Annotated in this window: 47 protein-coding genes and 1 pseudogene (1 of these 48 running past the window's edge); 24 read left to right on the top strand and 24 right to left on the bottom strand. The window is 65.8% G+C overall.

The window, feature by feature from the left end; all coding sequences use genetic code 11:
* The 9 genes from LXT13_RS19465 to LXT13_RS19425 form a co-directional block, all read left to right on the top strand.
* Positions 1 to 442, top strand: the 3' portion of a protein-coding gene (locus LXT13_RS19465) for a substrate-binding domain-containing protein (RefSeq protein WP_233373631.1). It extends 236 nt beyond the left edge of the window; the window shows 442 of its 678 coding nt (coding positions 237-678); the start codon falls outside the window, past its left edge; its stop codon occupies positions 440 to 442.
* A complete protein-coding gene (locus tag LXT13_RS19460) occupies positions 439 to 1,464 on the top strand; it encodes an amidohydrolase family protein (protein WP_233373630.1) in 1,026 nt (341 codons plus the stop codon). Before LXT13_RS19465 ends, LXT13_RS19460 begins: the two co-directional genes overlap by 4 nt.
* Position 1,465: 1 nt before the next feature.
* A complete protein-coding gene (ligK, locus tag LXT13_RS19455) occupies positions 1,466 to 2,149 on the top strand; it encodes a 4-carboxy-4-hydroxy-2-oxoadipate aldolase/oxaloacetate decarboxylase (RefSeq protein WP_233373629.1) in 684 nt (227 codons plus the stop codon).
* 68 nt (positions 2,150 to 2,217) lie between these two features.
* Positions 2,218 to 3,393, top strand: coding sequence for a 4-hydroxybenzoate 3-monooxygenase (gene pobA / locus LXT13_RS19450; protein ID WP_233373628.1), 1,176 nt, complete (start codon positions 2,218 to 2,220; stop codon positions 3,391 to 3,393).
* A 3-nt stretch (positions 3,394 to 3,396) separates the two neighbouring features.
* Positions 3,397 to 4,314 (top strand): amidohydrolase family protein, encoded by a 918-nt coding sequence (locus LXT13_RS19445; protein ID WP_233373627.1) that lies wholly within the window; start codon positions 3,397 to 3,399, stop codon positions 4,312 to 4,314.
* Positions 4,314 to 4,754: a protocatechuate 4,5-dioxygenase subunit alpha gene (gene ligA / locus LXT13_RS19440; protein WP_233373626.1), complete on the top strand. Its 441-nt coding sequence runs from the start codon at positions 4,314 to 4,316 to the stop codon at positions 4,752 to 4,754. Before LXT13_RS19445 ends, ligA begins: the two co-directional genes overlap by 1 nt.
* Before the next feature lie 3 nt (positions 4,755 to 4,757).
* Positions 4,758 to 5,624 carry a class III extradiol dioxygenase subunit beta gene (locus LXT13_RS19435; protein ID WP_233373625.1) on the top strand — a complete coding sequence of 289 codons (867 nt, stop codon included), beginning with the start codon at positions 4,758 to 4,760 and terminating at the stop codon, positions 5,622 to 5,624.
* Entirely contained in the window at positions 5,621 to 6,577 is a 957-nt protein-coding gene (locus LXT13_RS19430) for a Gfo/Idh/MocA family oxidoreductase (RefSeq protein WP_233373624.1), read from the top strand. The genes LXT13_RS19435 and LXT13_RS19430 overlap by 4 nt, the downstream gene beginning before the upstream one ends.
* Positions 6,574 to 7,572, top strand: coding sequence for an aldo/keto reductase (locus LXT13_RS19425; RefSeq protein ID WP_233373623.1), 999 nt, complete (start codon positions 6,574 to 6,576; stop codon positions 7,570 to 7,572). The genes LXT13_RS19430 and LXT13_RS19425 overlap by 4 nt, the downstream gene beginning before the upstream one ends.
* A gap of 18 nt (positions 7,573 to 7,590) precedes the next feature.
* Here LXT13_RS19425 and LXT13_RS19420 read toward each other — a convergent pair whose 3' ends face one another.
* The 4 genes from LXT13_RS19420 to LXT13_RS19405 all read right to left on the bottom strand — a co-directional run bounded on the left by LXT13_RS19420 (position 7,591) and on the right by LXT13_RS19405 (position 13,995).
* Positions 7,591 to 9,105 carry a methyl-accepting chemotaxis protein gene (locus LXT13_RS19420; protein WP_233373622.1) on the bottom strand — a complete coding sequence of 505 codons (1,515 nt, stop codon included), beginning with the start codon at positions 9,103 to 9,105 and terminating at the stop codon, positions 7,591 to 7,593.
* Positions 9,106 to 9,163: 58 nt separating this feature from the next.
* Positions 9,164 to 9,556, bottom strand: coding sequence for a type 2 periplasmic-binding domain-containing protein (locus LXT13_RS19415; RefSeq protein ID WP_233373621.1), 393 nt, complete (start codon positions 9,554 to 9,556; stop codon positions 9,164 to 9,166).
* Positions 9,557 to 9,577: 21 nt separating this feature from the next.
* Complete coding sequence (locus tag LXT13_RS19410; RefSeq protein WP_233373620.1) at positions 9,578 to 10,675, bottom strand: porin; 1,098 nt, start codon at positions 10,673 to 10,675, stop codon at positions 9,578 to 9,580.
* Between the two features lie 491 nt (positions 10,676 to 11,166).
* Positions 11,167 to 13,995 carry an ATP-binding protein gene (locus LXT13_RS19405; RefSeq protein ID WP_233373619.1) on the bottom strand — a complete coding sequence of 943 codons (2,829 nt, stop codon included), beginning with the start codon at positions 13,993 to 13,995 and terminating at the stop codon, positions 11,167 to 11,169.
* Between the two features lie 110 nt (positions 13,996 to 14,105).
* Here LXT13_RS19405 and LXT13_RS19400 point away from each other — a divergent pair, with 110 nt between their 5' ends.
* Positions 14,106 to 15,449, top strand: a complete 1,344-nt coding sequence (locus tag LXT13_RS19400) for an MFS transporter (RefSeq protein WP_233373618.1) — start codon at positions 14,106 to 14,108, stop codon at positions 15,447 to 15,449.
* Here LXT13_RS19400 and LXT13_RS19395 read toward each other — a convergent pair.
* From LXT13_RS19395 to LXT13_RS19365, 7 genes are all read right to left on the bottom strand, one after another.
* Positions 15,442 to 18,258: an ATP-binding protein gene (locus LXT13_RS19395; RefSeq protein ID WP_233373617.1), complete on the bottom strand. Its 2,817-nt coding sequence runs from the start codon at positions 18,256 to 18,258 to the stop codon at positions 15,442 to 15,444. The two genes, LXT13_RS19400 and LXT13_RS19395, sit on opposite strands and share 8 nt — an antisense overlap.
* Positions 18,259 to 18,260: 2 nt before the next feature.
* A complete protein-coding gene (locus tag LXT13_RS19390; protein WP_255719619.1) occupies positions 18,261 to 20,471 on the bottom strand; it encodes a TonB-dependent receptor in 2,211 nt (736 codons plus the stop codon).
* A 125-nt stretch (positions 20,472 to 20,596) separates the two neighbouring features.
* Positions 20,597 to 23,437, bottom strand: a complete 2,841-nt coding sequence (locus LXT13_RS19385) for an ATP-binding protein (protein WP_233373615.1) — start codon at positions 23,435 to 23,437, stop codon at positions 20,597 to 20,599.
* 264 nt (positions 23,438 to 23,701) lie between these two features.
* Entirely contained in the window at positions 23,702 to 23,848 is a 147-nt protein-coding gene (locus LXT13_RS19380; RefSeq protein ID WP_233373614.1) for a hypothetical protein, read from the bottom strand.
* Positions 23,849 to 23,855: 7 nt separating this feature from the next.
* Positions 23,856 to 24,461: a flavodoxin family protein gene (locus tag LXT13_RS19375; protein ID WP_233373613.1), complete on the bottom strand. Its 606-nt coding sequence runs from the start codon at positions 24,459 to 24,461 to the stop codon at positions 23,856 to 23,858.
* Between the two features lie 43 nt (positions 24,462 to 24,504).
* Entirely contained in the window at positions 24,505 to 25,434 is a 930-nt protein-coding gene (locus tag LXT13_RS19370; RefSeq protein ID WP_233373612.1) for an alpha/beta fold hydrolase, read from the bottom strand.
* Between the two features lie 35 nt (positions 25,435 to 25,469).
* Positions 25,470 to 26,237: an SDR family oxidoreductase gene (locus tag LXT13_RS19365; protein ID WP_233373611.1), complete on the bottom strand. Its 768-nt coding sequence runs from the start codon at positions 26,235 to 26,237 to the stop codon at positions 25,470 to 25,472.
* Positions 26,238 to 26,445: 208 nt separating this feature from the next.
* Between LXT13_RS19365 and LXT13_RS19360 the strand changes: the two genes are divergently transcribed.
* Positions 26,446 to 27,135 carry a response regulator transcription factor gene (locus LXT13_RS19360; RefSeq protein WP_233373610.1) on the top strand — a complete coding sequence of 230 codons (690 nt, stop codon included), beginning with the start codon at positions 26,446 to 26,448 and terminating at the stop codon, positions 27,133 to 27,135.
* 95 nt (positions 27,136 to 27,230) lie between these two features.
* Positions 27,231 to 28,736: an ATP-binding protein gene (locus LXT13_RS19355; protein WP_233373609.1), complete on the top strand. Its 1,506-nt coding sequence runs from the start codon at positions 27,231 to 27,233 to the stop codon at positions 28,734 to 28,736.
* 88 nt (positions 28,737 to 28,824) lie between these two features.
* On the opposite strand, the gene LXT13_RS19350 is transcribed toward LXT13_RS19355, so the two are convergent.
* Together LXT13_RS19350 and LXT13_RS19345 are read right to left on the bottom strand one after the other, a co-directional pair.
* The gene (locus tag LXT13_RS19350) at positions 28,825 to 29,169 is read right to left on the bottom strand and encodes a LysR family transcriptional regulator (protein WP_233373608.1); all 345 of its coding nucleotides are present in this window, start codon (positions 29,167 to 29,169) and stop codon (positions 28,825 to 28,827) included.
* 42 nt (positions 29,170 to 29,211) lie between these two features.
* Positions 29,212 to 29,466, bottom strand: coding sequence for a hypothetical protein (locus LXT13_RS19345; RefSeq protein WP_233373607.1), 255 nt, complete (start codon positions 29,464 to 29,466; stop codon positions 29,212 to 29,214).
* Positions 29,467 to 29,731: 265 nt separating this feature from the next.
* Between LXT13_RS19345 and LXT13_RS19340 the strand changes: the two genes are divergently transcribed.
* From LXT13_RS19340 to LXT13_RS19325, 4 genes are read left to right on the top strand one after another with little or no spacing between them, the layout of a single operon-like run.
* Positions 29,732 to 30,241, top strand: coding sequence for a hypothetical protein (locus LXT13_RS19340; protein WP_233373606.1), 510 nt, complete (start codon positions 29,732 to 29,734; stop codon positions 30,239 to 30,241).
* 38 nt (positions 30,242 to 30,279) lie between these two features.
* The gene (locus LXT13_RS19335; protein WP_233373605.1) at positions 30,280 to 31,068 is read left to right on the top strand and encodes an alpha/beta fold hydrolase; all 789 of its coding nucleotides are present in this window, start codon (positions 30,280 to 30,282) and stop codon (positions 31,066 to 31,068) included.
* A 21-nt stretch (positions 31,069 to 31,089) separates the two neighbouring features.
* On the top strand, positions 31,090 to 32,325 hold the full coding sequence (locus LXT13_RS19330) for an MFS transporter (protein ID WP_233373604.1): 1,236 nt from the start codon (positions 31,090 to 31,092) through the stop codon (positions 32,323 to 32,325).
* The gene (locus LXT13_RS19325; RefSeq protein ID WP_349254848.1) at positions 32,322 to 33,371 is read left to right on the top strand and encodes a porin; all 1,050 of its coding nucleotides are present in this window, start codon (positions 32,322 to 32,324) and stop codon (positions 33,369 to 33,371) included. Before LXT13_RS19330 ends, LXT13_RS19325 begins: the two co-directional genes overlap by 4 nt.
* A 9-nt stretch (positions 33,372 to 33,380) precedes the next feature.
* Here LXT13_RS19325 and LXT13_RS19320 read toward each other — a convergent pair whose 3' ends face one another.
* The gene (locus LXT13_RS19320) at positions 33,381 to 34,358 is read right to left on the bottom strand and encodes an alpha/beta fold hydrolase (protein ID WP_233373602.1); all 978 of its coding nucleotides are present in this window, start codon (positions 34,356 to 34,358) and stop codon (positions 33,381 to 33,383) included.
* A 150-nt stretch (positions 34,359 to 34,508) separates the two neighbouring features.
* Here LXT13_RS19320 and LXT13_RS19315 point away from each other — a divergent pair, with 150 nt between their 5' ends.
* Genes LXT13_RS19315 through LXT13_RS19305 form a run of 3 tightly spaced genes read left to right on the top strand, consistent with a single transcriptional unit; the run spans position 34,509 to position 37,380 of the window.
* Positions 34,509 to 35,780, top strand: a complete 1,272-nt coding sequence (locus LXT13_RS19315; RefSeq protein ID WP_233373601.1) for a hypothetical protein — start codon at positions 34,509 to 34,511, stop codon at positions 35,778 to 35,780.
* Positions 35,777 to 36,577, top strand: coding sequence for a hypothetical protein (locus LXT13_RS19310; RefSeq protein WP_233373600.1), 801 nt, complete (start codon positions 35,777 to 35,779; stop codon positions 36,575 to 36,577). Before LXT13_RS19315 ends, LXT13_RS19310 begins: the two co-directional genes overlap by 4 nt.
* 11 nt (positions 36,578 to 36,588) lie before the next feature.
* Positions 36,589 to 37,380 carry an SDR family NAD(P)-dependent oxidoreductase gene (locus tag LXT13_RS19305; RefSeq protein ID WP_233373599.1) on the top strand — a complete coding sequence of 264 codons (792 nt, stop codon included), beginning with the start codon at positions 36,589 to 36,591 and terminating at the stop codon, positions 37,378 to 37,380.
* A 3-nt stretch (positions 37,381 to 37,383) separates the two neighbouring features.
* Here LXT13_RS19305 and LXT13_RS19300 read toward each other — a convergent pair whose 3' ends face one another.
* Positions 37,384 to 38,115, bottom strand: coding sequence for an SDR family oxidoreductase (locus LXT13_RS19300; protein WP_233373598.1), 732 nt, complete (start codon positions 38,113 to 38,115; stop codon positions 37,384 to 37,386).
* A 113-nt stretch (positions 38,116 to 38,228) separates the two neighbouring features.
* Between LXT13_RS19300 and LXT13_RS19295 the strand changes: the two genes are divergently transcribed.
* Positions 38,229 to 39,149: a LysR family transcriptional regulator gene (locus tag LXT13_RS19295; protein ID WP_233373597.1), complete on the top strand. Its 921-nt coding sequence runs from the start codon at positions 38,229 to 38,231 to the stop codon at positions 39,147 to 39,149.
* On the opposite strand, the gene LXT13_RS28990 is transcribed toward LXT13_RS19295, so the two are convergent.
* Positions 39,108 to 39,590, bottom strand: a complete 483-nt coding sequence (locus LXT13_RS28990; protein WP_419964690.1) for a 2OG-Fe(II) oxygenase — start codon at positions 39,588 to 39,590, stop codon at positions 39,108 to 39,110. The genes LXT13_RS19295 and LXT13_RS28990 overlap by 42 nt on opposite strands.
* Complete coding sequence (locus LXT13_RS19290; RefSeq protein WP_233373596.1) at positions 39,584 to 40,018, bottom strand: hypothetical protein; 435 nt, start codon at positions 40,016 to 40,018, stop codon at positions 39,584 to 39,586. Before LXT13_RS19290 ends, LXT13_RS28990 begins: the two co-directional genes overlap by 7 nt.
* Positions 40,019 to 40,173: 155 nt before the next feature.
* On the opposite strand from LXT13_RS19290, the gene LXT13_RS19285 reads away from it, so the two are divergent.
* Positions 40,174 to 40,383: a hypothetical protein gene (locus LXT13_RS19285; RefSeq protein ID WP_233373595.1), complete on the top strand. Its 210-nt coding sequence runs from the start codon at positions 40,174 to 40,176 to the stop codon at positions 40,381 to 40,383.
* Between the two features lie 32 nt (positions 40,384 to 40,415).
* On the opposite strand, the gene LXT13_RS19280 is transcribed toward LXT13_RS19285, so the two are convergent.
* From LXT13_RS19280 to LXT13_RS19255, 6 genes are all read right to left on the bottom strand, one after another.
* Positions 40,416 to 49,073 (bottom strand): calcium-binding protein, encoded by an 8,658-nt coding sequence (locus LXT13_RS19280; protein WP_233373594.1) that lies wholly within the window; start codon positions 49,071 to 49,073, stop codon positions 40,416 to 40,418.
* 46 nt (positions 49,074 to 49,119) lie between these two features.
* Positions 49,120 to 49,752: a hypothetical protein gene (locus LXT13_RS19275; protein WP_233373593.1), complete on the bottom strand. Its 633-nt coding sequence runs from the start codon at positions 49,750 to 49,752 to the stop codon at positions 49,120 to 49,122.
* Positions 49,753 to 49,925: 173 nt separating this feature from the next.
* Complete coding sequence (locus tag LXT13_RS19270) at positions 49,926 to 50,915, bottom strand: glycosyltransferase family protein (protein ID WP_233373592.1); 990 nt, start codon at positions 50,913 to 50,915, stop codon at positions 49,926 to 49,928.
* A gap of 16 nt (positions 50,916 to 50,931) precedes the next feature.
* Complete coding sequence (locus tag LXT13_RS19265) at positions 50,932 to 52,380, bottom strand: HlyD family type I secretion periplasmic adaptor subunit (RefSeq protein ID WP_233373591.1); 1,449 nt, start codon at positions 52,378 to 52,380, stop codon at positions 50,932 to 50,934.
* Positions 52,377 to 54,629, bottom strand: coding sequence for a type I secretion system permease/ATPase (locus LXT13_RS19260; protein ID WP_233373590.1), 2,253 nt, complete (start codon positions 54,627 to 54,629; stop codon positions 52,377 to 52,379). The genes LXT13_RS19265 and LXT13_RS19260 overlap by 4 nt, the downstream gene beginning before the upstream one ends.
* A gap of 130 nt (positions 54,630 to 54,759) precedes the next feature.
* Positions 54,760 to 55,563, bottom strand: a complete 804-nt coding sequence (locus LXT13_RS19255) for a site-specific integrase (protein ID WP_233373589.1) — start codon at positions 55,561 to 55,563, stop codon at positions 54,760 to 54,762.
* A gap of 196 nt (positions 55,564 to 55,759) precedes the next feature.
* Between LXT13_RS19255 and tnpC the strand changes: the two are divergent.
* From tnpC to LXT13_RS19240, 3 genes and pseudogenes are all read left to right on the top strand, one after another.
* A pseudogene (gene tnpC / locus LXT13_RS19250) lies at positions 55,760 to 56,623 on the top strand (IS66 family transposase); the annotation flags it as partial.
* Positions 56,606 to 56,785: a transposase domain-containing protein gene (locus LXT13_RS19245; RefSeq protein ID WP_233373988.1), complete on the top strand. Its 180-nt coding sequence runs from the start codon at positions 56,606 to 56,608 to the stop codon at positions 56,783 to 56,785. The pseudogene tnpC and the gene LXT13_RS19245, both read left to right, overlap by 18 nt.
* A 34-nt stretch (positions 56,786 to 56,819) precedes the next feature.
* Entirely contained in the window at positions 56,820 to 57,344 is a 525-nt protein-coding gene (locus tag LXT13_RS19240; RefSeq protein ID WP_233373588.1) for a hypothetical protein, read from the top strand.
* 155 nt (positions 57,345 to 57,499) lie between these two features.
* On the opposite strand, the gene LXT13_RS19235 is transcribed toward LXT13_RS19240, so the two are convergent.
* Positions 57,500 to 57,671 (bottom strand): transposase domain-containing protein (locus tag LXT13_RS19235; protein ID WP_233373987.1); only part of this gene is annotated, 172 nt, incomplete at its 5' end.

The following is a 57,671-nucleotide window of genomic DNA, read 5'->3' as shown; positions in this document are numbered from 1 at the left end:
GGCGGTGGCCGCCGCTGTACCGGCCGGCGCACGGGCGCCCGTGCTGGCCAGCGCCGACGACTTCCGTGCGGCCGTGCTCGACGCCACGGCCATCGGCTACTCGACGGGGCCGAGCGGCACGGCGCTGCTGGCCTTGTTCCAGCGCTGGGGCCTGCTGGACGCGCTGCGCCCGCGGCTGGTACAGGCAGCGCCCGGCGTGCCGGTCGCGGCGCTGCTGGCACGCGGTGAGGTCAGCCTGGGCCTGCAGCAGCGCAGCGAGCTGCTGGGCCAGCCGGGCATCACGCTGCTCGGCGACCTGCCCGCCGAACCGGCCTTCACGAGCCGCTTCGGCGCTGCCCTGGGCCAGGCCGCCGGCCCCGGCGCACAGGCACTGCTGGACCACCTCTGCAGCCCGGACGCTGCCTTCACCAAACGCCGCCACGGCATGACGGAGCCTTCATGATCATTGACGTCCACGGTCACTACACCACGGCGCCCGCGGCGCTGGGTCTCTGGCGAGACCGGCAGATCGCCGCACTCAAGGACGGCACGCCGATGCCTCGCGCCTCCGAGCTGCGCATCAGCGACGACGAGCTGCGCGAATCCATCGAGACCAACCAGCTTCGGAGGATGCGGGAGCGCGGCAGCGATCTGACGATCTTCAGCCCCCGGGCCAGCTTCATGGCCCACCACATCGGCGACTTCGAGGTCAGCTCAACCTGGGCGGCTCTGTGCAACGAGCTGTGCTTCCGCGTCAGCCAGCTCTTCCCCGAGCACTTCATCGGCGCCGCCATGCTGCCGCAGTCGCCAGGTGTGGACCCGATCAGCTGCCTCACCGAGCTGGAGCGCTGCGTGCGCGACTACGGCTTCGTGGGCATCAACCTCAACCCGGACCCGTCCGGCGGGCACTGGACCAGCCCGCCGCTAACCGACCGGCACTGGTACCCGCTCTACGAAACGATGGTGGAGCACGCCATCCCGGCCATGATCCACGTCAGCACCAGTTGCAATGCGTGCTTCCACACGACGGGTGCCCACTACCTGAATGCCGACACCACGGCCTTCATGCAATGCCTGACCGGCGACCTGTTCAAGGACTTTCCGACGCTGAGGTTCCTGATACCGCACGGCGGTGGCGCGGTGCCCTACCACTGGGGTCGCTTCCGGGGCCTCGCGCAGGAGCTGAAGAAGCCGCTACTGGATGAGCATCTGCTGAACAACATCTTCTTTGACACCTGCGTCTATCACCAACCCGGCATCGACCTGCTGACCGAGGTGATTCCGGTGAAAAACGTGCTGTTCGCCTCCGAGATGATCGGCGCGGTGCGGGGCGTCGACCCCACCACAGGCCACTACTACGACGACACCAGGCGCTACATCGAGGCCGCCGACCTCACGGACGAGGAGCGTCACCAGATCTTCGAGGGCAATGCCCGGCGCGTGTTCGGCCGGCTCGACGCCCACCTCCGGCGCAAGGGGCTGTGACATGTACGAACTCGGAGTGGTCTACCGCAACATCACACGCACGGACACCGCCGTGGCCGAGGGCCTGGCGCGCCACGGCAGCGCCACCGTCCACGAGGCCATGGGCCGCGTCGGTCTGCTCAAGCCCTATATGCGCCCCATCTATGCCGGCGCCCAGGTCAGCGGCACCGCCGTCACCGTGCTGCTGCACCCGGGTGACAACTGGATGATGCATGTCGCGGCCGAGCAGATCCGACCGGGCGACATCGTCGTGGCCGCCATCACGGCGGAATGCACTGACGGCTACTTCGGCGACCTGCTGGCCACGTCCTTCCAGGCGCGCGGCGCACGCGCCCTCGTCATCGACGCCGGCGTGCGCGACGTGAAGACGCTCACCGAGATGGGCTTTCCAGTCTGGAGCCGCGCCATCAGCAGCAAGGGCACGATCAAGGCGACGCTGGGCTCCGTCAACATCCCCGTGGTGTGCGCGGGCGCCCTCGTCCACCCAGGCGACGTGATCGTCGCCGACGACGACGGCATCGTCTGCGTGCCCCGCGCCGCGGCGCCTCGGACGCTGAATGCCGCAGCCCGCCGCGAGGCCCTGGAAGCCGACAAGCGCGAGCGCCTCGCCGCCGGCGTGCTCGGTCTGGACATGTACCAGATGCGCGAACCCCTGGCGCAGGCCGGCCTGCGCTACATCGACTAAGGAACAGCGCCCTCTTGAAGCGGCGAGGAGACAAACATGACCCCCATCAGACGCGTGCCCACCCCATCATGAAAACCCAGGTAGCCATCATCGGCGCAGGCCCCGCGGGCCTGCTGCTGTCGCAACTGCTGCATCTGCAGGGCATCCGGAGCGTCGTGCTGGAGCGCCAGACGCGTGCCTACGTGCTGTCTCGCATCCGCGCCGGCGTGCTGGAGAGCACCAGCGTGGACGTGCTCCGCGCTGCCGGCCTGGCCGGACGCATGGACCGCGACGGTCATCCGCACGATGGCATGCGTATCGCCTGGGCCGGGCGCGACAGCTTCTACGTCGACGCCGGCCGGCTGCTGGGCCGGCCGTTCATGACCTACGGGCAGACGCAGATCCAGGAAGACCTCTTCGCCGCGGCCGATGCACGCGGCCAGGCCGTGCTGCACGGCGCAGCCGACCTAACGCTGCACGACATCGACGGCGCAAGCCCCCGCGTCGATTTCACGCTCGACGGCCAGCGCCGACGGCTCGATTGCGACTACATCGCCGGCTGCGACGGCTTCCATGGCCCATCGCGCAAGGCCATGCCGGCCGGCGTGCTGCGCGAGTACGAGAAGGTCTACCCCTTCGGCTGGCTGGGCATCATGGCCCGCGTGCGGCCGCTGGAGGACGTGACTTATGCCTACCACCCGCGCGGCTTCGCGCTGGCCTCGCGCCGCAGCGATCAGCTCGGCCGCTTCTACATCCAGGTGCCGTTGAGCGACCGCGTGGAGGACTGGCCGGACGAGCGCTTCTGGCCCGAGTTCAAGGCGCGCTTCCCGGCCGAGCTGGCTGCGCAGATCGAAGAGGGGCCGTCCATCGAGAAGTCCATCGCGCCGTTGCGCAGCTTCGTCGCCGAGCCCATGTCGCACGGCCGGCTCTTCCTCGCGGGTGACGCCGCCCACATCGTGCCGCCCACCGGGGCCAAGGGGCTGAACCTCGCGGTGTCGGACGTGCACTACTTGTCGCGCGCGCTGGCGGCGCACTACCGCGATGGCCGCGACGAGCTGCTGCGCGGCTATAGCGACACCGCGCTTCGGCGAGTCTGGAGCAGCGTGCGGACGTCGTGGTATCTGACCAACCTGCTGCACAGCTACCCGGCCTCGACGGAGTTCGACCGCCGCGCGCAGGAGCATGAGCTGACCTATTTGCAGTCCTCGCCCCGGGCGCAGGCCGCGCTGGCCGAGCAGTACGCCGGCCTGCCGCTGGAAGGCTGAACCATGCACGTCCAGAAAACCCCCGGCTGGCTGGACTGGCACCCCGCCCCGTCGCGCCCGCGCTTCGTGCTGCCGGCCGGCAGCGTGGATGCGCACTGCCATGTGTTCGGTCCGGGCGCCGAGTTCCCCTTCGCGCGGGAGCGCAAGTACACGCCCTGCGACGCCGGCAAGCATCAGCTCTTCGCGCTGCGCGATCACCTCGGCTTCGCGCGCAACGTCATCGTGCAGGCCACCTGCCACGGAGCCGACAATCGCGCGATGGTGGACGCCTGCCGCGCCAGCCAGGGCCGGGCCCGGGGCGTGGCCACCGTCAGGCGAGGCATCACCGATGCCGAGCTGCATGACCTGCACGCGGCCGGCGTGCGGGGGGTGCGCTTCAACTTCGTCAAGCGCCTGGTCGACTTCACGCCCAAGGACGAGCTGCTGGAGATCGCGCACCGCATCCGGCCGCTAGGCTGGCATGTGGTCATCTACTTCGAGGCGGTCGACCTGCCCGAATTGTGGAACTTCTTCACCGCGCTGCCGACGCCGATCGTCGTGGACCATATGGGCCGCCCGGACGTGAGCCAGCCGCCGGACGGCCCGGAATTCAGCCTGTTCCTGAAGTTCATGGAAGAGCATCCCCATGTGTGGAGCAAGGTCAGCTGCCCGGAGCGCCTGTCCGTCACCGGCCCGGCGGCCCTGAACGGCGAGACGGCCGCCTACCGCGACGTGGTGCCGTTCGCCCGCCGGGTGGTCGAACGCTTCCCCGATCGCGTGCTGTGGGGCACGGACTGGCCCCATCCCAACCTCAAGGGGCACATGCCCGATGATGGCGCGCTGGTGGACTTTATTGCGCACATCGCCGTGACGTCCGACCTGCAGAGCCGCCTGCTCGTTGACAACCCCATGCGGCTGTACTGGCCCGAGGAGCAGTCCTGATGGCCCTTCACAAGCCCTATCTCGACATCCCCGGCACCACCATCTTCGACGCCGACATGTCACGCAAAGGCTATTGGCTCAACCAGTTCTGCATGTCGCTGATGAAGGCCGACAACCGCGCGCGCTTCAAGGCCGACGAACGCGCGTACCTCGACGAATGGCCCATGACGGAGCCACAGAAGGCCGCCGTGCTGTCGCGCGACCTGAATGAATGCATACGCCTCGGCGGCAACATCTACTTTCTCGCCAAGATCGGCTCCTCCGACGGCAAGAGCTTCCAGCAGATGGCCGGCAGCATGACCGGCATGACCGAGCAGGAGTACCGCGACATGATGATCGCCGGCGGACGTTCGCCCGAGGGCAACCGCCGCCTCGGCGAAGACGGCGACGCCCAACCCCACCGCCAGCCGCAGGGCGCCGGCGGCCGCAACAAGTCCTGAGCCATGGCACGGATCACCGCCTCCGTCTACACCTCCCACGTGCCCGCCATCGGCGCCGCGCTGGACCTGGGCAAGGCCCAAGAGCCCTACTGGCTGCCCGTCTTCCAGGGCTACGAGTTCGGCAAGCAATGGATCGCCGAGCGCAGGCCCGACGTGGTCTTCCTGGTCTACAACGACCACGCGAGCGCTTTCAGCCTGGAGCTGATTCCCACGTTCGCCATCGGCACGGCGGCGGACTACGAGATCGCCGATGAGGGCTTCGGTCCACGCCCGGTGCCGCGCGTGCAGGGGCATCCGGAACTGGCGTGGCATGTCGCGCAGTCGGTCATCCAGGACGACTTCGACCTCACCATCGTCAACAGGATGCCGGTCGACCACGGCCTGACAGTGCCGCTGTCGCTGATGTTCGGGGAGCGCCACCCGATGCGCGATGCCTGGCCGGTGAAGGTCATCCCGTTCGCGGTGAACGTGGTGCAGTACCCGGCCCCCTCGGGGCGGCGCTGCTTCCAGCTCGGCCAGGCAATCCGGCGCGCTGTGGAGTCCTTCGACGCCGACCTGGACGTGCAGATCTGGGGCACCGGCGGCATGAGCCACCAGCTGCAGGGGCCGCGCGCCGGCCTGATCAACCGCGAGTGGGACAACCGCTTCCTCGACCAGCTGATCCACGAACCCGCCGCGCTGGCCCAGCTGCCGCACATCGACTACGTGCGCGAGGCCGGGAGCGAGGGCATCGAGCTCGTCATGTGGCTGATCGCGCGTGGCGCCATGGCCGACGTGGCCGGGGGCCCTGTACCTCATGTGGCCCAACGTTTCTATCACGTGCCGGCGTCCAACACCGCCGTCGGCCATCTGATCCTCGAAAACCCATGAACACACCCATCCGCATCGCCCTGGCCGGGGCCGGGGCCTTCGGCATCAAGCACCTGGACGCGCTGAAGCAGATCGACGGCGTGCAGCTGACATCGCTGATCAGCCGCGACCTCGACAAGACGCGCGAAGTCGCCGCCCGCTACGGCATCGGCCACGTCGGCACCGAGCTGGATGACGCCCTCGCCCGCGACGACGTGGACGCCGTCATCCTGTGCACCCCCACGCAGATGCACGCGTCACAGGCCCTGGCCTGCCTGCAGGCGGGTAAGCATGTGCAGGTCGAGATCCCGCTGTGCGACGTGCTGCGCGACGGCGAGGCCGTGGTGAGGGCGCAGCGCGAGAGCGGACGGGTCGCAATGTGCGGCCATACGCGGCGCTTCAATCCCAGCCATCAGTGGGTGAAACGGCGCATCGTCGCGGGCGAGTTCCACATCCAGCAGATGGACGTGCAGACCTACTTTTTCCGCCGCACGAACATGAATGCGCTGGGCCAGCCGCGCAGCTGGACCGACCACCTGCTGTGGCATCACGCCGCGCACACCGTCGACCTGTTCGCCTATCAGTGCGGCAGTCCCATCGTGAAGGCCAACGCGCTGCAGGGGCCTATCCATCCGACGCTGGGCATCGCGATGGACATGAGCATCCAGCTGCAGGCCGCCAACGGGGCCATCTGCACGCTGAGCCTGTCCTTCAACAACGACGGGCCGCTGGGTACCTTCTTCCGCTACATCGGCGACGCGGGCACCTACATCGCGCGCTACGACGATCTCTTCACCGGCAAGGACGAGAAGATCGATGTGTCGGGCGTGGACGTGTCGATGAACGGCATCGAGCTGCAGGACCTCGAGTTCGTCGCCGCCATCCGTGAAGGTCGCGAGCCCAACGCCAGCGTTGCGCAGGTGCTGCCCTGCTACCAGGTGCTGCACCAGCTGGAACAGCAGCTGCTGGCATGAACAGCCGCCGCCTCGGCGACCTGCTGGTCGAGGCCGTCGGCCTCGGGTGCATGAACCTCAGCCATGCCTATGGGCGACCGCCCGAGGAGGCACGGGCCGAGGCTTTGCTGCACGAGGCGGTCGAGCTGGGCATGACCTGGTTCGACACGGCGGCACTGTACGGATTCGGCGCCAATGAGCGCCTGGTGGGCCGCGTGCTGCGGCCCCACCGCGACCGTGTCGTTCTGTGCAGCAAGGGTGGCATGACCGGACAGCCGATCGGGCCGGGCGGCACCTTGCAGCGCGTCATCGACGGCAGGCCCGAATCGCTGCAGCGCGATTGCGAGGAGAGCCTGCGCCGCCTGGGCACCGACGTGATCGACCTGTACTACCTGCACCGCTGGGACAAGCGCTTGCCCATCGAGGATTCTGTCGGCGCGCTCGCCCGGCTCGTCGAGCAGGGCAAGGTACGCATGATCGGCCTGTCGGAGGTTTCCGGCGTGACGCTGCGACGCGCGCATGCCGTGCATCCAATCGCTGCGTTGCAGTCGGAGTATTCGTTGTGGAGCCGCGATTCGGAGCGTGGAGCGCTCGCCGCCTGTGCCGATCTGGGCGTGGCCTTCGTGGCCTTTAGCCCGCTGGGACGCGGATTCCTGGCGGGGCGCGTCCAGGACCCTGAGTCGCTTGACGCCGGCGACCTGCGCCGCAGCATGCCCCGCTTCCAACCCGAAGCTTGGGCATCCAACCGGCTCATCCTGCAGCGCCTGAAAGAAGTGGCGAGCGAGCTGGGCTGCAGCCTCGCCCAGCTGGCCCTGGCATGGCTGCTGAACCGCGGACATCATGTGCTGGCCATTCCGGGGACCACGCAGCCGCCGCATCTGCGAGACAACTGGTCTGCCCGTTGCGTCACGCTCGACCCCGACGTGCAGGTCCGGCTGGAAGGCCTGATGGCTGGCATCGCGGGTGAGCGCTATGCCGCCGCCACCTTTGCCGAGATCGATTCAGACCGGGGGTGACCTCGGCTGCCCCGCAGATCAGGCGCTTCGCCCCAGGTTGAAGGCTTCGACGGTTTGGGCCTGCTCCAGTGCGGCCTGCCTGAGGCCCACGGCAGCTGCCGCCGATTCCTCAACCAGCGCTGCGTTCTGCTGCGTGACGCTGTCGAGTTCGGATATCGCACCGCTGACCTTGTCGATGCCGCGGGCCTGCTCTGCTGCGGACGTCGAGATCTCTCCGATGATGCCCGCGACATGCCGCACCCCTGAAAGGATGTCCTGCATGGCCTGGCCGGCCTCGCGCACGCGTCGATCGCCTTCAGTGACCTTCTCACTGGACATCGAGATCAACTGCTTGATCTCGCGAGCGGCCTGTGCGCTGCGTTGCGCCAGCGAACGAACTTCGCCGGCGACGACAGCGAAGCCGCGGCCCTGCTCGCCGGCACGGGCAGCCTCGACGGCCGCATTCAAGGCCAGGATGTTGGTCTGGAAGGCAATGCCATCGATTACGCCGATGATTTCCCCGATGCGCCCCGAGGCCTGGGTGATTTCGGTCATGTTGCCGACCACACCACTGACGATGGATTCACCTCGCAGTGCGGAGTCGCTGGCTTGACGGGCGAGGTCGGTCGCCTGCTCTGCGCTGGCGGCGGTCAACCGCACGGTCGAGGACATTTCCTTCATCGAATGCGCGGTTTGCTCGAGATTCGCCGACATGCGCTCCGTGCGATCGCTCAGGTCCTGGCTGCCCGCCGCAATCTCAGCCGACGCCTGCGCAACCGCCTCTGCCGCCGAGCGGATGCCACGGACCGTACCGCGCAGTTGTACGGCCATCCTCAACAGCGCAGCATGCAGGGACGTCTCATTACCCGTCAGCCGCCCGTCCACGCTGAGGTCGCCAGCGGCGATGGCGTCGGCAATGCGGCGCAGCGCATCAGGCTCTTCACCCAAATCGCGCCAAACGGAGCTCACGATCAACTTCGCTCCAATACCGAGGCTGACCAGAATGACAGCGCCAATCCCGATGACGACGATCTGACTGCGCCCCACACCGGTACTGACGTTGCTCTGGGCCTGCTCCACCGCTTCTTCAGCGACTTTCCTCAACTCCTCGATCTGCTGGTCCCACTGCGTCTTGCCCAGCGTCATGCGCTGCATGCTGTCGCCGGCCTCGCCTTTGCCGGCCATGGCGTTGGCGGCCTGCATCGCTGCAGGAAGATAGCTTCCCAGCACGTCCCGCAGCTTGACGGCGCGTTCCTTCTGGAACGACAAGCCGAGCAGAACCTCAAGTTCCTTTTGAGCCCGGACCGACTGGGCCTGCGCCTCGCGCACCTTGTCCGCATCTCCCTCCGTTGCGGCGGCCTGAACGGCCGCACGGAAGTCTTCGACGGCCTGCGTCAGGCGGCTGACTGACTCCTTGGCTGGGTAGGCAACCGTTCTCAGGCCTTCCAGTGCGGCGGAAGTGCGCGCGCCTAACGCGTAGGTGATGGCAATGCCGATCATGAAGACCATCGCCGCCAATATCGGCAGCATCCAGATACGTTGCCGGAGTTTCATGATTGCGCTTCCCTGTCTCTACACGTGATTCACGTCATTCATTCCGCCGCATGGGGTCTCAAGGAAGAACCAGCAGCACCTTGACGCTGGCATCGACGGCACTCTTGTCGATGTAGCCGATCGCCTTCGGATTGGCTGCAACCTCTTTCTTCACGGCCGCGGCGTCAGGCGCCTCCTTCGGCGGCTGGCCCTTGCCGGTGAATGCCAACCGGGCCCAGGTGGCCTTGACCTGTGACGGATCCTTGCCGGTTGCCTTCTCGTAGAAGGTCGCCCGCACCGGCGAGGCTTCCGGCAGATCGATCGGCTGGGCCGCCTGGCTCTTGCCCAGGTAGATGTCGGTGATCTGCTCCTTGGTCAGCGCCGCGGCACCCGGATGCGCCACCACGGCGATGTCCGCGCATGCCGCCTGGCAGGCCATAAGCAACGAAGCAAGAGGCAGGTAGAAGCTCAAGTTCATGACGTATCACCCCAATCAGTAAACGAAGTCCATGGCCACGCTAAAGGTGGCCACGGGCTTGGAGATAAAGCCGTTGGCGGGAGGCGTGAAGCTGGCGCCGATCGTCTTCTGGGTGTCGACCCGTTCCAGCTGGAACTTCAGGTCGGCGAACGACAGCACGTCCCACCGCGCTCCCAGCGCGACGGTCTTTTGCGGATTGACGATGCTGCGGGACACACCGTCAGCCTTAGCCTTGACCTGGGCGAAGGACGCATACGGGAGCCACTTCCCCATCCGGTAGCCGGCCTGGAGGTACCACGCATCAGCGCCGATCAACGCGGGGAAATCGCTCGAACGCCGCTGAACGTATTCACCTTGCAGAACCACCTGCGACCGATCGACCGTGAAGCCAAATCCGTTGAAGGTGTAGGTGTCGCGGACGCCGGGGCCAAAGAGGGGGGCCAGGTCCAGGCCGGCGGTGGTCTGGCCCAGGCGCAACGTGTACCAGTCGCCATCCCAGACGAGATTGAAGCTTCGGGTGTTGCTGGACTTGAGGCTGAGCGCTGGGCCGTCTACTGAAGATTTGCCATAGAGGACGCTGGTCGTCAGCGTCCCGCCACCCAGCTTGACGGCGTAGCTGGCATCCGCACCCTTCAGGCCGCCATTCAGCAGGTCAAGGCTGTAGACCTCGTTGGATGGGCGCAGCGCCGTGTTCGCATAGCCGATGCGGCGCGAATCGGACACCAGGAAGTTGGGAAGCGCGACCTTGCCGAGGCGGACGTTCAGGTTCTCGACCGGCGTGACCTTCACGTAGGCCCATTCGAAGCGGGTCGTGAAGTTGTCGGTAAAGCGCTGAGCGGTCAGCGTCTGAACGGTGGCCGAGAGCCAGTCGTTGGCCTTGGCTGTCAACTGGAGACCCAGGTTGGAATCGACCAGCAGACTCGCGCTCTTCGAAGCGCCCTTGACCTGCTGCTCGCGGATGTACTGAGCCTCATCCGAGTTCGTTTGGACAGCGCCCAAAGTGCCAAAGGCACTGAAGGTGAAGTGCTCACCGATCGCGGTTTCAGCCGTCACGGGCTGGGCAAGTGCTGCAACGGCAGCGACGGACAGGAGTTTTAGATGGGAGCGTGTCATGGAGCATCCTCAGAAATGTTGTTAAACAACCATTTCTGAACTCTAAATCTGCAAATTCGATAATGAAACATGACTAAATGGAAACAACAGCGAACATGCAAATCATTTCACGCAATTCACGGATGGGCCGGTATCCTTGGACGTCGTGCGACAGAAGGCCTTCGAAGGTGATTTAGTGCCGTACAACGGCCCCCGACTTGAGCTAGCGAACATGCGCAAGTGACACCTCCCGGTGTCAAGGCTCAAGCGCCCACGAGGCCTCGGCTGCCGGTTTGCGCTGCCCCAGTGCAGGAGTGCGGGGAGCCCACTCTGATTGTCATCGTGGCGCCAGTCTCCTAGAGCTCCAATTGCACGCCATATGGTGACGCAGATGCCTTAGCACCGGTTCCACGTGAGTCGCCAGCCCTCAGAGATTGAACCGCCCCCAGAAGTTGGACTCAGTATCTGTGCGCTGCGCGATGGCCCGAGTCGCGACGCGATGTAGGCAGCGGCTAGATACTGGAATCTTCAATCAATGCCTGCGCCGCCCGCCAGTCAGCGGTTTCAAACCCTTCTGCGAAGCGAGCGAACACCGGTTCCAGGATTGCCCTGGCCTCTGATCTTCTATCGTGCCTATGCAAGTGGCGCGCGAGACTCGTTGCGGTGCGGAGTTCCCACGATGCCGCCTCGTGCTCGCGCGCGAGGACGAGTGAACGTCGTAGCAACACTTCACCTCTGGCACGTCCATCAGCGGAACGCTGTCGCAACGCACGCTCACCCTGTAAGCGCAGGGCTTCGGCTGCGCACCAGCCAACTAGGCCCGATTCAACTCGCTGGATACAGCGAGGCGTAAGCCAGCGGTCATCCAGTGTGGCGAGATGGTCCGCTAGCACCGGCTCAGGCTCCTCGAACCAATTGGCATCGGCAGACGGCGGAACCTCACCCCCGTCACGCAACGACACCATGCTCCGCAGACCTCGACTCCAACGAAGCCAGTGGGAAAAGCCGAGCAACTTTTCAAGGTCGACCAGTTGACTGGCCAACAACCTCGCCGGCTCGATCAGGCCACTCCACAACGCGATGACAAGCGAGCCCATCACGATGACTTGGCACTGCGCCAGCGGCGAATCGGTGCGCGCGTGTTCGATCGCCTCCTCAGCCATCGCCGCGGCGCTGTCGGGGCGGCCCTGCATCCACAGCGTCCGGGCGAGCACGACGCGCATCGACACCCGCAGTTCGACGGGCGACGGGTTATAGCTCAAGGGGATCGTTCGCCAGGCCTCGTCCAGCACACCACGCGCCATGCAGGCAGCCTGGGTGTGCCGACCCGTGAAGTGAAGCGTCTGGGCTTGAATGCGCGAAGCGACGAGACGGGCAATAGGATCATCGACACCTTCGGCGAGCTGTTCCAGCTTGTCGGCCCAGACGGCACTGTCTTTGAAGTCCCCTCGAATGACTGCCATGGCCCACATGCCGTTGACGCCGGAGAACCGTTGAAGCGCTTGATCGGCGCCGGTTAGCGATGTGGCCGCCGTCTCCAGCGCCGGCACGATGGAAACGCGCCGGCCCATGCCAAGGCACGCGATAAGGAACGTGAGCCGTCTGCGCAGACCCTCGGCAATCGTTGCATCGAGCGAGCCGCCCGTATGGGCGACGTCCACAGCGATGGCATCGATGGCTCGCTGCACCCGTTCGGTGAACTCGTCGACCAACAACATCTGGCGTCCGATCGCAAAGCCGGCGATCGTCAGCTCCACGCCCAGCGCGACATCGCCGTCCGGCGAGAAGGCCCAGTCGAGCGCCGCGCGAATGTCATCGATTAGCGATGCGTAGCGGGACGTCCAATGCTGCCGCGTCATGCGGTTCCAGGCACTGTCAGCCTCGGCCAACACACCGGCCAGCCAGTGAGCGTGGCGCAGGCTCACGGCCTTGCGCTCACTGGACTCGTCCAGTTTCTGACCAGCGTAGGCGCGCGTGGTGTCGAGTAGGCGCCTCAAGTCGGGATCGTTGCCGCGCCCCGGGGCGATCAGCGACTTGGCGACAAGGTCCAGCACCGCATCGTGCACCTCGTCTGCGCTGAGCCAATCGTCGCCAACCACTCGCGCCGCCATCGCCGTGCTGAAACCGCTGCGGAACACCGAGAGCCGCCGCAGTACCGTCTGTTCCACCGGTGAGAGCAGTTGATAGCTCCAATCGAGCAGCGCCGCCAAGGTACTGTGGCGCGCAGGGACATGGCGATGCCGCACCGGGAGGTCGAGCAGCAGGCTCTCGAGCTGCTGCGACAAACCGGCGAGACCCATCGATCCGACCCGTGCTGCGACGATCTCTATGGCCAGTGCGATGCCGTCCAGCCGGCTGCACAGGGAGACGAGTTGCGGCACGTCGGTGTCTGCCAGCATGAAGTGCGGTGCTACAGCCCGCGCGCGCTCGACGAACAGGCAGAGGGCCGAGAATGCCATCGCCTCCGGAATGGAGCGCGCCTCACCCGGCTGCGGCAGCGCCAGCGGCGCCAGCCGGTAGAGCCATTCGCCGCGAGCACGCAGGGGCTCGCGGCTGGTGGCCAGCACGGCCACGCGGGAGCCTGCCCCACCAAGCGCCTCGGCCAACTCGGCGGCCGCGTCGATCACATGTTCGCAACTGTCCAGCACAACCAACGCCTGGCGCTCGTTCGCCCATTGCTGCAGCACGGTGGACGCGGAGGTGTAGTCGGTGAGACAGCCAACGGTCGAGGCAACGCGCTGCGCCAGAAGCGTCGGATCGACGACCGGCGCGAGGTCCACGACGTAAACCCCATCAGGATAGTCAGCCGCCGCGACGTGCGCTGTCGCCAGCGCCACGGTCGTTTTCCCCATCCCGCCCGCAGCAAGAATGGTGACGAAGCGCCGAGCCTTCAATTGCTCTACGACACGGGCGATCGCCTCCTCCCGACCTAGGATGTCGAAGCGCTTTGCCGGCAGCGCGGTGCGCGGCGCGCTTGCACGGCTCGCGTCCACCAGCGCGAAGCGAGGTTCGGCGTCATCGGGGTACCAGGCGACGTACCAGGCATCCGAATACATGCTCAACGCGTTATTGATGTCGCCCACCTGCACGCACAGATGCTCGACATCGCCTCCCGGCTCGCTCACGCCGGACGCCTCCAGCTGTGCCACCGAAGCGCCGGCCGGCGTGACGGCGATGGCTGCCAGCAGCGCAACGGCCGGCGCATCCAGCGCGACAGCGCGGGCACCTACATGCAAGCCAAGCGGCTCAGCGGTCAGGAGAAAGGGCCCGAAGGCGAGGGTCTCGGTCTCGCGCATCACCTGTGCAATGGATTTGTCGTCGCCGACGATGGTCGCATCCACGATGAAACCGAGGCGTGAATTTGCGTGAATCCTGGGGCGAGTCGGGTGGTCGCGGCATTCGCAGTGGGTATCGTGACAACGCATTCCGCCCGATCTCCCTCCGTCACGACATGGCCTCCTTGCCGAACATCGACCTTGCCGAACGCCTGGACCGCCTGCCGGTGACGCAGCTGCATGTGATGGCGATGCTGATGTGCGGCATGGGCATGATGATCGACACGCTCGAGATGGCGTTCGGCGGCGTGCTGGGCACCGTGTTTTCGACCCAATCGCCGCCGGTGCCTCCCGTCGAGCTGGGCCTTTTGCTGTCTGCTGTGTTCGTTGGTGCGGTCATCGGCGCCCCCCTGCTGGGGTGGTGGGCCGACCGGCAAGGACGGCGCGTGGCACTGGTGGGTGTCATGCTGTGGATCTGCGTTGCCTCGCTGGGCGCCGCCATAGCAGACGGCGTCGGGCAGCTCACGCTGTGCCGACTACTCGGCGGCCTGGCACTCGGCGGCTATCCACCCATCGTCATCGCCTACCTCACGGACCTTCTGCCGCCGCAGCGGCGGGCCTCTCTGATCTTCTTAAGCCTGACGCCGGCGCTACTAGGCCCGCCCGCTGCCATCTTCATGGTGCGCTGGCTTGCGCCGCTACAGCCGCTGGGACTCGAAGGCTGGCGCTGGGGATTTTTCGTAGGCAGCGCGTGTGCTCTATTGTCCGCAGTGTCCTTCTTCGCGCTGCCGGAGTCACCGCGCTGGTTGCTCGCACGCGGTCGGGCAGCCAAGGCCGAGGCGGTTCTGCAACACTTCGAACGTTCAGCTGCGGTGCTCGCCATGCCGCCGGTCTCGCCAGGTGCCGCCGCATCAGGTGAAGCGCCCTCCGCTGCCAACACCGCGCCGGCCATCCCCATGCTATGGCGCTGGCTCGCGGTCGTGGGTCTGTTCTTGCTGAGCCCGTGGGCGACCATCGCCTTCCCGCTGCTGACAGGCGCCGTGCTGGCACAGCGCGGCTTCAAGCTGGATGCGGCGCTGCTGATCTTCGGGCTCTCGTCGATGGGCCCGCTGATGGGCACCTTGGTCGCGTCCACGGTGATGGACCGCCTCGACCGCCGGCTCGCGATGGCAACATGCGTTGTCGCCATGCTGGCCTGCGGCACGGCTTTCAACTTCAGCACCGGCACCGCAGCATTGATCGTGGCCATGGGCCTGTTCAATCTCTCCGTGGCGCTCTATGTGCCGCTGCTCACGGTCTACAGCGCAGAGTTGTTCCCGACCGGCCAGCGGGCATCGGCCAGCGCCATCGCGTGGGCGATCAACCGCCTGGGTGGAGCGCTGGGTCCGCTGCTGCTGGTGCCGACGCTACGTGGAGCAGGGCCGTCCGTGATGTTCGCCGTCGTGGCCGTGAGCCTGCTGGCGACGCTGGCCGTGCTGGCCGCATCGCCCCCGGGGCTCGAACGGCAGGCGGTCAGTTGACGGTGTCGCAGGCGGATAGCAATGCCGCGGCGCGCCGCAAGTCCGCCGTCCCGCCACCTTCGGTGATTCCGGCCAACGCCTCCTGAAGCAACGCGCGAGCCGGATCGCGCCTGCCCGCGTCTTGCCACTGCGCGGCGAGACTGGTCACCGCACGCAATTCCCACGCACGCGCGCCCTGGCTGCGCGCCAGCGCCACCGCGCGCAGCAGCTGCAGCTCGTCGTTCGCGCGCTCGCCCACCACGCGCAGCACCTCCGGCGCGCACCAGCCCACCGTGCCGGACCCCACACGCTCCAGCACGGCCGGCCCGACGAATTGCGGGGCCAGCGTGGAGAGCATGTCCGTCTGCATGTCGTTGCCCCGATCCGTGTTGCCGAGCCGCGCGCGCAGCGCGTCGACGTCGTGGCCGCGCAGCGCGAGCACCTTGCAGTAGGTGTGCGGCCAGGCCATCCAGAAGCTTTGGGCATGGGTGAGTTCGTGGTCCACGAGCCGGACCAGGAAGGACAGCGCCTGTGCGTCGTCCCCGCGCCAGAGCAGGATGGGCATGAGGGCGAGCGACAGCGTGTGGCTTAGCGCGAACGGGTGGGCGGCCTCACAGAATCGCAGCAGCTCCAGGGCCCGATCGAGTGCCTCGTCCGCGAAGCCCTGCATCCACCGAATCCGGGCCTGCAGCGTGCCCATCGACACTGGCAGCGGCAGTTGCGTGTATGAGCCGGCTCGCCACGGGCCCGCGTGTTCCAGGACTCGCTCGCAGCTTTTCCACGCGGCCTCGTACTGGCCCAGGTAATGTCGGCCGAGTGCCTCGAAGCGCCATCCCGCCATGGTGGCCGCGGCATGGGTCGGATCCAGTGGATCGACCGGCAGAGCTGCGTAGCGTGCCGCACGCGACACAACAGTGGGGTAGTCGCCCTTGCCGAAAGCGTTGACGCACAGCGCAAACAAAGCCATCCGCTGCTGTTCAGGCGAACCGATGCGATACGCAAGGTCTTCTAGCTGGGCTGGCGTGTCGGCGGGAATGATGTGATCGAGCAGGCACTGACCGCTGACCATGCACAACAGCGTCAGCAGCTGAAGTCCCAGACTCGCATTGGGATCCGCATGCGATCGCAAGGCGGCAAGCCCGGCAAGCGCACGTGGCAGGAACTCGTCATTGAGGCCAATCTCCAATTGCAGCCGCCCGGACTCGATCACCAGTTCAGCACCGAGCACGGGGTCGGCGCCGGGACCGTGGGTCCAGTCCAGAGCTGCGCGCACGTCCGGCATGGCGGCGGCATGCACAGAGCGCCACAACGCGAGCGGAGTGTCCGGGTTCCGCAGCTCTGCGTTGGCCCGAGCGAGCAAATCGCGCATGCTTAGCGCATGGCGCCGCGCGACCGCCTGCACATCGCCGTCCTCGGCGAGCCGCTCCGCGGCATAGAGCCGCGCCACGAACAGCAGGCGATAGCGGGCGGCCCCTCCGGGCTCCAGCACCACCAGCGAGCGCGAGACAAGGTCGAGCACACAGGTAATCACCCGACGCCTCGGAATGCGCTCGCAGCCGGCCACCTCAGCCGCTGCCTGCAGGTCGAAGCTTGAACGGAAGACCGACAAGCGGTGCAGCACCGCGCGCGTGTCGGCTTCCATCAGGTCGTGGCTCCAGTCCAGCAGGGCCTGCAGCGTCTGATGGCGGGGCAGCGCGGTGCGGCGCCCCCTGCGCAGCAGCCTGAAGACATCGTCAAGACGGTCCGCCAGCGCCTGGATGCCGAGATTGCCGACGCGCGAAGCGGCCAGCTCGATGGCCAGCGGCATGCCGTCGAGGTGGCGGCAGATTCTGATGCTCGCCGCCAGGTTGGTGGGCGACAGCAGGAAGTCGTTGTCGCTCGCAGCGGCACGCTCAACGAAGAGACGCAGCGAAGCGAAGGCGAGTGCGTCCTCGACGCTGGATGCTGTTTCAAGAGGCGGCACCGCCAAGGGGTCTAAGCGATAGATGGTTTCCGTCTCGGCCTCGAGCGGTTCGCGGCTCGTGGCCAGGATGCGGACCCGAGGGGCAACGCGCAGCAGGCGTTCAGCGAGTGCGGCGGCTGCGGCCGCCAGATGCTCGCAGTTGTCCAAAACGATGAGCAGGTCTCGCGCGGCGAGCGCCTCGTCCAGCAGCGGCAATGGATCCGACTCCGGCGCGGCGACGCCAGCGGCCGCCGCCAGCGCATGCGGCACCAGCGACGCATCGTCCAGCGGCGCAAGGTCGACAAAGCAGGCTCCGTCGGCATGCCGGTGTACGGCGGCTGCGGCGAGGGCCAACGCGACGGTCGTCTTCCCCATACCGCCGGGCGACACGATGGTAACCAGCCGGGACCTCTCCAGCTTGGCCGACAGAACATCCAGTTCCTGGTCCCGGCCGACGATGCCTGTCAGACGGGTGGGTAGCAACCGGGGCGACATCGGCGCGACGGTCATCGCCCCAGGAGGCACGCAGGAGGTCTGAGTCTGCGTGACGTTCATGACGAAGCTGTAGCCCCGACCCGGCAGGCTTGCGATGTATCGCCTGCCGTCCACACCATCGCCCAGCGCCTTGCGCAGTGCCGACATGTGGACGCGCAGGCTCGATTCCTCCACCACGGTGCGCGGCCAGACCTGCGCGAACAGGTCCGCGTGACTCACCACATCGCCCGCGCGCTCGACCAGCGCGACGAGCAAGTCCAGCGCGCGGCTGCCGAGCCGGACGACATCACCGCCTTGCATGAGGCGCTTTCGCGCGGGGTCGAGCGTGAAGGGCCCGAAGTTCAGCGCCCGCTCGAACTCCGGGTCAGTTGGGGAGCCAAGGACGCCTGGCATTTCTAGAAATCGTGGCGCAGCGTGGCGAGCCAGGTTCGCGGCGCGTTGAAGTTGGCCGCGTCGACATCGACCGAGGGAATCATCGTGCGCAGCACCACGTAAGTGCGGTTGGTGACGTTGCGCAAGCGCACCGAGAAGGTCCAGCTTCGCTCGGGACTGGTCCAGCTGGTGCCGAGGTTGACGTAGGTCTGCGGCTCGATCGCGATGGCAGCGGTGTTCTGCACGTCAGCGTACTGCTTCGACAGGTGCTGCAGCGTGGCATTGAACTCGAGCGAGGACCCGTCTGCCAACGGCTGCACGTGGCCGAACCGGGCCGAAAGCGACACGTGCGAGGCATACGGCAGCTCGTTGCCGACATAGTTGCTGAGGGCGGCACCGGTCGGGTTGGCGAACTCTTCGATGCGGCTGCGCAACAACTCCAAGGCCAGCGCCACCTCGGTCCGAGCGGCGACTTTGGCGGCCAAGTCCACGTCGACGCCGTAGGTCTTCGCCCGGCCGGCGTTGACCAGCACCTGATCAGGCACGTGCACGCCGTTGATCACCGTGTTCTGCAACGAGGCCAAATACTCGCCGTAACGATTCAGGAACACCGCCACATCCGCCGTCAGGCGCCCGTCCGCAAGCCGCCACTTGCTGCCGAGTTCCCAGGTGCTCACCTTCTCGGGGCGGGCGGCATAGGTGGAGGCGATCTCGGAGGCGGTGGCGCGGTTGAACCCGCCGAACTTCTGGCCCATCGCAAAACTGGCGTACAGGAAATGGTCGCCGTTGCGCTGCCAATCAACGCCCAGCCGGGGCAGCAGGCCCTGGCTGGAGGTCGTGAGCCCAGTGGCGTTGTAAACCTCCTGCGTGCGTTGCTGGAAGGCATCGAGTTTCCAGAACTGGTTGCCGCCGGTCTGTTTCGTCCGGTAGCCCCGCAGCCCCGCCGTCAGGCCGAACTCGTCTGTCCACTGGTAGTGGGCCTGACCATAGAGGCCGACGTCCGTCGTCTCCAGATGCGTTTGGCCCTCGGTATCGAGGCGCGGACGCGGGAGTGGGGGAATCTGGTCGACGATGCGGTCGAAGTCGAAGCGATCGGAGACCAGCATAAGGCCCGTGGTCCACTCCAGGCGGTCTTGCTTCGCCTGCAACTGGATCTCCTGCGAGAAGGCCTTCTGTTCCACCGTCTGCGACAGCAGGTAGCGCAGCACGGCCTTGCCGCCGATGTCTGCAATCGTCGGGTCATCCCGATAGGCTCGGTAACCCGTGATCGACAGCAGGTCGATGCCATCGCCCAACGGATGGCGAGCCTTAAGCTGCAGCCCACCAGCGACTCGCTTGAACGGCCCGGTCGTCGCGGTCACGAAGGTCACTCGCGGGGAGGAATGCGGATCGTTGAGCGGGAAGTTGCCCGTGTTGGCGTCCGACCGATCGAGAAGGCCATCGACGGCCAGCACCACGTCCGTGCCGGACGGCTGCGCCAGGCGAAGCTTGGCGCGAAACTGAGTGGCGTCGAGCTTGTTGACTCGCTCGCCCGTGGACTCGTTGAGGCCGAAGCCATTGTTGGCACGGCTCGAAAGCGCGAAGCTGCCCGAGAGAGGACCATCACCGATCGGACCGTTGACGTAGGCATGCAGCTCGGCATTGCGGTAGTTGCCGAAGCCCACGGAACCCCAGGCCACAGCCGACCGGGTCGGGTCGAGGGAGATCACCCGCACAGCGCCGGCGGTCGAGTTCTGACCGTACAGCGTGCCCTGGGGGCCTCGCAGCACCTCGATGCGCGCGATGTCCGGCAGGTCCCACAGCGCGGTCGCGTACCCGCGCACCAGCGGCACGTCGTCCAAGTAGATGCCGACCGCCTGGCTCATCGCAGGCACCGACACGCCCATACCGCGGATGCCCACGGCCTGCGGCTGGTTGCTGAAGCCGTTCGGCACCGTGACGCCGGGCACGGTGCCAACGAGATCGCTGAGTTGGGCCGTGCCGTTCACGTCGATGGCGTGCTGGTCCAGCACGCCGACCGACAGCGGCGTCTTGCCCAGTACGCTCTGCCGGCGCTGCGCCGTGACGATGACGGGCCGCAATGCTGAGGTGGCCACTGCCGAGGAGGCCGCACCTTCGGGCGGCAGGGGCGCGTCCTGCGCTGTGGCCGCCAACGCGAGGACACCCGGCAACAGCCCGGCGACCCATGTCAACGAGCCGCCGCATTCACTCCGTCCCAAGCCCCCATGCACCATCTCGACTCCACAACGTCCAGCGCGCGCCTCGACGAAGCGCCATGCCAGGCATGATCGCCGCCGCCATTCAGGCGTCCGCGTGAATCGGTGTGAAAACTGGTGAGGCCATCAGGCCAGCCGGCACGTCAGCCCAGTTCGGCGATCAGTTCACGTGCGGCCGAGACGTCGGCCGTGGCATGGCCTTCCTCGAAGCGCTGGTACACCTCTGAGAGCATGCCGTAAGCTCTCTGTCGCCGGCCCTGCTCCTGCCATAGTCGGGCCAGACTGGTGGCGCTGCGGAGTTCCCAGGACAAGGCATTCTGGGCGCGTGCCATAGCCAGCGAGCGGGTCAGCTCCTTCTCGGCCGCCACCGCCTGGTCGGGCGCGCCGCGCAGCCGGTTCTCGGCATGCGCCCGAAGGATCTCAGGCGCGCACCAGCCCACCACACCGCTGTCTGCCCGCTCCACCCCAATAGAGGACACCGAGCTCTCGACCAGCGTGCCCAGCATGTCCAGCTCGCCCATGCCCGATAGGCTCTCCATAGGCCCGAGTTCCATGCCCAAACGCAGGTTCCCGCCGCCGGCGCGCACTGTCAGCACCTTCTCGAAGCTGCGAGCCCACGACTGCCAATAGGCCTGGGAATGCCGTTCGGCATGGCGACGAAGACGCTCAACCAGCACCTGGGCGCGCTCGTTGTCTCCGCGCCATAGCGCGATGGGAATTGTTCCCATGGCCAGTGCCTGGCTCAGCGCGAGCGGGTTGTCACTTTCGGCATGAGCCTCTGCCTGGGCGGCGCGCTCGACGGCGCGATCGCAGGCGCCCTGCATCCACAGGATGCGTGCCTGCAGGATGCCCATGGACACCGACCTTGGAATGTGGCCGATGTACTGGCGATAGGCATTGCCGGCGGGGTAGTGCAACACGCGCTCGGTCAGCGGCTTGGCGGCCTCGTGCTGGCCCAGGTAGTGATGGCTCAAGGCAAGAAAGCGATCGGACAGCAACACGGCCGCCGGATCGTCCGGTTCGGGAACGTACTGCCGGATGCTTCGAGCCACCTTGCCGACCTCGCGGTAGTCACCGATGCCAAAGGCCTTGGCACAGAGGGCGAACAGCGCCTCGATGCGTTGTGCTTTCGAGTCGAGCTGCGTCGCGAGCTCCAACGTGCGCCTGACATGGACGTCGTGCGCGAAATGACGGCCTCTCGTCTGGGCCCCCAGAAAACCTCGCGCAGCACACAGGCGCAACTCCAGCCCCGGCTGCGGCGGCTGCAGGGTCCCGACCGCCTCCATCGCAATGTCCACCCAGCCCCGGAACTCGTCGATCAAGCCGAGTTCGTAGACAAGATCTGCCGCCGCCACCGTAAGCTGCACACCGAGCAATGCTTCACCTGCAGGTGAAAACGCCCAATCCAGGCCGGCGCGGATGTCGTCCATCATCCGTCCATAGCTCTGCAACCACTCGCCGATCGGCTGTGTGTCGCGCTGGGGCACGCTCTGCAGCAGCACATCGCGGCAATGGGTGGCGTGGGCAAGTGCCAGCCGTCGTGCCTCCCCACTTGAAGCCAGCTTCTCAGCAGCATAGGTTCGCGTCGTATACAGCAGCCGGTGCATGACGGCATGGCCATTGACATCAACCGCCACGAGCGACTTGCCTGCCAACCCCAGTACGCCGTCCACCACCGCCTGGGCGGACAGCTCGGCGTCGGCCAGCACGGCGGCTGCTGATTGAAGCGAAAACGCCGAGCGGAAGATCGAGAGCCGACGCAGCACCACGCGCTCGCCGTCAGTGAGAAGGTCATGACTCCAGTCGAGCAGAGCCTGCAGCGTGCGGTGACGCGGCAATACGGTGCGCCTGCCGCGAGTGAGCAGCGTGAACATTTCCTCTAGCCGCGCCGCCAGGCCGTGCAACCCGAGGCTGTCAATGCGGGCGGCGGCAAGTTCGATCGCCAACGGCATGCCGTCGAGTTGACGGCACAGGTGGGCTACAACGGCGATATTCGCCTCGTCCAGCGCGAAGCTGTCGGAATTCGCCCCGGCTCGCTCGGCAAACAATTGAACCGCCGCGAACGTGCGGGCCTGCTCCAGCGGCGTCGGCTCCGCAGGGTCCGGAGCCTCGAGCGCCGCCAAGCGATGCACCCACTCGCCTTCAGCGTCAAGGGCTTCGCGGCTGGTCGCCAGGATGCGGATATGCGGCGCCTCGCGCAGCACGCGTTCAGCGAGGGAGGCCGCGCCGTCGATGACATGCTCGCAGTTGTCCAGCACGATCAGCATGCGGCTCTCGCGTAGCGGTTCGCGCAGGTTGGCCCAGGGATCCGTTGACGAGACTGAGATGCCGAGTGCGGAAGCCAGCGCCAGCGGTACGCGGGCTGGATCGGACAGAGGCGCGAGGTCAACGAACCACACGCCGTCCGCGAAGCGCTCGAGCTGAGACTCCGCCACGGCGAGCGCCACGGTTGTCTTGCCCATTCCGCCCGGCGCGACGATGGAAACCAGACGCTGCCGAGCCAGCCTCTCCGAGAGCGCATAAGTCACGGTCAAGCGCCCGATGGCATGGCTCAGCCGACCTGGGAGGTTGTGGGTCCGTCGAGCCGGTGGCACGGGGCCAAGTACCACGGCGACCGCTTCCTGCATCGCCTCCGGCTGCTCTGAAGCAAGGGCCACCACGGGTACGACAAAGCTGTAACCCCGCCCCGGCACATTGGCGATGTAGCGTGCCCCCCCGACACCGTCACCGAGTGCCTTGCGCAAGGCCGAGATGTGCACGCGCAGGCTCGTCTCTTCGACGACCGTGCGCGGCCAGACTCGGGCTTCGAGTTCTGCCCGGCTCAGCACCTCACCCGAACGTTCGGCCAGGGCGCAAAGCAGGTCGAACGCGCGCCCGCCAAGGCGCAACACCTTGCCGTCTTCCAGCAATTGCTTGCTCGCGCGGTCGAGGACGAAACGTCCGAATGCGAGCGCCGGCAAGCCTCCACTCGTGTCGATTCGCATCGTGCGTGCTTTTGCGGGGCTGTTTTGAGAGGTATGGGCACCTCGGGAACCCGCGGAAATATAACTGGCACGAGCTTGGAGACGAGGGGTCGATACCCCTCATGGCGACCGTGCGATGCCTCATCCGGCAGCTGCCGCGACGGTGCGAGCGCAGCCATGGCGATCAGCGCCGCCTCGGCCGCAGGCAGCCAACGCGCCACGTCCATCGCCCGGCGCGCAGCAGCAGGGCGCTGCCGCCAAGCTGCAGCGCGATGACCGCCGCCGTCACACGCAGGACGGCGGTGCCACCGAGCAACCCGGCCACCTAGATCTGGGGCCGGCGAAGTCCAGAGCCTTCAGCACGCCGCTGATGAAATAGGGCAGCAGCAGGCCCAGCAAGGCCAGCCGCCGCCCATCCAGCACGATGCCCAAGCGGCACTCAAGACACGGCGGCGCGGCCGGCCACGAGCTGGCGCGCCACCATGGCGACGCGCCGGCCGAGGTGCTCCGCAGTCAGCAAGTCGGCTGGCGGTGGGGCCACGTCGGGGCCCTCGTCGGCGTTGGACTGCGCCGCAGCCCCCAGGAAGAAGCCGTGGCGGTTGACCATGTCCTCGGTTGATTTGGAATTGTTATGACCCGGGGGCAGACCGAGATTGACCCAGTGCATGCCATGCTGGGCCGCGAAAACGGCGAGTTGCTGCAGCGTGTGCAGCTTGTCGCCGGAGCGCGCGGCGGAGTTGGTAAAACCGGCCGCGACCTTGTCGTGCCACAGGCCGCCCTTGGCGAACACGGTGCGCGAGGTTGCGTCCATGAACACCTTGAACTGGGCGGACGCGCTACCCATGTAGGTCGGCGCACCGAAGACGATGGCATCGGCCTGGGCCAGCAGGTCCCAGTGCTGATCGACCTCGTCCACCGGCACCAGCGTCACCTCGACGTTGCCGGCGGCGTCGGCGCCGCGGGCGACGGCCTGTGCCTGCCGGGCGGTATGCCCGTAACCGCTGTGGTAGACGACGGCGAGGCGGATGGGGAAGTCATGGCTCATGAAGCACTCTCCTGAATAGGGATGGGAATGAAGCGCCGATGGCCTACTTGGCCAGAAAGTCCTTGATGCCCTGCACGGTGGCCGCGGGCTCCTCCTCCATCAGCCAGTGGCCGGCACGGGGGATGACCAACTCGGTTACGTTGGTAGCCGCGTTACGCATGGCTACGGCCTCCAGGGGGCCGAACGACTTTTCGCCACCGATGGCCAGCACGGGCATGGTGAGTTTGGTCTTCATCGATTCCAGGTTGTCCTTCGCGTCCTGCCGGAAGGCCTGGAATTGCGACAGCGCACCTTTCATCGCGCCTGGCCGGGCGTACAGCCGGGCGTAGTGGTTGCGCGTGCCCTCGTCGATCTTCTCGGGCTGGCCGCCGAAGTCGTTGTAGAAGCGGTCCAGGAAGATGCGTTCGCGCCCGGCCAACAGGCGAAACACGTCCTTGCCGTAGAAGTCGAAGTGCCACAGCTTGGGGTTGCGGACCACCTCATCCCACGGCGGGATGCCGGGGGGCGGCGCGTCCATCACAACCAGTTTCGTCGTCTTCGTGGGGAAGCTCGCGGCGTAGGCGTAGGCCACCATCACGCCGATGTCGTGGCCCACGACGTCGGCCTGGTCGATACCCAGCGTGTCCAGTACCCCACGGATGTCCCTGGCCTGGTTCATCTTCTCGTAGCCGTCCTCGGGCTTGGCCGACAAGCCGATGCCGCGCAGGTCCGGCACGACGACGCGGTGGTTCCTGGCCAGCTCGACGGCCAGCGGCGCCCACATGTCACCGGTGTCGCCGAAACCGTGCAGCAGCACGACGGCCGGGCCGCTGCCGCCGACGCGCACATGCAGCGTGGTGCCATTGGTGGCGATGTCCTGCTGCTTGAACGTGGCCGGATAGGGCTTGGGCTGCGCCACGGCGTGCGGCGCGGCGCTGATCGCCACGGCGGCCAGCAGCGCGGTGCCGAGCAGTTGGCGGATGAAGATCGACATGGAAACTCTCCTGTGAGTGGTACTGCGGTTGGGAATTAGGTGCGCGTGATCGACATGCCGCCGTCGACGAGCGACGCGGTGCCGGTCACAAAGGACGCGTCGTCCGACGCAAGGTAGAGCGCCGAGCGGGCCAGTTCCTCCGGTGCGGCCACGCGCTTCAGTGCATGGAGCTGCTTGAGGAAGGCCTGCGACTCGGGCGTGTCGTTCATGTCGCGGTACATGTCGGTATCGACCGCACCCGGCAGCAGCGCGTTAACGCGCACGCCTTGCGGACCGAACTCGGCGGCCAGCACCTGGGTCAAACCGATGAGCCCGGACTTGCTGGCGGCATAGGCCGCCACGCCAGGGAAGGCCGCGCTGTAGCCGACGAACGTGGACGTGAAGATCACCGAGCCGCCACCGTTCTTGAGCATCTGCGCGATCTGGTGCTTGGCGCCAAGGAAGGCGCCGGTGAGGTTGACGGCCAGCGCATCCACGAAGCCCAGCGCCGAAACCGCCGTGGACGGGCCCTGCTCACCGAGCGTGCCTGCGTTGTTGAAGGCCACATCCAGGCGGCCGTAGCGCTGCACGGCAAGCGCCACCAGCGCCTGTGCATAACCCTCCTCTCGCACGTCGCCGGCCAGCGAAAGCGCCGAACCGCCGCGGGCGTCAATCTCGCAGGCGAGGTCCTTCAGCTCGGCAGAGCGCCGCGCGCCCAGAACGACCTTGGCGCCTTCAGCCGCGAACAGCAGTGCGCTGGCGTGGCCTATACCGGAACTGGCGCCGGTGATGAGGGCCACCTTGCCCTTGAGACGTTGGCTCATTCGGAACTCCAGGGTCCGTGTTCGATGGCCTGAAGGTTGGTCGATCGCCGCGTGAAGTGCGAGTGAATCGGCGCGATTCCTCGTGAGCGATCTGTGAACGCGGGTGTGAAGCGTCGCGCTCGCAAGACTTCACGCCACTTCACTGGCCTCGGCGCGCCCTCTTGCTGACCATGGCGATGCCGGGCCGAGCCCCGATCAGGAGAGAACCATGCTGATACCCACCGCGATACATGTGCGGGTCACCCACCCCGAACCGCTCGTCCACCGCGGCATCCTGGCCACCTTGAGCGCGGACAGCCGCTTTCAGGTGGACGAGCGAGGTCCGGACGAGCCCTCATTCCCCGACTTGTCGCCGCCTCAGGTGCTCATCACCGACCTGCCTTTTGGCATCACAGCCGTGCTGCAGCGCACAGCAACGCCCGCTGTGCTGGTGTTGTCGCACCTCGACGGTGAGCTGAGCATCCGCGGCGCGCTGCAGCATGGCGTGAAGGGCTACCTCACTCACGACTGCCTGCCGGAGCAACTGGTAGACGCCGTCATGATGCTGGCCCGCGGCCAGCGCTACCTGCAGGGCAGCGTCGTGCAGCGCCTGGCGGACACCTTGTCGCAGGACCTTCCCACACCGCGCGAAGGCGACGTGCTGCGCCTGATGGCCACCGGGTTGTGCAACAAGGCCATCGCTGCGGAGCTCAACATCGGCTGCGGGACCGTGAAGACGCACGTCAAAGCGTTACTGGACAAGCTCGGCGCCCAGACCCGCACCGCCGCCGCCGACATCGCCAAACGCCGGGGCCTACTAGACCCAGTGGCTGCCAGCCTGGCCAGCGACCGGCTCGTACGGCGGCGAGGAGGCCATGCCGGGCGCCACCTACAGGCATCGGCGCATGCGCTCGCCTGAGTCTTCGCCAACTTTCACATCGATTCACGCCTGAGGTGCCCTGCGCCAACGATGATTCCTGGACGCGCAATGCCGCCGCGAAAAGGGTGTGTCGCATGTTCGACGTGGGGAGCGTGAAGGAGGCAGAACCGGACACCGGGCCGGCGGCTGTCGCCTTCGGCCCCTTCCGCTACGACCCGGTCCAACATGTCGTCAGCGACTGCCACGGGCCGCTGCGCCTAGGCAGCCGGGCCGTGCATCTGCTGTCCGTCCTGCTCGAGCAGCCGGGCCGGCTGTTCAGCCGCGACGAGCTCGTCGCCAGCATATGGCCGCACACGGTAGTTGAGGAGACAACTCTGCGCGTGCACATGTCCGCACTGCGCAGGGCGCTGGGCGACGGCGTGGCCGGCGCCCGCTACATCGCCAATGTGCAAGGCCGCGGCTACGTCTTTGTCGGAGAAGCTCGCCCCTTCCGTGCCGCCAGGCCTTCTGAAACGCCTGACATCCCTCCACCGTCCGACGCCCCCCGGCTGCCACCCCGCCTCACCCGCCCCATCGGGCGCCAGCACGCCATTGACCAGCTCGTCGAGTTGCTGGGGCGCGAGCGGCTCGTGACCATCGTCGGTGCGGGCGGCATGGGCAAGACGACAGTCGCGTTGGCCGTGGCCGACGTGCTAAGCCGCCGCTTTGCCGAAGGCATCCACCTCGTCGACTTCTCGCACCTGTCAGACCCGGCGCTGGTGACCGCCGAACTCGGACACACCCTGGAGCTGATCGTGCCATCGGACGGCTCGACTGCGGCGCTGGAATCCGCGCTGAACGACAAGCGGTTGCTACTCATCTTCGACAACTGCGAGCACGTCATCGACGCCGTCGCGGCGCTGGTTCACCGGCTCCTTCACACCTGTCCCGGCCTGCATTTCTTGGCCACCAGCCGCGAGCCCCTGGACATTGAAGCCGAATGGCTGTTCAAACTGCCGCCGCTGGCGCTGCCGTCACCCCATGAGTGGCTGGATCTGAAAGACCTGCTCGCCTCCCCTGCCATCGCGCTCTTTTCGGAACGCGCACAGGCCAGTTGCGATTCGTTCTGCCTGACCGAAGCGCTGGCACCGGCCGTGCGGCAGCTGTGCGACCGATTGGACGGCATTCCGCTGGCCATCGAGCTGGCCGCAGCGCGGGTGGACAGCCTCGGTGTGCACGAGCTGCTGCGGCGGCTGGAAAGCGCCTTCGAGCTGCTCACGCGCGGCCGTCGCACGGCACTCACTCGCCACCGTACGCTGCAGGCTGTGATGGACTGGAGCTACGACCTGCTCAGCGACAACGAACGCCTGGTGCTGCAGCGCCTGTCGGTGTTCCGTGGCGCATTTGACCTCGACGGTGCGGTCGCGGTCGCTACCTGCGCGCGCCTTGACCCGCAACGCGTCATCGAAGGCGTGCTGAGTCTGAGCGCGAAGTCTCTCATCGTGCTGGAGACGGCAGACGACCTGCGCGTGCACCGCCTGCTCTACATCACGCGTCTCTATGCTGAAAAGCGGCTGGCCGAGAGCGACGATGCGCCGGAGGTGCACCGACGGCATGCCACCTTCATCGTTGAAGGTCTGCAGCGTACGGGCCGCCCGTAGCGGCATCTCGCAGTACCACTTCGCCTGACGCTTCGTTGTCTTGTGCCGCCATGAGCGCTCCTGCCGCCGGAGCGCTTGTCGCTGGCCATCAACTCGAGCCGAAGCGGCAACAAATGCAACCGCCCGCCGCGATCCGTACACGGCCGGACAGCTCTTGAGCACTGCTCTTCAGCTCGCCATCCGCCTGCGCCAGTTCATCCGGCAACGGCTTCATGCTCTCGTAGTACTGCCGTCCGGCATCAGTCACCTTGACCACACGCGTGCTGCGATGAAGCAGCTGCACGCCGAGCCGTCGCTCCAGCGCACTCACGGACTTGCTGACGCCGGACCGCGAGTCACCCATGCGGCGCGCAGCGGCCGAGAAGCCCTCGGCCTCCACCGCGGACAGAAAGGCGGTCAGTTCTTGAATTCGAGGTCGATTCATCGAATGCATCGACAGGCACTCCAGCGGACTGGCAAGTCCGCAACGCTGTATTCAAAGCGATCGTGACAAGCCGGTGGCAGCCCAGCGCAACACGGCGGGCAGGCCGGCACGGTAAACGGCGCGCACAAGCAGGACGCCGCCGCCAACCTCCACGAGCGCCCAGGGCACATGAACGGCGTGCAGCAGCCCCCGGTGCCAGACATCGACGCGGCAGCTTGCTTCGCCGGCATGACAGTCGATGTGGGCCTCCGGCCAGATCAGTTCAAAGACGTAGCGCACCGTAGCGGTACTCGCGAGACGCTTCACGTCAGTCGCATCCGCCAACGCGCATGCGGCGGACGGTGATTGGTCGATCCGCGAACCGCCGTGGACGAATCGTGACAGCCCTGATGACCAAGACATGGCGCACTCCCATCGTGAAACGTCAGGCGACTGTGAAGCGAGGCCAAGCGGCGGACACCCCCCGCATGGGAGATGCAGACACTGCCATGTGGCAGGAGCGCGCGGCGGGACGAGTGCCTAGTCTTTAGGCACTCCCCACCCGGGCTCATTGCCAGAAAGGTTGTTTGTCATGCTTGGACTCTCCGCCCTCGGTACAGGGCACACGGCCATCGCCCTCGTCGCCGTGCTCAGCGGCTTCGCCATGTCGCTGCGCTTTGGTCGCATCGGTACCGACCTCGCGCTCGGCAAGATCTACATCGCCTGCACGGCGCTGGCCTGCCTGACCAGCCTGGGCATCTTCATGCACGGCGGCTTCAACGTTGCCCACAGCCTCGCGCTCATCACGCTCGTCGTGCTCGGCATCGCCCTGGCGGCCGGCCGCCACCGCGACACCAGCCGCGCGGCCACCTACGTTGAAACGCTGGGTTACTCCACCACCCTCTTCTTCCACATGATCCCGGCGCTGAACGAGACGTTCACACGCATCCCTGTCGGCGCACCGCTGTTCACTGGCCCGGACGACCCTGCCCTGCAACGGGTCTTTGGCTTTGTCTTCCTCACCTACCTGCTGGGCATCGGCCTGCAGGTGCGGCACATCTGGAGAACGCCGCTGCAGATGCGCAGGACCTGGCTGGCCTGATGCCCACATCCTCGCCCCCTTCATCAAAGGACCGCACCATGACCCGTTCCATCAGGCGCGCTCTCGCCGCAGGCATCGTGACCATCGCCACCGCCTCGGTCATGGCCGCGCCCCCCAAGCCCACCATCGTCCTGGTCCACGGGGCGTTCGCCGGCTCGTCGAGCTGGAACGGCGTCGTCGCTGAGCTCATCCAGCAGGGCTACACCGTCATCGCCGCCGCCAATCCGCTGCGCAGCGTGGCCACCGACGGTGCTTACGTCGCGGCGCTCGCCCGCTCGGTCGACGGCCCGGTGGTGCTGGTCGGCCACTCCTACGGCGGCGCCGTCATCTCAGCTGCGGCCAACGGGCTGCCGAATGCCAAGGCGCTGGTGTTCGTCGCGGCCTTCTCGCCCGACCAGGGTGAGAGCGCCCTCGCGCTGACAGCCAAGTTTCCCGGCTCCACGCTGCCGCCCACGCTCGCTGTGCCGGTCAAGCTCGCCGACGGCGGCGAAGACCTCTACGTGCAGCAAGACAAGTTCCCGCAGCAGTTCGCCGCCGACGTGCCGCTCGCGCAGGCCCAGACCATGGCGGCGACGCAGCGTCCGATCAAGGCGACGGCGCTGTCAGAGGCTGCGCCCGCGCCGGCATGGAAGGACCTTCCCTCCTGGGCCATCTACGGCACCGGTGACCTCAACATTCCTCCGCAAGCCATGGCCTTCATGGCCGAACGCGCGAAGGCGAAAAGGACCGTCGTGGTGAAGGACGGCTCGCACGCGCTGATGGTGTCCCATCCGCGCGAAGTCGCCGCGCTGATCGTGGAAGCCGCCCGCTCGAGCAGCCGCGACTGACAGCACCGCCGGGAGTGAAGCATGACCCACACCATAGCCTCGGACGGCAAGCGCTCCTCGCTGGCTCTCTACGCGCTGACCCTCGGCGCCTTCGGCATCGGCACCACCGAGTTCGTCATCATGGGCCTGCTGATACAGCTCGCTGCTGACCTGCATGTCAGCCTGCCCAGCGCCGGCCTGTTGATCTCCGGCTACGCGCTCGGCGTCTTTGTGGGCGCGCCGCTGCTCACCGCCGCGCTCAGCAAGGTGCCACGAAAGACCGCACTGCTGGCGCTCATGGTCATCTTCACGCTGGGCAACCTGGCCTGCGCTGTGGCACCGAGCTACTCGGTGCTGATGGTCGCTCGCGTGGTCACGTCGCTGGCCCACGGCACATTCTTCGGCGTCGGCGCGGTGGTGGCCGCCAGCATGGTGCCTCCGGACCGCAAGGCGGCGGCCATCTCGACCATGTTCACCGGCCTCACCGTCGCAACGCTGCTCGGCGTGCCCGCTGGCTCGTGGCTCGGCCTGCACTTCGGGTGGCGGTCCACGTTCTGGGCAGTGTGCGCCATCGGCGTTCTCGCGACGGCGGTCATCGCGCTGTTCTTGTCGGCGCGCGAGGCCGGCTGCGGCAGCGGCGTGTCGTTGACGGAAGAGTTCAAGGTGCTCGGCCGCCTGCACGTGCTGCTCGGCCTCGCGGCCACCGTCTTCGGCTTCGCCGGCGTCTTCGCCGTGTTCACCTTCATCCAGCCGCTGCTGACGCAGGTCAGCGGGTTCGCCGAGGCCGAAGTGTCAGCGATCCTTCTGGTGTTCGGCGTCGGCATGGTGCTGGGAAATGTCATCGGCGGCAGGCTGACGGACCGTGCGCCGGTGCTCATGCTGCTGGGCTCGCTGGCGGCGCTGGCCGGTGTGCTGGTGCTGATGGGCTTCGCCATGGGGCACCGTGCGACTGCGGTGCTGTTCGTCGGCCTACTGGGCACGGGCGCCTTCGCTACGGTGTCGCCCTTGCAACTGCGCGTGCTGAATCAGGCGCGGGGCGCCGGGCAGAGCATGGCCTCCAGCCTGAACATCGCGGCCTTCAATCTCGGCAACGCGCTCGGGGCGTGGCTGGGCGGTGTCGTGATCGCGCGCGGCCCCGGCCTGGCAATCTTGCCCTGGGTTGCCGCGGGACCGACGCTCCTGGGCCTGGCCGTGGCGGGCTACAGCGTGTGGCGGCAGCGTGCCGCGGCGCATCGCGCCGTTCGTCCCGCGCGGCATCTGCCTGGCGGGGTCTCATGAGGCTAGGCCTGATGTGGGCGCTCCTCAGGTTCCAGGCGCCCTTGGTGCTTAGTCTTTGTGCGCCGCCGGCGAGCCGGGCCGAGCCCAGCGTTAGCGTCTATGGACTGCTGGACACGACGCTCCGGCATGCGACGCACGCTGACGCGGGAGGCTCAAGCCTGTTCAGCATGAATGACGGCGCCTTCACAGGCAGTCGACTGGGATTTCGGGGCACTGAGGATCTGAGCAGCGGAATGAAGGCCTTCTTCTCAATCGAGCAAGGCCTCGATCCGTCTGCCGGCACGCTGATGCAGGTCACGGCCGCGGCCAACTACGGCCAGACCGCGGCGCCGGCAGGTCGCGCATTCGGCCGGGAGGCGCTAGTCGGACTGAACGCCGGGAGCGCAGGAACGCTGACGATCGGACGGCAGTACACGCTGGCCAACGTGTATTCCGGCCGATTCCAGCCCAACGCCAATCCGAACCAGGAGGTGCTCGCGCTGCTGGTCGGGCACCAGTTGATCCGGCAGGACAACATGGTCCAGTACACCGTCGACGCCGGTCCGGTCAGCGCCAGCGTCAGCGCGACGCTCGGCGAAGGCATGAACGGCGCATCTTGGGCTTTCGCAGTCGCGTACAAGGCGGACGGCGTCGATGCAGCGGCGTATTCATCGTCCATGCATAACGTCGACAACTCGGAGACGCGGCGCGTGCTAGGCACGGGCGCGGCATTCAAACTCGCCAGCGGTTGGAAGGCTTACCTTGGCACGATGAAGCGACGCGACAGCCTCAGTCGGCAAACCAACACGGTCTGGGTGGGCGCCCTGGCTTACTCCGCCGGGTCGTTCGTTTACACCCTGAGCGCCGGCGAGGACCGCCAGCGGCGAGTCGCTGCAGGCTCCAGGCAGCTCGCGTGGCTGCATGTGGACTATCTGCTATCGAAACGCACAGACTTGTACGTCGTGCTGGACGCCAACCGGATAACGGGGGCCTATCCGCTAACAGCGTTCATGACCCATCGGGGCCAGCAGCACGGCGCCGCGCTCGGCGTCCGGCACCGCTTCTAGCGGCGTTGATCAGCGCAACGGCGACACTTCGAGGAAACGGCGCACCGCTGCAATGAGCTCGGCGGGGCGCTCTTCCAGCACCCAGTGGCCCGCGCCGGCGATGACCTCCTCCGTGACATCGTCGGCCACGTTCCTCATCACCGCGGCCATCGTCGTGCCGTAGGACCGCCCGCCGCCGACCGCCAGCACCGGCATCGAGAGCTTGGCCTTGGCGGCGAACGCGCGGTTGTCGACGGCATCCTGGTCGAAGGCCTTGAACTGCTCGAACGCCGCGCGCATGGCGCCGGGCTGGCCGTAAAGAGCCGCGTAGTGCCCACGCCAGCTCTCCGGGTAGCGGTTCCCCGGGGCCGCGAACTCGTTCCAGAAGCGATCCAGGTAGATGCGCTCACGGCCGGCCACGAGGCGCTCGGCGTCCGCGCCCCAGAACGACCAATGCCACACCGCATGACGTCGAGCGATCTCGGTCCACGGCTCGATGCCGGGCAGTGGCGCATCGATGATGGCAAATCGAGTCACGCGGCCCGGGTACTGCGCCGCAAACGCATAGCCCACCATGTTTCCAATGTCGTGGGTGACCAGCGCCACAGGCCCGACGCCCAGGCCGTCCAGCACCGCCGCGAGCTGGCGGGCCTGCGTCTTCTTGTCATAGCCGCCCTCGGGCCGCGCCGACAGGCCCATGCCCCGCAGGTCCGGAATAATGACGGTGAAGCGCTCCGCCAATCGGGCCGCCAACGGCGCCCACATGTCGCCGGTTTCGCCAAAGCCGTGCAGCAGGACCACCGCTGCACGGCCCTGGCCGCCGATACGCACATGGAGTGTGGCGCCCTCGCCTTCGAGGTCGCGAACCGCGAAGCTCTCGGGAAACACGGGCACAGCTGTGTCCGCCTGGCAGGGCAGCCCCGCCATCAGCAGCACGGACAGGGCCAGCGGGCCGGCCCAGCGTTGCCAACGCGGCGCGTCGGCCCGTGTGGAAGTTGAATGCGGCATGGGGTGCTCCTGGACTGAGTGGCTCGTCAGTCTTGACGGCCCCGCTAGCTGCTGCATGCCCCAAAGGAGAGAAGCGCGCCTGGTCCGACCGGGAGTGGGCACACGGCCCTCGTCCACTGACAGTGTGCTCACCCTTTGAGGAGCAACGTCATGAGTCCACAGTCCCTTCCCCTACCGGTACGCCGCCCGCGCGCCCGAGCACTGCGATGCACCGTGCTGGCCCTGGCACTGCACGCAGCACAGGCCTTCGGCGCCCCCGTGGAATCCGCCGGCAAGATGACCTTCGTCGATGAGAACACTGTGGTCATCGCGGACTGGCGCGCCGGCCAGTTGCATACCCTCACCTTGCCGCCGGTGACCTCCCGCACGCCGACGCCGTTCAATTTGAAGGATGTGTCGGGCGCCATCGCCACTGCGTTGCACACCCGCCCGGAACGGCTGCGCTTCGAGGACATGGCCGTCCGGCCGGGCAGCGAGGTCGCCTACATCACGCTGTCGGTCGACGGAGGCACCGCGGGCACCCCGCACAAGCCGGTGCTCGTCTCCGTCGACGCTGCGGGCAAAGTGGGCCGGGTCGACATGGAACGCAGCAAGCGCGAGTCAGTCGCTATCGGCAACCTGCCCGCTGCCGACAAGAAACTTTGGCGCGACACGCAGGCCGCTAGCCTCACCGTGACCGACATGAAGTTCCACGACGGCAAGCTCTACGTGGCCGGGCTGTCCAACGCGACGTTCGCGTCGACGCTGCGCGTCTTCGACTTCCCCTTCAAAGGCGGTGCCGCTGTCAGCAGCGTCGAGATGTACCACCCGGTGCACAACCAGCTGGAAACCCGCGCACCCATCCGCAAGATGGTGATCACGAACCTGAACGGCGAGCCAACGCTGGTCGCAGCCTTCACCTGCTCTCCGTTGGTCACCATTCCCCTGAAGGACCTGAAGGACGGGGCCCACATCGCAGCGAAGACAGTGGCAGAGTTCGGCTGGGGAAGCGCGCCGGCCGGTATGGTGATGTTCGACGCCGGGCAAGGGCCGATGGTGCTGCTGACGCATTCGCACAAGTCCGCCGACTTGGTGTCTGTCGCCGACATCGCCGACGCGTCCGCGAAGCCAGGCCTCTCCACGCCGATCAAATGGCCGGCCGAGCCGACGCTGGGCCTCAAGTCCACGTACATCCCGATGCGCGTGGCCCAGATCGACAACCAGGACGCCACCTTCTTCGCCGCACTGCGCCGTAACGAGGCGAGCGGAGCCATGGAGCTGGTATCCATGCGCAAAGGCTTGTTCCTGCGGCTGAGCGACTTCGTCAACGAGTACGACTTCGCGGACTTCAAGTACCCGGAGAACGACCAGTGGAGCGGCGTACACCGCACGCTGCGCATTGACGAGGGCTATGCCGACCTGGCGCCGCCCGCCAAGCCATGAAACGCCTTTGCCGGGTCATGGCGATCGCGAGCCTGGCAGCGGCATCCCTCGCCCGCGCCGCTTCCGTGGACATCCACCCCGCCGGCGCTGAGGTGCCGGAGAACTTGCTGAGGTTCGAGTTGCGCTTCGACCGACCTCAGGCGCTGCCCTTCGACGTCGAGCGGCTGATGCTGCTCGATGCCGATGGCCAGGAAATCCGGCACGCGCTGCTCGACGTCGCATTGCCCGACGCGGACGGTCGGCGAATCACCGTCCTGCTCGACCCGGGACGTGTGAAGTCCGGCGTCGGGCCCAACCTGGCAGCAGGGCGCGCCCTGAAGGAAGGTGCCACCATCAGCCTGCGCGTCGCGGGCCGCGATGCGCACGAGCCACCTACGGTCAAGTCCTGGCGGGTCACTGCCGCCGCGTCGCAGCCGCTGCGTCCCAGGCAGTGGCGCGTTCGCCCGCCACGCAGCGGCACACGGGACACGCTGTCCGTTGACCTGAGAACGCCGATCAGTTCCGTCGGCGAGCGGCTCATCGCCGTGCTGGACAGCCAGGGGCGCCGCGTTGCCGGTACCACCACCCTCAACGATGGCGACTCAACGTGGCGCTTCAGGCCGTCGCAGCCCTGGACTCTGGGCCAGCACCGGCTGGTGACACATCCAGGCCTCGAGGACCCCGCCGGCAACCGGCAATGTGCGGCCTTCGAGGCGCCGCTGAGTCATGACGAGACGTGCGATGGCGCGAGCCTGCCGTTCACGCCGGTGAACCTGATCCGAAGCGTCGGCCATCCGGCGCACCCAGCCACTTCCTGAGGAGAGTCAACATGGATCTGAAACTCGAGGGCAAGCTTGCCCTGGTCAGCGGCAGTACGGCCGGCATCGGCTACGCCATCGCGCGCACGCTGGCGCATGAAGGCGCCCGTGTCATCGTCAACGGGCGCACACAGGCCGCGGTCGACGAGGCCGTCGAGCGGATGCGCTCGGACACCGGCGGCACCATCGAAGGCTACGCGGGCGACCTCAGTCGCGCGGCGGCGGCCGAGGAACTCGTGCGCCAGCGTACGGGCATCGAGATCCTCGTCAACAACCTCGGCATTTTCGAGCCGAAGGCCTTCGAAGACATTCCCGACGAGGACTGGATGCGCTTCTTCGACGTCAACGTGCTGAGCGGCGTGCGGCTGGCCCGTCTGATGCTGCCCGCAATGAAGCGCGCCAATTGGGGACGCATCATCTTCATCTCCAGTGAAAGCGCCGTGCAGATTCCCACGGAGATGATTCACTACGGCGTGAGCAAGACCGCCCAACTTGCCGTCTCGCGTGGGTTGGCCGAATCCGTTGCCGGCACAGGCATCACGGTCAACAGCGTACTGCCCGGGCCGACAAAATCGCGAGGGGTGGGCGACTTCGTGCAGGACATGGCCCACGCCGCCGGCAAGACGTTCGAGCAGGTCGAGGCCGAGTTCTTCGACAAAGTGCGGCCCACGTCGCTTATCAAGCGCTTCGGCACCCCGCAGGAGGTGGCGTCCCTCGTCGCCTATGTGGCCAGCCCGCTGGCGTCCGCCACCACCGGCGCGGCACTCCGCGTCGATGGTGGCGTGGTCAAGAGTGCATTCTGAGATTCAGAGCTGGCTCATGCCGCCATCGGCAATCACTTCGGTGCCCACGATGAACGCCGACTCCGGGGCGCTGAGGTGCAGCACGGTCGAGGCGATCTCCTCCGGCGTGCCGAAGCGGCCGAGCGGTACCTGGCTTTGGATCTGCGCGGCTACGGTCTTCAGCGTCTCGGCATCGAAGCCAAGCTTGCCATACAGCGGCGTGTGAACGGGCCCAGGGCTGACGACATTGACGCGAGCGCCCTGCGGCAGCAGCTCCGCCGACAACGTCTTCGCCAGGGAGATCAGCGCGGCCTTGCTTGCAGCGTAGATGGCCGAATTCGGCATACCGATGCGCGCGTTGATCGAGCCATTCAGCACGATGGACGCTCCGCGCGCCAGCACGGGCCGCAACGCCTGGATCAGGAAGAACGCGCCCTTGGCATTGGTGTCGAAGGTGCGATTCCACAGATCTTCGCTCGCGTCAGCCAGAGAGGCGAACTCGGCGATGCCGGCATTGACAAAGACGGCGTCCAGTTGGCGCCCGGCAGCAGCAAGATGCGCGCCGAGCGCGCGGGCGCCGAGCACATCTGAGGCGTCCAGCGGGACCAGCTCGAAGCCTTCGCTGTCCATCTGCTTGCCCGGACGGGCGGTGACGATGACGTGCGCGCCTTCGGCCTTGAAAGCGCGGGCCGCGGCCAGGCCGATGCCGGAAGTGCCGCCGGTGACGAGGACGGTCTTTTGCGTGAAGCGGGTCATGAGAATCCTTTCGAGTCGGTCGATGCGGCGGTACTGCCGTGGACTCGATACTCGGCGCCCAACCTACTTTTGACGTCCGGCGCCCTTGGGCGACCCGTTCGAGGTTTTCGAACATGCTTAGCGACGACGAGATCCAGTTGATGGAAGCCATCCGCGACAGCGGCAGCCTGTCGCGCGCTGCGGCGCACCTCGGCAAGGCGCCGTCCACGGTGTCGTACACGCTGCGGCAGATCGAGGGGCGCTTCGACGCCCTGCTCTTTGATCGCCGCCGCTACCGCCTGCAGCTCACCACCGCGGGCGCGCTGCTGGTGCGTGAAGCGGTCCGCCTGCGAGACGACATGCAGCGGCTGACCCGCCGGGTCGCGCAGGTGGCTCGGGGCTGGGAGGACCGACTCTGGATCGTCACCGACGAGATCATCGAGTTCAGCTCACTGCTGCCCGTCATCCGTGACTTCGACGCGCTCGAATCCGGCGTGAGGCTTCGCGTCACCCACGAGGTGCTGGGAGGCACATGGGAAGCCTTGGCCGAGGGGCGAGCGGACCTGGTGATCGGTGCCACGAACGAGCCGCCACCACTGGCAGGCCTGCAGTGGCGCGAGATGGGCACCATGAGCTGGGTGTACGCCGTCGCGCCGCGCCACCCGTTGGGGAAGCTTCGAGGCCCGCTCACGGCGGAGCAACTCCGTGAGCACCGGGCCATCGTCGTTGCTGACAGCTCCCACCACGGCGACGGTCGAGCCTACGGCCACGCTGAGGGCCAACCCACGCTCGCCGTGCCCAACATGGCCGCAAAGATCGAAGCGCAGCGCGCCGGCTTGGGCGTCGGCTGGCTACCCGAGGCGCGGATTGCATCTCTGTTGGCCCGAGGCGAACTTGTCTCCTGCGAGACCGCAGCACCTCGCGAGCCGAATACGCTGTACTTGGGTTGGCGAGGCGGCGAAGGTCGGGCTCTCGCGTGGTGGCTCCATCGACTTGACGAGCCCCGCCTTCGCTCACGGCTGCTCGAGGGTTTGGACCGCTTCGCGCGCGAATAAGTGGATCGTCAGCGAACAGACGGAGGACGCCTCGCTCGGGTGTTCGCGAACAGCACAGCTCAACTGCAAAGCTGAGCGGCACGATGGCGGCCATGCCTCAAACGACGCTTGGCTTGGATCCGCTGCACATGAACCGCACACTGAACGCCTCACTGCGCCGGAACGGCGTGCCGCCGCAGCGTCGTCATAGAGGAACGGCAGGAATGCATAGCGGCGGCCACGTCGCACCGGCGAGACGGAATGCAGCAGGCTGCCCGAAAACACGATGGCCGACCCGGCGGGCATCTTGTACGTGCGCGGTGCGTACTCCGGGAAGCACAGCTCTCCGCCGTCGAAGTCATTGTTCAGATTGACCGACAGCGCAAACCGGCGATGCGCCGTGCCTCGCGTCGTGTTGTCCCGATGGGCGCGGAAATGCCCACTGTTCTCGCTGTCTAGCAACCGACGATGTAGCGCTCCATCCGGGTAGCCTCGAAGCAATGGGCCTTGCGGATGGCTGGCGCCACCCTCGCCTGTACACAGCGTTGCAGCGCCTGCTGGAGTTGCGGATCATCGATCTGGTAGTCACGCCGGCGTTTGTGGGCATCGTCATACACACCGACGGTTTTGCCGTTGACCTCGCGCATGAAGCCCGAAACCTCGCCGCCGTGACGGTCGTAGGCTTGGATCAACTGTCGGCACAAGTCCTGCTCAAGTACGTCGGGAAGGATGATGACCGGCGCGTGCATGTCGACGCCCGCGTAGAAAGGCACCGGCGGCAGCGCGCCGAGCAGGTCCAGCAGTTCGACCCGGTCGCCGCCGTCTGGCCGCATGGGGACGACGGCCTTGACGTTGAGCTCCGGGTCCAGGACCACCCACAGATACCGCACTGATTTGACCGAGCCTTCGGCCTCCAGCGGCAGAGCTCCATACAACCTGCCAACCCGCCCATCGGTGTCCCGGAATGGCGGATGCCGGGGAGCGACACCATGACCCGGCGCTCGGTCTCGTCGCGCGCATCGAAGCTCACCCCGAAGAAGGAGATATGGGCATCATCGAACAGCGCGCGATGCTGGAAGGCGAACTTGACCGCCGTGCGGCCGACCTCGTCGCCCGCGCTGCCGAAGAAGCACAGCACGATGTACCTGCCGGCGACCGTGTCGAAGACGAAATTCGGATTGCTGGTATAGCGCTGCTGAAACCAGGGCGCCGGATTGCCCTGGTTCAACCGCCGATACCGATGCAGCGGTGTTGACCGCTGCGAGGTTTCAACGGGCGAGGTCGTCATCAGGCGATGGCGGACGCCATGATCCGATCCACACCTTGCCCCATTGGTTCGCGCACCATCGCCACTGCGGCCCCTGACGGATTGAAGGCCGCCATCGCACCGACGAGCGCCTGGGCCTGCACGCTGGTCAACACCGTGCCGTCGTTGAAGCGGAACTCTTCGATCCTGTTGTTGGCACTCAGGTACCAATCCTGGATCGTCAAGGACTCCGACGTGCTCTTGATGGTGGCGACCAGCGAGTTGCCGCTCTGGGTGAACCGGATATCGCTCTGGGCGATACCGGCGCCGAACTTCACGACGTCTTTGACGTTGGCGGTGGAGTCGCTATCGATGATGAGGTCCGAGCCGTAGCGCAGGCCGAACAGATAGGTGTCCGCACCCAGGCCGCCATTCAGGGTGTCGTTTCCGGCGCCACCATCCAGCGTGTCATTACCGGCTCCGCCCGTCAGCGTGTTGTTGCCGGCGTTGCCAGTCAGCAGGTTGTCCAGCGCGTTACCCGTACCATTGAGGGCTGCCGTCCCCGTCAGGGTCAAGTTCTCCAAGTTGTTCCCCAAGGTCCAGGTGACCCCGGCATACACCGTGTCGGTGCCCTCGTTGGCGTTCTCGGTGACTACGTCGGTGCTGGCATCGACGTAGTAACTGTCGTTACCCGTACCACCGATCAGCGAATCGGTCCCCGCGCCACCGTCCAGCGTGTCATTGCCCGCCCCACCCGTGAGGGTGTTGTTCGCGCTGTTGCCGATGAGCACGTTGTCGCTGGCGTTGCCTGTGCCATTGATGGCGGTCGTGCCGGTGAGCGTCAGGTTCTCCAGGTTGGTGCTGAGCGTCCAGGTCACGGCGCTCTTGACGGTGTCGATGCCTTCGTTGGCGTTTTCAGTAATGACGTCGGTCGCCACGTCCACGAAATAGGTGTCATTGCCAGCGCCGCCCACCAGAGTGTCAGTGCCGGCACCGCCGTCAAGGGTGTCGTTACCAGCGCCGCCATTGAGGTTGTTGGCCGCGCTGTTGCCCGTGAGGACGTTGTCCAACGTGTTGCCTGTGCCATTAATGGCTGTGGTGCCGGTGAGTGTCAGGTTCTCCAGGTTCGCGCCCAGGGTCCACGTGACACCGCTTTGCACGGTGTCCGTGCCCTCGTTGGCGTTCTCGGTGACCACATCGGTGGCCACGTCCACGACGTATGTGTCGTTGCCGGCGCCACCCAGCATGGTGTCGTTGCCTGCGCCGCCGTTCAGCACGTTGTCTCCGCTATTGCCGATCAGCTTGTTTGCCACCGAATTGCCCGTGCCGTTGATGGCTGCCGTGCCGGTCAGCGTCAGGTTCTCGACATTGGTGCCCAGTGTGTAAGTGATGCTGGCTTCGACCGTGTCGGTGCCGGCGCTGGCCGCCTCGACGACGCTGTCACCGACGTTGTCGATCACGTAGGTGTCGTTGCCCGCACCGCCCGTCATGGTGTCTGCCCCGGCACCGCCATCCAGGCGGTTATCCGCGCTGTTGCCGGTCAGGCTGTTGGCGAGTGCATTGCCGGTGCCATTGATGGCGGTGGTGCCGGTGAGCGTCAGGTTTTCAACCTCAGCAGCCAGCGTATAGCTAATGCTTGCTTCAACGGCATCCGTCCCGCCGCCGGCAACCTCCGTAATCACGTCGCCGGCGTTGTCCACCACGTAGGTATCGTTGCCGGCACCGCCGATCATGGTGTCGGCACCCGCGCCGCCATTGAGGCGGTTCGCACCGGAGTTACCCGCCAGCACGTTGTTGAGCGTGTTGCCCGTCGCGTTCACCGAACCTGTACCGGTCAGCGTCAAGTTCTCGACATTGGCGGCGAGCGACGACAGCGTGATGGCAGTCTGGATGGTGTCCGTGCCTTCACCGGCGTTCTCGGTCACCACATCGCTCGTGGAGTCGATGATGTAGATGTCGTCACCCAAGCCACCGAGCAGCGTGTCACTACCAGCGCCACCGTCAAGGACGTTGTTCGCCGCATTGCCTGTCAGCTTATTGGCCAACGTGTTGCCCGCGCCGTTGATGGCGGCAGAACCAGTGAGCGTCAGGTTCTCCACGTTAGCACCCAGAGTCCAACTAAGCGGGGACTTGACTAGATCCGTGCCTCCGTTCGCCACTTCTGTGACCACATCGCCAGCGTCGTCTACGATGAACGTGTCGTCGCCCGCGCCGCCAATCATGGTGTCAGCGCCCCCGCCACCATCCAGGGTATCGTTCCCGGTACCGCCGTTGAGGATGTTGGTGGCCGCGTTGCCGATGAGGGTGTTGGCCAGGCCATTGCCGGTGCCATCGATGGCCGCTGTACCCGTGAGTTGCAGGTGTTCGACGTCGTTGCTCAGTGCCCAGCTCACCGACGAGCGTACCGTGTCGGCCCCACCGTTCTGATACTCGACCACGGCATCGTCAACGTGGTCGACGATGTAGACGTCGTCGCCCCAGCCGCCCATCATCAGGTCGCCGTCCGCGCCGCCGTCCAGCAGGTCGTCGCCTTCTCCGCCGTAGAGTTGGTCGAAGCCATCGCCTCCGAACAGCTGATCGTTACCTACGTCGCCGTATAGCTGGTCGTTCCCGCCGCGGCCGTCAAGAATGCCGCCGAAGTAGGGGGAGTAAAACACTTCGTCCGTGTCGGTCCCAATCCGGGTACGGATCTTCTGCATCAAAGCTTCTCGATCCAGTACCGTGTCGTCGGCGAAGCGGATTCGTTCCACCGTACCGACGCCCTCGATGAAGCCGCTCACTGAGAGCCAGTCCGTCGATCCCCTAAGACCAATCGCCAGCCCGCCTGTAGCGCGGTCGAACATGATGTCGAGGTCGTCCGGCGAGATGTCCCCATCGAATCGAATCTCGTCGATCTCACCGTCGTCCTCGGGCCCCAGACCGAATCCGTAACCTAACTCGTCAATTCGGTCGTTGCCCCAGCCCCTGCCGAACGAATAAACGTCGGCTCCGAGCCCGCCCGACAGGACGTTGTTGCCAGCGTTGCCGCGCAGCAGGTTGTTCTCGGCGTTGCCGATGGCATAGCTGTCTGCCAGTCCTAGCAGCTGCACCTCCTCGACATGGTCAAACAGCGTGACGGACTGAGTCGACTCGACGCGATCACGACCGCCACCGGCCGCCTCGACGACCACGTCGCCGGCGTCGTCTACGCGATAAACGTCATCGCCATCACCGCCAATCAGGCGATCCGCGCCGCTGCCACCGTCGAGCGTGTCATTGCCCGCGCCGCCGTCCAAAGTGTCCTCACCGCCAAGACCGAATATCACGTCGTTCCCGTCCAGGCCGAACAGCAGCTCGCCGTGGGCACTGCCCGACATGCTGTCCGCGCCCAACGTGCCGGTCAGCCGAATGTACGCCAGCGCCCGCGCCTCCAGTTCATCAGCCGCCCAGACCGTGCCGTCAAAGAAGCGGAGTTCCTCGATGCGAAAGCCCGCCTGCGGATACCACAGGATGCGCAGCTGGTCACCGCTGTCGGGCACGGTGAGCACCAAGTAGGCATCGTCGCGCGTGACGCGCAGCAAGTCCGGCAAGATACCCTCACCAAGCAGGATCCGGTCGTGGCTGCCATTTGCGCGGTCGACGTCCATGATGGTGTCGACGCCGTATCCCCGCTCGAAGACGTAAGTGTCGTCGCCTAGTCCGCCGCTCAGCAGATCTTGGCCGCGGCCACCGTCCAGCACGTCGTCGCCCTCGTCGCCATAGAGCCGGTCGTCGCCCCACATGCCTTTGAGCGTGTCGTTGCCAACGCCGCCGTCGATCTCGTCGTCGGAACCGTCACCGACTAGATGGTCGTTGCGATCAGTGCCGCCCATCCGTCCGCCGCGCTCGAGACTGTAGTAGCGCTCCAGCATGTCCTCCCGGCTCCAAACGGTGCCGTCAGCGAACTCTACCGACTGCACCGGGCAACGCTCGGGGTCGAACCAGTCGCTGATCTTGATCGAACTGCTCGTTCCGATCACCGCCAGGTACAGGTTGCGAGTCATGCTGGTCGGCAGGAAGGGGTTATCGCCAATGACGGAAACTTCCGCGGGCCGGATGCCCGGCCCAAAAACGATCCGGTTCCTTTCATTGCGCAAGTCTCTCAGCCCGCTCGTGATCGTGTCGCGTCCGAAGTTCCGGTCGTTGAACACATATGTGTCGTCGCCCGCCCCACCGTCGAGCGTGTCATAACCTCCTCCACCCTCCAGCGTGTCATCTCCATCGCCGCCAAACAGCTGATCCCAGCCGTCCCCACCTAGCAGGTGATCCGCTGCTGTGCTACCTCTCAAATCATCGGCACCTTCCCAACCGCTCAAAGTGCCACCGCCCGGTCGCGCGTACAGCACCGGCATCCCCTGACGGCCCTGCGTCGGCATGCGGTCCCAGATGTCCTGAACGCCCCACAAGGTGCCATCGGCGAATTCGAACCGGTTGATCGAAGTCGCGCCGCTATTCACGTCCAGCCATCCATATACTTTCAGCGCGTCCCGGGTACCAGGGATTCCTATAAGCAAACACCCGCCATCGGCCATGCTGAAGCTCAGGTCTTCCGAGCGGATTCCGGCACCAAAGCGTACGTTGCCCGACTTGGCCGAGAAGATCTGGTCGAAGCCATAGTCGAGGTCGAACACAAAGGTCGTGCCATCCGTGCCGAAGAGGGAGTCGTCGCCGACGCCCCCGTCTAGGACGTCTCTTCCTCCCCCCGCGTGCAAGACGTCGGCGCCTCCGCCGCCACTCAATACATCGTTTCCGATCCCGCCGTCGAGCGTGTCGTTGCCGTCGCCGCCATTGAACAGGTCGTCATAAAAGCTACCCCACATCGCATCGCTGGCTGCGGTCCCAGTCCGCGCGCCGGCCGGGTTGGCCACCAGGTTCCAGACAGTGCCGTCCTCGAAGACGGCGCGTTCGATGCGACCGTTGAGCACGGTCTGGTCCACGTTCAGCTGATCGACACCGTTTGCAAAGACGAACTCGATGCCCTGGGCTGTGTCCCTGCGCAGGATGTCCTGCGGACGTACGCCGGGCCCGAAGATGATGGTGTCCACGCCGAGATCGTCGACACCCTCGTCGGTCTCCCGGATCGTGTCACGACCCGATCCAAATCCAAACAGGTAGGTGTCGTTCCCGCTTCCGCCATTCAGGCTATCAATGCCAGCGCCGCCGTCCAAGCGGTCGTTGCCCTGCCCGCCTCGGAGCAGGTTGTCCGCAGCATCGCCGAGCAGTACGTCTGCGCCCGAGGTGCCGATGATTGGCGCGCTAGAACCGTCCACGGTGCCTTGCAGGCGCTGCAAGATCTGGTCGCCGGCCCACACCACCCCGTCGGCGAATTCGATGCGGATCGAGTCGTGGCGATCCTGATCCAAAAAGCCCGACACTTCGATTCGATCACTTGAATCGTTCATCAGAATCATCAGGCTCAAATTGCCATAGCCGCCCTGACGGAGCGTCACGCCCTGGGACCCTCGGTCTAAAATGATCGTCTCTACGTCGCCGGCCGAATTGACTGCGCCGTACCGGTAGACACCGTCGTTGATCACGTCGCTGCCGAAGTTGCCTGCGAACACGAAGCGGTCGCTGCCCGCGTCGCCCGACAGCCGATCATCACCGAGGCCGCCGATAATGGTGTCGTTGCCACCCCAACCCATAACGTCGTCGTTGCCGGCACCGGTGTCAATACAGTCGCTGGCAGCCGTGCCGACTTCCACATCGTTGCCTTCGGAGCCGAAGGTGCGCCGACTTTCTACGTGCTCCGGACGCCAGATCACACCTGAGTCGAAGACGATGCGCTCGATTTGGTAGTCGGGCTGCGAGTACCAGTTCCTCAGAGTGAGCATGTCGTCGCCGCCGTTGATGCGGATCACCATGTCGAAGTTCACCCTACGCACGAGCAGATCCTCTGGCGCGATACCGGGTCCGAAGATCAGTTCGTCCGAGACGGTGGAGCCTACGCGGTCGAAGTCGCTGATCGTGTCCTGACCGTCGCCCCGATTGAAGTAGTACACGTCCGCGCTGTCGTTGGTGTCCATCGAGTCGTTTCCCCGCCCGCCGATGTGCACGTTGCGCGACCCTCTATCAGGCAACAAAACATCGTTGCCCTCACCACCGTCCAGCAAGTTCACGCCCGTCCCCGCATAGAGCGTGTCCTGACCCGCGCCACCGAACAGGACGTCGTAACCGCCGGCACCTAGAAGCACGTCGTTCCCGGCCTCCCCCCGAAGCACCTCATCTCGGCGGGAGCCCCTGACCGTGTCATTACCACCGGTCGGTTGATGCAAGCGGTCGAAGATCTCTTCCCCGTACCAAGCCGTGCCGTCCGAGAAGCGGACGACGCCGAGGCGCACGGCGGTGCCGTTAAACCAGTCCTTAATCGTCAGCATGTCACCACTGACAAGCGTTAGGAGCAGATCGTTAGTGCCGTTGGGCGACTCGCTTGCCGCCACCATCTCCGGTTTGATACCGCCGCGGAGAATGATCTCGATCGCGCCTTCGCCGGCCAGCTGGACGATGTCGTGGCCGTCCCCTGCGCCGAAAAAGACCCGGTCACCTTGTCCGACGGTGATTGTGTCGTCGCCCTTGCCTCCAACCACTAAGTCCAACCCGGTGCTGTTCAGAATAACGTCGGCGCCATCGGTACCGAGCACGATGCTCTGCCTCCCGTCTCCACCCGAAATCGGCAGCGCGCCCGTGCGCACGCCAATGGCCGCAAGGTAATCAATGATGGCGGGATCGTTGCCATAGCGCGCTAGCTCTTGCTTCAGCAGCGAGATGCCGTCCCAGCCAAGCGACAGGGCTTCGGGCCGGTAGCGGATCGCATTGACAAGTTGCAGCAGAGCCGCCCGAGGATCCGTCGCGCGAAGTGCCTCGTAGCCGACCAACTGAACCGTCAGGCCCGTGGCGGTCACCACCGTGTCCAGGCGCACGTCTGCCCCGCCGCGCAAGGTGACGTGGCGATCTAACTCCTGGCCTACCCAGTCGGCAAACTTTCCGAACGTGGTATCGACCTGTGCCGCAGAGAGACCGACGAAAAAGCCCTCAGTCCAGTTCCTCCCCAGGAGCTCTCCCAGTGCATAGAGTTTGCGGTCGTCGAGCGCGGTGTCAACATCGTCCACCTTGAGGTGCGCCCCCGTCCATCGCAAAACAATCTCGAGTGTCAGCGTGCGACGCTGCTGGACATCCGTAACTGCCAGGTACGTCTCGACTAGGCTTAGGAGCGTGGCGTCCTTGACCATGACCTCGTGCAGTGCGACGACGTTGCCCATGCCTGCTAGGTTGGGCAGCCAGTCTACGGCGGTGAGCGCGCTTGCTGGCAATTCAGAAACGGTCTCAGTGACGTCGCGCTGGAACCAGACGTCGTGCACCTGTAGCAGTCGTCCATCGGTTGTCTCATAGAGACCTATTTGACGACGCTCGTTGTCGTTGCCGTCTACCTTGTTAGATGTCTCATAGGCAGTGTGAATAGACTTCACGCCGCGTTCTGCGAGCGTGGAGAGTTCGTCAGCAGACGACAGTCCATCCAGGTTTTTGTCCTGCCAGAGTAGCAGCCGGCCGAAGATGGCGTCCTGCATGTCGACCTTGCCGTCTCCATTTTCATCGTAGCGAGCTAGCGCCTGGAAGCCGTCTGAGGCAAGACTGCCCTGGGCGTCCAGCCACGTGTAGTTGCCGAAGAGTTCGCGGCCAGAGTTGACGCGCCCGTCGCCGTTGAGGTCCAGTGCTAAGAGGCCGTCGTCCGCCCCGACCCAGCCAGTTCGTTCGCGCGCGCCATCTCCTGCGTGGTCGAACGCGACACCTGCGCCGAGAGATACCGTTTCGACGCCATCCCCATCTAGGTCCAGAATCAATGGATCCATTCGGCGACGCCAGTTGGCGCCGATCTCTTTGCGCAACGTCTCGAGTACCGCATCGCGGGCCAATCGCCGTTGGCGGTACGCCTCCAGCGAACGCGCGTCCAGCGGGACACCAAACGAGTCGTTTAGCTTGTCGTGCCCGAAGTCGGGCTTGGAATCCACAGGCGAAGCACCGCGCAGGAAGGCCAGCACAGCATCCTCGAGCTGACGCAAGTCGTGAAGCCCGGGGTTCATGTTGAGCCAGTTGTTGGCAATCTCGCGGACGGCAGGGTCGGGGTGATCGCGCAGGCTGTGCACCGTCTCGGCCAGCATGGTGCTCCGGTAGATAGCGTCGATGCCAGTGCCCTCGGTTTCTCGGATCTTCTGCCACAACACCTCGACGGCGGCTTCACCCTCCGTCCGACGAATGAGCTCCATAGGAGCATCGAGCGTCCAGTTCTGAATCCCCAGCCCGTTGTCGACGAAGACCTTTTCGTGGAACGCCCGTGTCTCGGCGAAGTTAACGTCTCGGTTCACCAAGCCGTTGTTGTCGGTCGCAATCTTCGCCAACTGATCCAGATAGGCGCGCGACATGTCCATCCGGATGCGGTCAATTTGAGTCTGCGTCAGCACAGTGCCCCCTTCTCCGCTGACGCCTAAGAAGGCCGACTTGGCCAAATAGTCCATCGCAGACACACCGGTGACGGAGTCAGCGGCAGCAACGCCCTTCGCCCAGCCGGCATAGGCGTAACCCAACTCCTGTAGGCCTCGATAGACCTCAATCACGGTATTTACATCCCCTTGTTGGACCAATTGTTTGAGGTCGTTGATCTGGTCAAGCGTCAATGGCTTCGGCATGCGTTCTCCTTGGGCCGACTACAGGTCGGCTTTGTTTGTTGATTCGTTAATCGATTCGAAATCCGAGCAGTAGCGCACCGGTGCGCCGCTGGATGTCCTGCCACTTGGGCAACATGTCGCGTCCATATCGGACTTCCACAAACACGCTAGCGTGGGGCTCGAGCACGAACGCTTGACTGCAGAGTTGACGCCCGATCTCTGTGTTGCTGCATTCAATGATGGCGCTAACCTGCCCGGACCGATCAAAGGCTAGGTAGACGTCAGAATTGCCGAAGTCCAGCCGCGCCGGCTTACCGGTCCTCGGGTTTGTGCTTTGCACGACATACTTTTCCATAGCGTCAATATCGGAAGCCACTTGAAAGTACGTTGGATAGGACTTCTGCTTGCGGACCACGATCGCCCTCGCGGCGAGCGCGCCGGGACGATAAAGATCTCCGCTGGTGATGCTCACACCCATCCACGGATTCACCTTGAACGGGCGCCCGTCGTAATCGCGCTGCAGTGCGGGGGTCGACAGACCAGACATGTCCGGGTATCGCACATCGAAGCCGAAACTGGCGATGTCTCGCGTCGCGCCAAGCGGGCGAGCTTCGGGAGGCTGTGGCCCCCGCTTCCAATCCGTAGGCTCACCACTGAACTCCATCAGCCTGACGAAGTGCCAGGGAATCCTCACCTTCATGCCGCCAAGTGTTCCAACGAAGGCGCGTTCCGGCGAACTTGCGGCTGCAGCTGCGAGGGTACCTACAACGGGCGATGACGCTGCCATTGGGACGTTCGCTACTGGCGGCCGGCCATCGCAAGCCGTAAGTGTGGCCATGCACAGCACAGTTAGCAGCAGTGTTCTGAGCATATTCAATGAGGGATTTCGTTGCGTGGATGTCTTTTCGACACTTGCAGCACTCGCTTGTAGGCCTCGTATGGCACCTTGCCAAGGAAGTGAGTGCGCGTCGGATCGAGTTCTGAGCCGACCTCCTGCAGCATCTTTTCCCGCCAGTTCTTCGCCCCTTCCGGCTTGCGGCCGTAGCTCACGTCGTACCGACCGACGATGACCGTGTGGCAGGTCTTGTGTTCCTTCTGGATGGCCGGCAGTGCCCGCATGAATTGATGGAAGCCGCGATAAGGCTCCAGGTTGCGGGCAACGTAGGTGATGACGGGATCACCAGCCTTGAGCACCGTGCCGCTGGACAGTTTGATGGCGGCATGCGGGTCCGGTCCCAGGTTCTCGGTGTCGATGCCCTCGTGGGCGACGGTGATCTTGTCGAGGTAGGCCTTGGGATGCTGAGCCTTCTGCCAGTGCGTCGGGCTGATCGCCGCGTCGCAGTTGTCCAGGTTCAGCAGGTTCAGCGCATTCCAGGCACGGATGAGTGCCCGGTCGTCGAAGCTGACGGGGAACTCGGGGTCGAAGCCGATGTCGGCGCCTTGCCAGTGCGGGTCCAGCCCATTGCCTTCGGCCGGTGCGTTGTAAAACCACTCGGCGTAGTGCACCAGGCGGGTGTTCGGGAACACGTCCTTGGCGTTGAGCGTCTCGCCCCAGCCAGGGTGGGCGAGGATGACGTCGGGCGTGAAGCCCCGGGCTTTGAGCTTGAGAAGCACGCGCGCGACGGCCTGGCCGTGCAGCACGGCGTCTTCCATGCGGCGCAGGTAGTGGTGCTGGTTGGGGTGGACCTGGCGGTGTGGCTTGTAGCGGATCAGCGTGAGGCGGCCGGTCTTCTCCAGCTCAGGCAGACCGGGTGCGGTGTCGCGGCCCATGCCGACTACCTGCCAGCCGGGCCGCTCGGACCAGGCCTTGGCAACGTGCCGGAACTGCCTGGGGAAGTTCTGGTGAATGACGAGAACGCGCAAGTTCAGCGCTCCCGGTTCAACGTTCTTTGAGGCTCTCGTCCAGGTGCTGCTGCACCGGGCTGAGCAGGTAGTCGATGACGCGGCGCTTGCCGGTCTTGATCTCGGCGGTGAGGTTCATGCCCGGGGCCAGCTTGATCCGCTTGCCGTCGACGTTGATGGCCGACTGGTTGAGCACGAGGGTGGCCGGAAAGATGGCGCCACGCTTTTCGTCCTGCACGGCGTCGGCGGTGATGCTCTGCACCTGGGCCTGCACCGTGCCGTAGCGGGTGTAAGGGAAGGTCTCGAGCTTGATGGCGGCTTCCTGGCCGTTGCGCACAAAGCCCACGTCCTTGTTCTCCAGCACCACCTCGGCCGTGACCTCGGCGTCGTCGGGCACCAGTACCAGCAGCACTTCGGCTTCCTTCACCACACCGCCGGTGGTGTGCACGGCCAGCTGCTGCACGGTGCCGGCGACGGGGGCGGTCAGGCGGGTGAGCTGGTTGCGCTTGTCGGCCTTGGTGCCTTCTTCGGCGAGCTGGCGGGCCTTGAGGCCGGCCTGCGCCTCGCGGTCCTGCAGGGTGCGGAGAGTTTCAGCGCGGTAGGCCTGTAGACCTTGTTCTGTCTCGGCGAGGGCCGCCTTGGCTTCCTGCAGCCGAGCCTGGGCGGTGGCCAAGTCGCGCTCCAGCTCGACGCGCTCGCGGGTCCGGTCTTGGCCTGCGTGATTGGCGACGAAGCCCTGCTCGGTCAGCGACTTGAAGTCCTTCTCGCGCTGCTGGGCCAGCGGCAGCGTGGTCTGCAACTTGGCAACCAGTTGCTCGCCAGTGGCGATCTCGGCCTTGCGGCGGGCAGTCTCCGCCGCAAACTTGGCCAGCTTGGCGCTGATGTCGGCCCATTCGCTTTGCAATCGGATTGAGGCGCTGGCACGGTCGGCGTCGGTCAGGCCTTTGAGTGCCGCGGCTGGCAGGCTGGGTGGGCTGCCCTGGCGCAGGGCGGTGAGCAGGGCCTGGCTCCTGAGGCTTTCCGACTGGGCGGCGCTGCGTTCCTCGGTGACGCGGGTGCTGTCGGCGGCGGTGAGGGTGCTGTCGAGCTCGATGAGCAGGTCAGCGGCCTTGACCTTGTCGCCGTCCTTCACATGGATGGCTTTGACGACGCTGGTCTCCAACGGCTGGAGGGTCTTGCTGCGCTGGCTGACGACGACCCGGCCTTGCGCCACGGCGACGATGTCGATCTGGCCGAAGCAGGCCCACAGCAGGGCGATGGTGAAGAGGGCGCAGATGGCAATGATGGCGCGGTGAGGTGCTGGGTGCGGTGGCGTCTCCTGCAGCGCGATGGCGGCGGGCAGGAAGGCGCGCTCGTCGAGCATGCGCTTGGGGCCGGCGAGTTCGTCGCGGCGGTCCCAGGCGGCCTTGAAAATGGCGCGGTAGCGGGCCAGCAGTTCGATGAACGGGTGGCGGGGGGCTTCGGCGGCGGCAGTCGTTGTATTCATGCCGTCCCCTCCGTGCCGGCTTGCATGCGCCAGAGGTGGGCGTAAAGGCCCTGGGGCTTGGCGAGGAGCTGGTCGTGGTTGCCCATCTCGACGATGCGGCCCTTGTCCATCGCGATGATGCGGTGGGCGTGGCGCACGGCGCTGAGGCGGTGGGCAATGATGAAGACGGTACGGCCCTGGCAGATGGCGCGCATGTTCTTCTGGATGATGGCTTCGCTCTCGTAGTCCAGCGCGCTAGTGGCTTCGTCGAATATCAGGATGCGCGGCTGGCAGAACAGGGCTCGCGCGATGGCGATGCGCTGGCGCTGGCCGCCGGAGAGGCTGCTGCCCTGTTCGCCGACGACGGTGTCGTAGCCCTGGGGCAATTCGGTAATGAACTCGTGTGCGCCGGCCAGTTTTGCGGCGTGGATGACGGCCTCCAGCGGGGCGGCCGGGTCGGCGATGGCGATGTTCTCGCGCACGCTACGGTTGAAGAGCATGTTTTCCTGCAGCACGACGCCGACCTGGCGCCTGAGTTGTGCGGCGTCGATGAGGGCGATGTCGTGGCCGTCGATCTGCACGCGGCCAGCTTCGGGCACGTACAGACGCTGGATGAGCTTGGTGAGCGTGCTCTTGCCCGAGCCGCTGCGGCCGACGATGCCGATGACCTCGCCGGGTTTCACGTCCAGGCTGACGCCGTGCAGTACGGGCGGGGCGTCGGGGCGGTAGCGGAAGGTGAGGTTGTCCAGCGTAACGCGGCCATGCAGACGGGGGAGCGGGCTGACGCTTTGCGGGGGGAGCTCGGTGCGGGTGTTGAGGATGTCGCCCAGGCGCTCCATGGAGAGGCCGGTCTGCTGGAAGTCGGTCCACATCTGCGCGATGCGCATGATGGGTTGAGCCACACGGCCGGCGAACATGTTGAAGGCGACGAACATGCCGACGCTGAGATGACCCTGCATCACCAGATGGGCGCCGTACCAGAGGGTAGCGGCGTTGATGACCTTGCCGATGAGGTTGATGCCTTCGTGGCCGTACTGGGCTAGGGTCTGGGTGCGAAGTGAGGCGCTGACATAGGCGGCGAGCTGTTCGTCCCAGCGGCGAGCCATCTGCGGCTCCAGGGCGCCGGCCTTGACGGTCTGGATGCCGGTGACGGTCTCCACCAGCAGGGACTGGTTCTCGGCGCCGCGGGCGAACTTCTCGTTCAGGCGGCCGCGCAGGACTGGAACGATGGTGAGGCTCAGGATCAGGTAGAGCGGTAAGGACGCCAGCATGATCAGCGTCAGCGGCACGCTGTAGGCGAACATCACGGCGATGAAGATCACCGAGAAGGCGACGTCCAGCACAAGTGTGAGCGCGTTGCCGGTGAGGAACTGGCGGATGTTCTCCAGTTCGCGCACGCGGGCGACAGAGTCGCCGACACGCCGCGCCTGGAAGTAGGCCAGCGGCAGGTTGAGCAGGTGGCGGAAGAGGCGTGCGCCCAGCTCCACGTCGATGCGGCTGGTGGTGTGGCTGAAGACGTAGGAGCGCAGCACGGTCAGCGCGCTCTCGAACAGCATGATGACAACCAGGCCGATGACGATCACGTCGAGCGTCGTGACGCCCTTGTGCACCAGCACCTTGTCCATCACAACCTGGAAGAACAGCGGCGAGACGAGGGCAAAGAGCTGCAGGAAGAGCGACACCAGCAGCACCTCGCCGAGCAGCCGGCGGTGCTTGACGATGCTGGGGATGAACCAAGAGAAGTCGAATTTAGCGAGGGCACCTGCTAGGGACGCGCGGCTGGTGACGAGGATGAGTTCGCCGCTCCACTGGCCGGCGAAGAACTCCAGCGGTTCGATGGTGGGACGGGCGGCCTGGGCGTCTTCGGCAGTCGTGGCCGATGGGTCCATGAACAGAACCCGCCGACCGTCGCACTGGGCCAGCACGATGACGCGGCCGTCGTTCATGACGGCCAGCGCGGGCAGCGGGGCCAGCGTCAGGCGGTCGGCAGAACTCTGCGAGGCCTTGGCCTTCAGGCCGATGTGTTTGGCGGCCAGCAGCAGGTCTTCGTGGGAGACGGGGGCGTGTTCACCGAGGCCGAGTTCGTGGCGCAGCGCGTGCGGTTCGGCGGCGACATGGTGGAGTCGCGCGAGGATTGATAAGGCCTGCAGCGCACCGGGTGAATTTGCGCTCGTTGGCTCGTTAGCCCCCAGAGACTTCAGGGTGGGCGCTGCCGGCAAAGCTTCGCCCACGACCGGCTCCGGCACCGGTCGGCTGACAGACTGGTTCATTGGAAAAGGCCTCCCTCGATGGCCGTCTTAACGTTTCTTGATGAACGGCATTGTCCATAAAAGGTATGACGTTTGTGGGAGTGACTAATCCCCAAACAGAGGGGCACGACCGGTGACGACAAACAGATGCTTACATCCCCGCGTGAGCGAGCTGAGGCATCAAAGCGCTCTTGGCGGCCGTCACCACGGTCTTCAGCACCAGTGCCACCGACTGCGAGGTCAGTGCTGTCGCGCAGGCAACCTGGTCGTGTCGATTGATGCGGCGGAAAACAGGCCCTGCTGCGATTCCGCTCAAGGTCAACCAAGTCTTGAGGGCCTTCACTGGGCACCGTGATGACTTGGCGCAGGGGATGAAGACGGTGTGTCCTTGCTCCTGCTCGGTCTTGGTCCGCCGGATATGGATTTCGATTCCCTGATCCGGAAAGTCGGTGATGTCCTCGCTTTGAATGCTCACCAGTTCCGAACGCCGGAAGGCGCCGGCAAACCCAATCAGAATCAGTGCCGCGTCGCGCGCGGCCTTCAAGGGTGCCTGCTTCTCGGCGGCAATGACCAGTTCAATGATGTCGTCCTTGACCAGCGCCCGGACACGCCGCTGCGCCGTGCCTCGCGTGCGTCGGATACCTTGCATCGTGCGCTTCACCAGCGGGTCCATGGCCGGTGACGGCAGGCCGACGTCCAGGTGGGCGCAATGGATGGCGATGATCCGATGCTGCAGCGTGGCCACGGCCAGGGTCGTCGCATGGCTGGCCAGGTACTCGGCAAGCTGAACCGCTGTGCAGGGGATCGTGCCGCCAGCCGCCTTGAAGTGCTGCATGTCAGCCCGATAGCTGCGACAGGTGTTTTCGGCCAGCGCTGCCTGCGTGTAGAGACTGACCTGCGCGGAGGGCTCAGGCGCCTCGCCCCGGGCTGCTGCCTTTGGCTTACTGCGGGCCATCACCAGCACTCCCCGTGAAGTCTGCCGTGGCCTCCCTGCACGGGGCTGCCAGTTCCATGCACGCCGCTGCACCTGACGCCAACTCGGCCAGGAGCCCCCCCAACGCTTCGACGGCCTCCTGGCTGAACTCTCCAGTGTCGATGTTCACGGAGGCGTAGGCCATCAACTGGCTGGCGCCGGGCTGCTCACGCACATCGTGGTGAGCAAGTTCGCCGACCATGTACCGCTGTACAGGCTGTGCCAGATCTACGCCCGTGACGGTGTCGAGATGAGTCGCTCGACCATCACCGACATGGTGGGCAATTGCTGCCAGCTGTTGAGTCCGCTGGCCGAGGCCGTCGGGCGCTACGTGCTCAAGGCCGGCAAGGTTCATGGCGACGACACGCCGATCCGCGCGCTCGGCGGCAAGGGCTAGAGGGCGCACACAGGTCGGCTGTGGGTCTATGTGCGCGATGACCGCCCGAGCGGCGACAAGGCAGCGCCGGCGGTGTGGTTCCAATACTCGGCCGATCGCAAGGGCGAGCACCCGGCGCGGCACCTGTTGCACTACCGCGGCGTGCTTCAAACCGATGCCTACTCGGGGTACAACGGGATCTACAAGGACGGGCGGATCCTTGAAGCTGGATGCTGGAGTCATGCCCGCAGAAAACTGTGGGACATCCACGTCAAACAAAAGCGCCAGCCCGGAACACTCGCCCATGAAGGCTTGGTGCGCATCGGCGAGCTGTTCAAGATCGAGGCCGAAGTGAACGGCCGATCGGCGCTACGACGAAGGCGAATGCGCCAGACGCGCTCGGCACCGGTGTTGAAGGAACTGAAGTCCTGGATGAGCGAGACCTTGACGCAGGTGTCGGCGAAGTCGCCGATGGCCTTGGCGATCGGCTATTCCTTGAGCAACTGGACGGCGCTGACAAACTTCGTCGGCGACGGACGCATTGACGCGCATAACAACACCGCTGAGCGAGCCCTGCGCGGCGTCGCGATCGGTCGCAAGAACTATCTGCACGTCGGATCGGACGCGGGAGGCCACACGGCAGCGGTGATGTACACGCTGCTGGGCACGGCCAAGCTCAACGGGATCAACCCGCAGCGCTACCTGCGCCACGTCCTGGAGCGCATCGCCGAACACCCGAGCAACCGCATCGACGAGCTATTGCCGTGGGTGGTTGCGGCCCAGTGGGCGGACGAGGCCAGCGCGAAGGACATGCCGCTGGCAGCCTGAGCGCAAGGCCGGTGGGCATCGGCAGAATGTGCCCATGCGCATCAAACTGATCGAAGAGCTGCCCATGGCGAGCAGCGCCGAGCTGTACCAGCTCAGCTGGGTCATCGAGCAACTGCTGGCCGACCCAAGACGCGTCGTCCAGGCGCGCGCGCAGTTGCACACCGGCCAGCAGGTCCAGTACCTGCAGTGGGCAGACGGGAAGCTGCACTCGGGACGCGTCGTCGGCATGCACGGGGACCACGTGGCCATCCATGATCCGGCCTACAGCAAGCCCTTCAAGGTGCACTACGGGGCGATCGTCGCCGAGCCTGGCGCGACATCGGCCGGGAGTGAGTCGGCTCCATCGGCGGAGGTCAAACCTGACAAGCCGCGTCCGCCACCGGAGATCGCCGGTCGTGCCGACTTCCGCGTCGGCAACCGTGTGACCTTCACCGACACGAATCTGCAGCACCGCGTTGGCCTGATCGTGCGCGTCAATCAACACACGGCCACACTGGACTGCGATGGGCAGAAGTGGCGAGTTGCCTTCGGACTGCTCCGGCATCTCGTCGACGTCTGATCGACGCGGCGCCACGAAGGGGTGTTCGTCGGACTATTACTCTCGGATCGTGAGCCAGTCCGGTGCACCTCGCTTTAGCATGAGGAGTTCGGCCAATTGTATGCGGTCAATTAACCGCGTCCTTGCCTCTCCCGAGGCAATCGAGCAGGTGAGGTTCAGCCGTTGCTGAGGTCGATGTTCCAGGGCAGAAGCGCGGCGTAGTCTTCGGCTGTCTTGGCATTGGGCAGCGCAGTGAACAGCGCGCGCAAGTAGCGGTAGCCGTCGATGCCATTGACACTGCAGGTCTGCAGCAGCGAGTACAGGTTGGCGCTGGCGTTGGCGCCGTGC

The organism is Pelomonas cellulosilytica (assembly GCF_021353265.1).
GTDB lineage: Bacteria > Pseudomonadota > Gammaproteobacteria > Burkholderiales > Burkholderiaceae_C > Pelomonas > Pelomonas cellulosilytica.
The sequence above is the reverse complement of the archived record's forward strand: the minus strand, read 5'-3'. Positions and strand labels throughout refer to the sequence as shown.

Bases quoted from the DNA above. Each gene is read 5' to 3' on its own strand.
- LXT13_RS19400 (WP_233373618.1), top strand. From the start codon at position 14,106: ATGGCCTCCTTGCCGAACATCGACCTTGCCGAACGCCTGGACCGCCTG.
- LXT13_RS19295 (WP_233373597.1), top strand. From the start codon at position 38,229: ATGCTTAGCGACGACGAGATCCAGTTGATGGAAGCCATCCGCGACAGC.
- pobA (WP_233373628.1), top strand. From the start codon at position 2,218: ATGAAAACCCAGGTAGCCATCATCGGCGCAGGCCCCGCGGGCCTGCTG.
- LXT13_RS19460 (WP_233373630.1), top strand. From the start codon at position 439: ATGATCATTGACGTCCACGGTCACTACACCACGGCGCCCGCGGCGCTG.
- LXT13_RS19320 (WP_233373602.1), bottom strand. From the start codon at position 34,358: ATGCCGCATTCAACTTCCACACGGGCCGACGCGCCGCGTTGGCAACGC.
- ligA (WP_233373626.1), top strand. From the start codon at position 4,314: ATGGCCCTTCACAAGCCCTATCTCGACATCCCCGGCACCACCATCTTC.
- LXT13_RS19310 (WP_233373600.1), top strand. From the start codon at position 35,777: ATGAAACGCCTTTGCCGGGTCATGGCGATCGCGAGCCTGGCAGCGGCA.
- LXT13_RS19360 (WP_233373610.1), top strand. From the start codon at position 26,446: ATGCTGATACCCACCGCGATACATGTGCGGGTCACCCACCCCGAACCG.
- LXT13_RS19445 (WP_233373627.1), top strand. From the start codon at position 3,397: ATGCACGTCCAGAAAACCCCCGGCTGGCTGGACTGGCACCCCGCCCCG.
- LXT13_RS19420 (WP_233373622.1), bottom strand. From the start codon at position 9,105: ATGAAACTCCGGCAACGTATCTGGATGCTGCCGATATTGGCGGCGATG.
- LXT13_RS19300 (WP_233373598.1), bottom strand. From the start codon at position 38,115: ATGACCCGCTTCACGCAAAAGACCGTCCTCGTCACCGGCGGCACTTCC.
- LXT13_RS19255 (WP_233373589.1), bottom strand. From the start codon at position 55,563: ATGGCCCGCAGTAAGCCAAAGGCAGCAGCCCGGGGCGAGGCGCCTGAG.
- LXT13_RS19395 (WP_233373617.1), bottom strand. From the start codon at position 18,258: ATGCCAGGCGTCCTTGGCTCCCCAACTGACCCGGAGTTCGAGCGGGCG.
- LXT13_RS19375 (WP_233373613.1), bottom strand. From the start codon at position 24,461: ATGAGCCATGACTTCCCCATCCGCCTCGCCGTCGTCTACCACAGCGGT.
- LXT13_RS19390 (WP_255719619.1), bottom strand. From the start codon at position 20,471: ATGGTGCATGGGGGCTTGGGACGGAGTGAATGCGGCGGCTCGTTGACA.
- LXT13_RS19280 (WP_233373594.1), bottom strand. From the start codon at position 49,073: ATGCCGAAGCCATTGACGCTTGACCAGATCAACGACCTCAAACAATTG.
- LXT13_RS19430 (WP_233373624.1), top strand. From the start codon at position 5,621: ATGAACACACCCATCCGCATCGCCCTGGCCGGGGCCGGGGCCTTCGGC.
- LXT13_RS19315 (WP_233373601.1), top strand. From the start codon at position 34,509: ATGAGTCCACAGTCCCTTCCCCTACCGGTACGCCGCCCGCGCGCCCGA.
- LXT13_RS19355 (WP_233373609.1), top strand. From the start codon at position 27,231: ATGTTCGACGTGGGGAGCGTGAAGGAGGCAGAACCGGACACCGGGCCG.
- LXT13_RS19425 (WP_233373623.1), top strand. From the start codon at position 6,574: ATGAACAGCCGCCGCCTCGGCGACCTGCTGGTCGAGGCCGTCGGCCTC.
- LXT13_RS19245 (WP_233373988.1), top strand. From the start codon at position 56,606: ATGTACACGCTGCTGGGCACGGCCAAGCTCAACGGGATCAACCCGCAG.
- LXT13_RS19240 (WP_233373588.1), top strand. From the start codon at position 56,820: ATGCGCATCAAACTGATCGAAGAGCTGCCCATGGCGAGCAGCGCCGAG.
- LXT13_RS19370 (WP_233373612.1), bottom strand. From the start codon at position 25,434: ATGTCGATCTTCATCCGCCAACTGCTCGGCACCGCGCTGCTGGCCGCC.
- LXT13_RS19325 (WP_349254848.1), top strand. From the start codon at position 32,322: ATGAGGCTAGGCCTGATGTGGGCGCTCCTCAGGTTCCAGGCGCCCTTG.
- LXT13_RS19410 (WP_233373620.1), bottom strand. From the start codon at position 10,675: ATGACACGCTCCCATCTAAAACTCCTGTCCGTCGCTGCCGTTGCAGCA.
- LXT13_RS19305 (WP_233373599.1), top strand. From the start codon at position 36,589: ATGGATCTGAAACTCGAGGGCAAGCTTGCCCTGGTCAGCGGCAGTACG.
- ligK (WP_233373629.1), top strand. From the start codon at position 1,466: ATGTACGAACTCGGAGTGGTCTACCGCAACATCACACGCACGGACACC.
- LXT13_RS19335 (WP_233373605.1), top strand. From the start codon at position 30,280: ATGACCCGTTCCATCAGGCGCGCTCTCGCCGCAGGCATCGTGACCATC.
- LXT13_RS19260 (WP_233373590.1), bottom strand. From the start codon at position 54,629: ATGAACCAGTCTGTCAGCCGACCGGTGCCGGAGCCGGTCGTGGGCGAA.
- LXT13_RS19340 (WP_233373606.1), top strand. From the start codon at position 29,732: ATGCTTGGACTCTCCGCCCTCGGTACAGGGCACACGGCCATCGCCCTC.
- LXT13_RS19435 (WP_233373625.1), top strand. From the start codon at position 4,758: ATGGCACGGATCACCGCCTCCGTCTACACCTCCCACGTGCCCGCCATC.
- LXT13_RS19285 (WP_233373595.1), top strand. From the start codon at position 40,174: ATGGGCATCATCGAACAGCGCGCGATGCTGGAAGGCGAACTTGACCGC.
- LXT13_RS19265 (WP_233373591.1), bottom strand. From the start codon at position 52,380: ATGAATACAACGACTGCCGCCGCCGAAGCCCCCCGCCACCCGTTCATC.
- LXT13_RS19350 (WP_233373608.1), bottom strand. From the start codon at position 29,169: ATGCATTCGATGAATCGACCTCGAATTCAAGAACTGACCGCCTTTCTG.
- LXT13_RS19385 (WP_233373615.1), bottom strand. From the start codon at position 23,437: ATGCGAATCGACACGAGTGGAGGCTTGCCGGCGCTCGCATTCGGACGT.
- LXT13_RS19365 (WP_233373611.1), bottom strand. From the start codon at position 26,237: ATGAGCCAACGTCTCAAGGGCAAGGTGGCCCTCATCACCGGCGCCAGT.
- LXT13_RS19330 (WP_233373604.1), top strand. From the start codon at position 31,090: ATGACCCACACCATAGCCTCGGACGGCAAGCGCTCCTCGCTGGCTCTC.
- LXT13_RS19275 (WP_233373593.1), bottom strand. From the start codon at position 49,752: ATGAAGGTGAGGATTCCCTGGCACTTCGTCAGGCTGATGGAGTTCAGT.